We start from the raw sequence: 54,768 nt of genomic DNA, 5'->3' as shown, positions 1-54,768 counted from the left end.
CGGAATCAGCGCCCAGCTCGGCGCCAGCAGATAGAACGGGTTGCGCGCGGCTTCCGGGTTTTCCAGCAGCAATGCGCCCTGGCCAAAGTAATTCAGCACCAGCGCCGGCAGCACCAGCAGGAACCAGGCACGGGCGATCGGCTTGCGGCCGAAGTGGCCCATGTCGGCGTACAGCGCTTCCGCGCCGGTCAGCGCCAGCACTACCGCGCCGAGGATCGCTACGCCCATGCCTGGGTGCACGACGAAAAAATTCACCGCCCACATCGGGTTAAGCGCATGCAGCACTTCCGGCGTGTGGCTGATGCCGTACACACCGAGCGCGCCGAGGACGAGGAACCAGGTAACCATGATCGGCCCAAACAGAATGCCGATCCGCGCGGTGCCGTGGCGCTGGATTAGAAACAGCGCGACCAGCACCACCAGCGACAGCGGCACCACCCAGTGATCAATGCCGTCAAACGCCAGGCCAAGGCCTTCGATCGCCGACAGCACCGAAATGGCCGGGGTGATCATGCTGTCGCCATAGAACAGCGCCGCGCCGATCAGCCCGCACACCACCAACAGCGTGCGCAGGCGCTTGCGCCCCGCCGCTGCGCGCCGTGCCAGTGCGGTCAGCGCCATGATGCCGCCCTCGCCCTGGTTGTCGGCGCGCAGGACGAACATCATGTACTTGATCGAGACCACCCAGATCAGCGACCAGAAGATCAACGACAGAATGCCCAGCACACCGTCGTGATTGACCGGCACGCCGTAACCGCCGGAAAACACTTCCTTGAGGGTGTACAACGGGCTCGTACCGATGTCGCCATAAACCACCCCGACCGCCGCGACCAGCATGCTCAGCGGTCTGCTTGCCGAACCCTCGGCGCCCGCCGCATGACTACTTGCCTGACCCATCCAACACTCCTGATCTCGATACCGGCTTCTTTGAAGGAAGCACTATGCTTTGAGTTGCAGCATGCGCTGTTTTACCTGTTGTTACAGACCAATGATTGACTGCAAGAAATCGGCAAAGCTCAACGGCGCGAAGCATAGCGCAGCACTCGTCGTATTTCCCCGTATAAAGCTGGTCAAGTGCGTTGCCCGCCGCTAGAATTGCGCACTTTTTGATCAGAGGCGCGCCCTAAGCGCCCATCCGTCGGCTTGCGCACCAAGCAAGCGACGTCACAAAACACCGAGGTTAGACATGTCCACCACTCCTGCGCCGGCCAATCCAAAGGTTGGCTTTGTATCTCTGGGTTGCCCGAAAGCACTGGTCGACTCCGAGCGCATCCTGACCCAGCTGCGCATGGAAGGCTATGACGTGGTGTCCACCTATCAGGACGCCGACGTCGTGGTGGTCAACACCTGCGGTTTCATCGATTCGGCCAAGGCCGAGTCGCTGGAAGTGATCGGCGAAGCGATCAAGGAAAACGGCAAGGTCATCGTTACCGGCTGCATGGGCGTGGAAGAAGGCAACATCCGCGACGTACACCCGAGCGTGCTGGCCGTGACCGGCCCGCAGCAGTACGAGCAAGTGGTCAACGCCGTGCACGAAGTGGTGCCGCCGCGTCAGGATCACAACCCGCTGATCGACCTGGTGCCGCCGCAAGGCATCAAACTGACCCCGCGCCACTACGCGTACCTGAAGATTTCCGAAGGCTGCAACCACAGCTGCTCGTTCTGCATCATCCCGTCGATGCGCGGCAAACTGGTCAGCCGTCCGGTCGGTGATGTGCTCGACGAGGCGCAGCGCCTGGTCAAATCCGGCGTCAAAGAGCTGCTGGTGATCTCGCAAGACACCAGCGCCTACGGCGTCGACGTGAAATACCGCACCGGCTTCTGGAACGGCGCGCCGGTGAAAACCCGCATGACCGAGCTGTGCGAAGCGCTGAGCACGCTGGGCGTCTGGGTGCGCCTGCACTACGTTTACCCGTACCCGCACGTCGACGAGCTGATCCCGCTGATGGCCGCCGGCAAGATCCTGCCGTACCTGGATATCCCGTTCCAGCACGCCAGCCCGAAAGTCCTGAAGTCGATGAAACGTCCGGCGTTCGAAGACAAGACCCTGGCACGCATCAAGAACTGGCGCGAAATCTGCCCGGACCTGATCATCCGTTCGACCTTCATCGTCGGCTTCCCGGGCGAAACCGAAGAAGACTTCCAGTACCTGCTCAACTGGCTGACCGAGGCCCAGCTCGACCGCGTCGGCTGCTTCCAGTACTCGCCGGTGGATGGCGCACCGGCCAACGATCTGGATCTGGAAGTGGTCCCGGACGACGTCAAGCAGGATCGTTGGGAGCGCTTCATGGCGCACCAGCAGGCGATCAGCTCGGCACGCCTGCAGATGCGCATTGGTCGTGAGATTGAAGTGCTGGTGGATGAGGTGGACGAGCAAGGCGCGGTCGGCCGTTGCTTCTTCGACGCCCCGGAAATCGATGGCAACGTGTTTATCGACAACGGCAGCAACCTGAAGCCGGGCGACAAGGTCTGGTGCAAGGTGACTGACGCTGACAAATATGATCTGTGGGCTGAGCAGATCTGATCTGAAGATCAAAAGCCCCTCACCCCAGCCCTCTCCCAGAGGGAGAGGGAGCTGACCGTGTTGTTCTTTCTAGGTACATCGACCTGAGCTATCCGGTCGAACTCAGGTTTGAAAAGCACGAAGTTCAGCTCCCTTCCCCCTCGCCCTCTCTGGGGGAGAAGGGACTGATCGAGGTGCTCTTCAGAATGACGGCGACTTGAAATATCGAGTCGAACTCAGGCTTTGAACAGCACCAAGATCAGCTCCCTTCCCCCTCGCCCCCTCTGGGGGAGAGGGTTGGGGTGAGGGGGAGAGATCTTGCTGGCGACAGAAATAGCCAGCCAGACACCGCAACAAATCCAAAAAGCCCCGCTCTTTTCCGAGATACGGGGCTTTTTTGCGGCTATCGTTTAGCGGGGGACGGACTCCCTTGAACCGCACAAGAGGCACACGCACATGCGTCAGCATTCGGTCATCCACACACCGAAACTCAGCGATTACCAGGAACTGACCCGGGTCTGGGAGGCCTCGGTTCGCGCGACACATGATTTTCTGCCGGACAGCTATATCGAGCTGCTGCGCAATCTGGTGCTCACCCGCTATCTCGACGCGGTAATGCTGATCTGCACCAAGGACCGCCAGCAGCGCATCACCGGGTTTGCCGGTGTGGCGGCGGGCAAGATTGAAATGCTGTTCATCGATCCTGATCATCGTGGTCAAGGCTTGGGCAAGCAGTTGCTGCGCTATGCGATCGAACGGCTCAACGCCGATGAACTCGACGTCAACGAACAAAATCCGCAAGCCTTGGGTTTTTACGAGAAACAGGGCTTCGAGGTGATCGGCCGCTCCGACGTCGATGGCATGGGCCAGCCGTATCCGCTACTGCATATGCGCCTGCGGCAGTCCCAGCAGCGCGCGAACCATGCCTGACACAACCTGGAACCCTGTGGGAGCTGGCTTGCCAGCGATGCAGACGCCGCGGTGTACGAGAAATACCGAGTTGATACCATCGCAGGCAAGCCAGCTCCCACAGGGAATACCAACACCCTGCAAATGGAACCGGGCTTAACCGCTTCCACACAGGTACAATGCCCACCCCTTTTTTGTTACGGCCCCGTCATGACTGACCCGATTCGCCTCTCCAAACGCCTCATCGAACTGGTCGGTTGCTCCCGCCGGGAGGCCGAGCTGTTCATCGAAGGCGGCTGGGTCACTGTGGACGGCGAAGTCATCGATGAGCCGCAATTCAAGGTCGGCGAGCAAAAGGTCGAGCTCGACAAGGACGCCAAGGCCACCGCGCCGGAGCCGGTGACCATCCTGCTTAACGCGCCCGCCGGCATGGATGTCGACAGCGCCATGCAATCGCTCAGCGCCGAAACCCTCAGCGAAGAGCATCGCTACGGCAAGCGTCCGTTGCGCGGGCATTTCCTGCGCCTGACCGCCAGCGCCGACCTGCAGCCCAAGGCCAGCGGCCTGCTGGTGTTCACCCAGGACTGGAAAATCCTGCGCAAGCTCACCGCCGACGCTGCGAAGATCGAGCAGGAATACATCGTCGAAGTCGAAGGTGAGATGGCTGCCCACGGCCTCAATCGCCTGCAGCATGGCCTGACGCACAAGGGCAAGGAGCTGCCGCCGGTCAAGGCCAGTTGGCAGAACGAAAACCGTCTGCGCTTCGCCATGAAAAACCCGCAGCCGGGGATCATCGCGCAGTTCTGCGAAGCGGTCGGCCTGAAGGTCATCGGCATCCGCCGCATCCGCATCGGCGGCGTCTCGATCGGCAAGGTCCCGGTTGGCCAATGGCGCTACCTGTCCGGCAAAGAGAAGTTCTAGAACTTCCACTGCCGCCACACATTCCGGCAGCGCCCGCGAGCGCTGCCCACAACGCATCAGGAATACCGACATGGTTCATAACGACGTACTGCGCAGCGTGCGCTACATGCTCGACATCAGCGACAAGAAAGTTGTCGAGATCATCAAACTGGGCGGCATGGACGTCACGCTCGCCGATGTCATCACCTGGCTCGACAAGAAAGAAGAAGACGAAGAAGGCTTCGTACGCTGCCCGGACGAAGTCATCGCGCACTTCCTCGACGGCCTGGTGATCTTCAAACGCGGCAAGGACGAAAGCCGTCCGCCGCAGCCGATCGAAGTGCCGGTGACCAACAACATCATCCTGAAAAAACTGCGTGTGGCCTTCGAACTGAAAGAAGACGACATGCACGCGATCCTCAAGGCCGCCGAGTTTCCGGTATCCAAGCCTGAACTGAGCGCGCTGTTCCGCAAGGTCGGCCACACCAACTATCGGCCGTGTGGCGATCAGTTGCTGCGTAACTTCCTCAAGGGTCTGACCCTGCGCGTTCGCCCGGCCTGATGCCCTTCTGCGGTGGCGACTGATGGTCGCCACCGCAGCGCATGACCGTTCATTCCCTTCGAAAATAGTGGCTCCGTTTTTTGCGGCTGGCGACTAGGGTGTATTGACCCCTAGCCCTCAGGACTCGCCATGCATCCCTACTTTTCCCTGCAAGGCCGCACCGCTCTGGTGACCGGCGGCACCCGTGGTATCGGCAAAATGATCGCCAAGGCCTTTGTCGAGGCTGGCGCCCGAGTGTTCGTCTGCTCCCGCGACGCCGAAGCCTGTCATCAAACGGCGCAAGAACTCAGTGCCTTCGGCACTTGCCACGGCGTGGCGGCGAATCTGGCCACTGAAGAAGGCGTGCGGGAACTGGCCGCGCGCCTGGGCGAGCAGATCACTCATCTGGACATTCTGGTGAACAATGCCGGCACCACGTGGGGCGCGCCGCTGGAGAGTTATCCGGTCAAGGGCTGGGAAAAGGTCATGCAGCTCAACGTGACGTCGGTGTTCAGTTGCATCCAGCAGTTTCTGCCGTTACTGCGCAAGGCTGGCTCGGCAGCGAATCCGGCGCGGATCATCAATATCGGTTCGGTGGCGGGGATTTCTTCGTTTGGCGAGCAGGCATATGCCTATGGGCCGAGCAAGGCCGCCCTGCATCAGTTATCGCGCATTCTGGCGCGAGAACTGGTGAGCCAGCACATCAACGTCAACGTGATTGCGCCGGGACGATTTCCGAGCAAGATGACCCAGCATATTGGTAATGATGAGCAGGCATTGGCTGAGGATACTGCGCTGATTCCGATGAAGCGCTGGGGGCGTGAGGAAGAGATGGCGGCGCTGGCGATCAGCCTGGCGAGTACGGCGGGGGCTTATATGACCGGGAACATCATTCCTCTTGATGGTGGGTTCAGCCTCTGACATCGGCGGTGTGACTATCGCTGGCAAGCCAGCTCCCACAGGGTTCTTGGGTGTTTGAACAATCCAGGTTCACTCAAAAACCTGTGGGAGCTGGCTTGCCAGCGATGGCGTCCGCCCTGTCACCACCAGACTTGAAGCGAGCCGGGTTATCATGCCCGCCCTACCCCGCTTCGATCCCAGACCATGACTTACAGCGTCTCCCCCATCGGCTTCGTGCGCTCCTGCTTCAAGGAGAAGTTCGCCATCCCCCGCCAGCCACAACTGGCCCCGGCCGCCCGTGGCGTGCTGGAACTGGTCGCGCCGTTCGACCAGGGTGACGCCGTGCAGGGGCTGGAGCAGGTCAGCCATGTGTGGCTGTTGTTTCTGTTCCACCAAGCCCTGGAAGACAAACCGCGACTGAAAGTGCGCCCGCCACGCCTGGGCGGCAACAAGTCGATGGGCGTGTTCGCCACCCGCGCCACGCACCGGCCGAACGGCATTGGCCAGTCGGTGGTGAAGCTGGACAGGGTCGAAGGTAATCGGCTGTTTATCTCCGGGATCGATCTTCTCGACGGCACACCGGTGCTGGATATCAAACCGTACGTGCCGTACGCCGACATCATCCCTGGGGCGACCAATGACATCGCCAGCGCGGCGCCGCACTTGATCGACGTGCAGTGGGCGGAGTCAGCCTTGAAACAAGCGCACACCCACGCTCAGCGGCTTGAAGAGCCATTGGTTGAGCTGATTGAACAATGTCTGGCTCAGGATCCGCGTCCGGCGTATCAGACACCGGCGCCGGAACGTGAATATGGTGCGCAGTTCTGGGATCTGGACGTGCGCTGGCATTACCCGACGCCCGAACAGATCCGCGTGCTGGAAGTCATCCCGGCCAAGGCATAAAACCCGCAAACGAAAAAGCCCGCGCTGCCTTCTCAGGCAACGCGGGCTTTTACTGTCACACCCAAAAACCAACTGTGGGAGCGAGCCTGCTCGCGAAGGCGTCGTGTCAGTCAACATCAATCTTAATGACAGACTGCTTTCGCGAGCGGGCTCGCTCCCACAGGTATCGCAGGTTATTTTTCGACGAACGCACGCTCGATCAGGTAATCACCCGGCTCGCGCATCCGCGCCGAGATCTTCAGGCCGAAGCTGTCGAGCACTTCGCTGGTCTCGTCGAGCATGCTCGGGCTGCCGCAGATCATCGCGCGGTCGTCCTGCGGGTTGATCGGTGGCAGGCCGATGTCGCTGAACAGCTTGCCGCTGCGCATCAGGTCAGTCAGGCGGCCCTGATTCTCGAACGGCTCGCGGGTCACGGTCGGGTAGTAGATCAGCTTGTCACGCAGCGCCTCGCCGAAGAATTCGTTCTGTGGCAAATGCTCGGTGATAAATTCGCGGTAGGCGACTTCGTTGACGTAACGCACACCGTGAACCAGGATCACTTTCTCAAAGCGCTCGTAGGTTTCCGGGTCCTGAATGACGCTCATGAACGGCGCCAGACCGGTGCCGGTGCTCAGCAGGTACAGGTGCTTGCCCGGGTTCAGGTCATCAAGAACCAGCGTGCCGGTAGGCTTCTTCGAGATGATGATCTCGTCGCCTTCCTTCAAGTGCTGCAGCTGGGAGGTCAGCGGACCGTCCTGCACTTTGATGCTGAAGAACTCGAGATGCTCTTCCCAGTTCGGGCTGGCGATCGAGTAAGCGCGCATGAGCGGGCGGCCGTTGGGCTGTTGCAGGCCGATCATCACGAACTGACCGTTCTCGAAGCGCAGGCCCGGATCGCGGGTGCACTTGAAGCTGAACAGAGTGTCGTTCCAGTGATGAACACTGAGGACACGCTCGTGGTTCATGTTGCTCATGTACGTTTGACTCCTGGAGATTGGTCTGCGCGGCTCAATGAGGCTTAACGTGCGCAATTGCATCGCATTCTAATAGCGACGACAATATCTGTTAACTGGATTATTAAGATAAGGGTTATCGGTTATATCGATATGCGATTTACTCTCCGTCAACTGCAAGTCTTCGTCGCCGTCGCCCAGCAGGAAAGCGTATCCCGTGCTGCGGGTCTGCTCAACCTCTCGCAATCGGCGGCCAGCACTTCGATCACCGAGCTCGAGCGCCAGTCCAGCTGCCAGCTGTTCGACCGCGCCGGCAAACGCCTGAGCCTCAACGCCCTCGGCAAACAACTGTTGCCCCAAGCGGTCGCCCTGCTCGACCAGGCCAAGGAAATCGAAGACCTGCTTAATGGCAAATCCGGTTTCGGCTCGTTATCAGTGGGGGCGACGCTGACCATCGGCAACTACCTGGCGACGCTGTTGATCGGCAGTTTCATGCAGCGCCACCCGGAAAGTCAGGTGAAGCTGCACGTGCAGAACACTGCCAATATCGTGCAACAGGTCGCCCACTACGAAATTGATCTGGGTCTAATCGAAGGCGATTGCAGCCACCCGGACATCGAAGTGCAGAGTTGGGTCGAGGATGAGCTGGTGGTGTTTTGCGCACCGCAGCATCCGTTGGCCAAACGCGGCAGTGCGACAATGGAAGAGCTGACCCATGAGGCATGGATTCTGCGGGAACAGGGTTCCGGCACGCGGCTGACCTTCGACCAGGCCATGCGTCACCATCGCAGCGCGCTGAATATTCGTCTCGAGCTGGAACACACCGAAGCGATCAAACGTGCAGTGGAATCTGGCTTGGGGATTGGCTGCATTTCGCGGCTGGCGCTGCGCGATGCCTTCCGGCGCGGCAGTCTGGTGCCGGTGGAGACGCCGGATCTGGACCTGGCGCGGCAGTTCTATTTCATCTGGCACAAACAGAAGTACCAGACTTCAGCGATGCGCGAGTTTCTCGAGCTGTGCCGAGCATTCACCGCCGGGGTGCAGCGCAGCGACGAGATCGTTTTGCCGACGATTGCTTAAAGCAGAATCACTGCCCACACCAAAGCGATCATGCTCAGTGCGACAAATTGCGCGGCACTGCCCATGTCCTTGGCGTTTTTCGACAGCGGGTGCAATTCCAGCGAGATGCGGTCAATGGCCGCTTCCACCGCCGAATTCAGCAACTCGACAATCAGCGCCAGCAAACACACGGCAATCAACACCGCCTGCTCGACACGGCTGACATTGAGGAAAAATGTCAGCGGAATCAGCACCACGTTGAGCAGCACCAATTGGCGGAACGCCGCTTCGCCGGTGAAGGCAGCGCGCAGGCCATCGAGCGAATAGCCGGACGCGTTGAGGATGCGTTTCAGGCCGGTCTGGCCCTTGAAAGGTGACATAAGAAAGAAACCAGCCAAAAAGGTGTGGGGAAGCTAGATCAACGAAAGTCAAAAAAGCGTGAAACCGCCAGCCATCACTGGCTCGGAATTGACTCAAGTTGTTGCAGCAGTAAAGCCGCTTGCGTGCGAGTGCGCACGTTCAATTTGCGAAAGATCGCCGTGACGTGGGCCTTGATGGTCGCTTCCGACACGCTCAGCTCATAGGCAATCTGCTTGTTGAGCAGACCTTCGCAGACCATGGTCAGCACGCGGAACTGTTGCGGCGTCAGGCTGGCGAGGCCATCACTGGCAGCTTTGGCCTCATCCGACACGCTGACTGCTTCGAACGCTTGCGGCGGCCAGAACACGTCGCCATCGAGCACCTTGCGCACCGCTTCCTGAATTACGCTCAGATCGCTGGACTTGGGAATGAAACCACTGGCGCCGAACTCGCGGGATTTGACCATCACCGAGGCTTCTTCCTGGGCAGAGACCATCACCACCGGAATCTGCGGATACTGCCCGCGCAGCAGCACCAGCCCGGAAAAACCGTAGGCGCCGGGCATGTTCAGGTCCAGCAGAACCAGATCCCAGTCAGCCTTTTCAGTCAGGCGAGCTTCCAGTTCGGCAATGCTCGCCACCTCCACCAGTCGCACGTCCGGGCCAAGGCCCAGCGTCACCGCTTGGTGCAGGGCGCTGCGAAACAGGGGGTGATCATCGGCAATCAGGATGTCGTATGTGGCCATTTTTCAAATGATCCTGTTTTTGATGGCAGACGCGGTAGATTCCGGTCTGGCCAAAGCAACTCGAGACAACGCTTGGAAGCGATATCCACAGGGGCACGTTCGACGCCAATCAACAGCAAACACGGCGTCTCAAACCTTGGCCGCACCCTAATCGGCGCCAAGCATGCCCAGCGCAGCCGGGGTGGTCAAGCAAGATGGCCAGCGCTGTCGACAGTATGGGCCACTATCGGGCCAACGCCGGCTGCGGCTTTCGTATATAGGGCAGCAGCTCGGCATGGGCGGGCGTCGATTCATTCATGTCCAGTTGCTGCTTGGCACCGAGGTAATGCTGGCTGAACACATCGAAATAAGCATCCAGCGCCGAGGCGGCATCGCTGTCACCGGCCAGCTCCAGGCACAACGCAGCGACTTCGGCGGTGCACAGGTGCTCGCTGCGGGTCGAACGGCGCAAGCGATAGCGCGAGAGTTTGTCGGGCAGCAGGCTGAGGATTGGCAAGCGGTCGAAATACGGACTCTTGCGAAAAATCTTGCGCGCCTCCGTCCAGGTCGCATCGAGCAGAATGAACAGCGGGCGCTTGCTGCTATCGACTGTCACCGTGTTGGTCACCCGTGACGGTTCGACATACTCACCCGGAAACACCAGGTACGGCTGCCATTGCGGATCGTTGAGCAGTGCAAGCATCTGCGGGTCGGGCTCGGTGCGTGACCAGATGAACGCATGGTTGTCGCGCACCACATCGGCAATCAGCCAACCGGTGTTGCTTGGCTTGAACACTTCCTTGCCGGTCATGATCAGGCACACGCCGGAGCGGGTGTCGACGCTTGGCCGCCACGCGCACAGGCAATGACTTATGATCACTCGGCAATCGCGGCAACGCTCGGAGCGAAAGCCGCGCGCCTGAATCGGCTTGATACCTTCGTCCTCGCGCTGATCGCGCAGGCGGGCCACGGCGTTGGGGGCATGGATCATCGCAGGCAACACCGGCAGACAGGGAAACTCGACACGAACGACACTCGGCAGGGCAATAAAGGCCGGCAGTTTACCAGAGCGACGGCCACAAGCCTGTACCGTCCAGACCGGCTCCCCTATAATTCGCCGCCACTGAACGCACCGCCCCGTGACGGGTCGAACCACCAGTCACCGAATCAGGAGAGTTTCATGCTGCGCCTTATCGTTCCCACCGCTGCCATTCTGCTGGCGTCGTCCTTTACCGCTCAGGCTGCGTCCCTGAGTGAGCAGAATCTGAACCGAGAGCTGCGCAACGTCGCCGCCCAAAGCAGCGTCGGCACGCCACGGGCGATCAATGAAGACATTCTTGATCAAGGCTACACCGTCGAAGGCACGCAGCTGATCAACCATCTGAGCGTGCAAAAGAGCCACGCCGACAAGATGCGCGCCGATCCCAAGGCTGTGTATTTCCAGTTGGGCGCGTCGGTGTGCAACAACCCGTCGTACCGCAAGCTGATGGCCAAGGGCGCGATCATGCGTTACGACTTCACCGAAGTGAAAACCAACAAAGCGATCGGCTCGGCCAGCTACCAAGAATCCGATTGCCCGAAAGCCGCGCCAGCGAAGAAGAAGTAATCAGCGCGAAGCCTTGGCGCGCCGCTGTTCATCCTCGGCGCGCAGTTCCGCCACCAGCGCCTGCAGATAGCGCGAGCGACGCTCGCCGCCGGCCAATCGTCGGCAGCACTCTTCTTCGAGACTCAATTGATGCGTCTCGGCCGACTCCTGCAACATTCGATACAGCTGCGTATCGATCTCCAGAACCACTCTGACCATGCATCCCGCCTCCTTGCCACCCACGAATCCTTGAATTGCTTTGCCTTGCGCAAGCGCAAGGTTGTCTTGCGACGTCTGTATTTGAGTAAATCAGAGTGATGGCCCTTTGCGATACGTTCAGACGAGCGGCGGGGCTTTGGCGCAAATCAGTAAGCGGTTGCCAGACAAAACGTTACAGCGCACTGTTCAAGTCAGCGCGAATGCGTGCGAGGGTCTAGATTGAGAGTATTCCCGATCATTCGTTAACGGCAGAAATGGAACTGCCGGCCCTGTGTGTTTTTGCAGTGCGACCCGGACGCTGGTTGTCCGGGCTACCCGCCCTGTACAGAAGGAGACGTTGAATGCCTTATCAACCGAATGACCTCTTGAGCCGTCATTTTCAGGAAAGCGGCGACCTCATCAGCCAGGTCGAAGCCCAACTCAGTCATATTTCCACCAACAGCCCGAACATCCCCATCTACCGTGACATGATCCTGACCGTGCTGCGCATGGCTCAGGAAGACCACAACCGCTGGAACGCCAAGATCACCCTGCAAGCCCTGCGTGAACTGGAGCAAGCATTTCGTGTACTCGAGCAATTCAAGGGGCGGCGCAAAGTTACCGTGTTCGGCTCGGCACGTACGCCAGTGGAGCATCCGCTGTATGCAATGGCCCGCGAACTCGGCGCAGCACTGACACGCGCAGAGATGATGGTCATCACCGGCGCCGGCGGCGGCATCATGGCCGCCGCCCACGAAGGAGCCGGACGTGACCACAGCCTGGGTTTCAATATCACCCTGCCCTTCGAGCAACATGCCAATCCCACCGTCGACGGCACCGACAATCTGTTGCCCTTCCACTTTTTCTTCACCCGAAAACTGTTCTTCGTCAAAGAGGCTGACGCGCTGGTGCTGTGCCCGGGCGGGTTTGGCACCCTTGATGAAGCGCTGGAAGTGCTGACGCTGATTCAGACCGGCAAAAGCCCATTGGTGCCGGTGGTGTTGCTGGATGTTCCGGGCGGGACGTTCTGGCAAGGCGCGCTGGACTTCATCCGCAATCAGCTGGAAGAAAACCGCTACATCCTGCCGACCGATATGAAGCTGATGCGACTGGTCTACAGCGTTGAAGAAGCGGTGGAAGAGATCAATCAGTTCTACAGCAACTTCCACTCCAGCCGCTGGCTCAAGCGGCAATTTGTGATTCGCATGAACCACAAGCTCAGCGATCAGGCGCTGGCGCAGATGCAGGAGGAATTTGCTGATCTGTGCCTGAGCGACCAGTTCCACCAACATGCCTACAGCGGCGAAGAACACGACGATGCACAGTTCAGCCACCTGACGCGGCTGGCCTTTGCCTTCAATGGCCGTACCCATGGTCGTCTGAGGGAGTTGGTGGACTTTATCAATCTGCCGGAAAACTGGGCCGATTCAAAACCGCCCACTGCACAACGCTCACGCGAGCCTTTCAACGTAATTTGAAGGCAAAAAAAAGGCCCGCTATTTTCTAAAAAATAGCGGGCCTTTTTTGTTGAATCGGTCTAATCGTCCATCCCTCGACCGCTGAACAAGCGGTTGATCATCTCCATCGAGAACCCCCGATACGCCAGAAACCGGCCTTGCCTGGCCCGTTCTTTCGCATCAATCGGTAAATGTCCGGAGAACTTGCGTTGCCACGTATCCTGAAGCTGCGCCTGCCAATTGATACCACTTTCGCGCAGGGCGACTTCGATATCGGTACGTTGCAAACCCCGCTGGCTGAGCTCCTCACGAATTCGCAGAGGGCCATAGCCGGAACGGGCTCGGTAGGAGACAAAGCTTTCAAGGTAACGGGCTTCGGAAAGCAGACCCTCTTCCGTCAAACGGTCGAGGGCTGTTTCGATCAGCTCCGCCTCGGCGCCGCGCTGACGCAGCTTACGCGTCAACTCGACTCGACCATGCTCGCGACGTGCGAGCAGGTCCATGGCGGTTCGCCGCACCGCGACGAGGGTATCCAGTACGGCGGTGGTCATCGCTGGTATCAGAGATCAGCGTCGGCCAGGTCGTCTTCGGTCTCTTTGACCGCCGACGCCTTGGAATCCGCGATCACCGCTGGCGACAGCAGCTTGTCACGCAGCTGCTTCTCGAGCTTCGCGGCGATTTCCGGGTTGTCCGCCAGGAACTTGGCCGAGTTGGCCTTGCCCTGACCGATCTTGGTGCCTTCGTAGGCGTACCAGGCGCCGGACTTCTCGACAAAACCGTGCAGCACACCCAGGTCGATCATCTCGCCGTTGAGGTAAATGCCTTTGCCGTAAAGAATCTGGAACTCGGCCTGACGGAACGGCGAAGCCACCTTGTTCTTCACAACCTTGACGCGGGTTTCGCTGCCGACCACTTCGTCGCCTTCCTTCACCGCGCCGGTACGGCGGATGTCGAGACGAACCGAGGCGTAGAACTTCAGCGCGTTACCACCGGTGGTGGTTTCCGGGCTGCCGAACATCACGCCGATTTTCATACGGATCTGGTTGATGAAAATGACCAGGCAGTTGGCGTTCTTGATGTTACCGGTGATTTTACGCAGCGCCTGAGACATCAGACGTGCTTGCAGGCCGACGTGCATGTCGCCCATTTCACCTTCGATTTCAGCCTTCGGCACCAGTGCGGCCACGGAGTCGACGATGATCACGTCAACGGCGTTGGAGCGCACCAGCATGTCGGTGATTTCCAGGGCCTGTTCGCCGGTGTCCGGCTGGGAAACCAGCAGGTCGTCAACGTTGACGCCCAGCTTGCCGGCGTACTCTGGATCGAGCGCGTGCTCGGCGTCGACGAATGCGCAGGTCGCGCCGGCTTTTTGCGCCTGGGCGATCACGGACAACGTCAGCGTGGTTTTACCGGAGGATTCAGGACCGTAGATTTCAACAATACGGCCTTTTGGCAGACCGCCGATGCCGAGTGCGATGTCCAGACCCAGAGAGCCAGTAGAGATGGCCGGGATCGCCTGACGGTCCTGATCGCCCATACGCATTACGGCACCCTTGCCGAATTGACGTTCGATCTGACCCAGGGCCGCAGCCAAGGCTTTCTTCTTGTTGTCGTCCATTAAAGTCCTCACGTAATCAATAAGGCCTGACGGCCAACACCTGTATAAGTAGCCAGTATTATTCCACAGCGTTCGAAGATCGCCTACCCCTGATTTTCGATTTCTCGTGCCGCTAGTCGCACAAGCCCCTCTAGCGCGGCCTTCACCGTTTGTCGGCGGACTTCATCACGACCACCGGGGAAGTGCTGAACCTCGCTATAAACCTCATCGCCAACACCCCAGGCCAGCCACACTGTGCCCACCGGTTTGTTCGGCGTGCCACCGTCGGGGCCGGCGACACCGCTGACCGCCACGGCAAAATGCGCCAGGCTGTGATGCTGCGCACCACGCACCATGGCCTCGACCACCTCCCGACTGACCGCTCCTACCGTTTCGAACGAATCGGCCGGCACATCCAGCTGCCGGGTTTTCTGCCGATTGGAGTACGTCACGTAACCTGCTTCAAACCAGGCCGAACTGCCCGGAATCCGCGTAATCGCTTCGGCGATACCGCCACCGGTACAGGACTCGGCGGTAGTGACATGAGCATTGAGCACTTGCAGACGTCGGCCCAGTTCTGCGGCCAGTTGGGTGGTCTCTTTCACGGCGAGCTCCGGATCGTGTGGAATGCCTCCACCGTACACGAGCCGGACGCGCTTTCAATACACAGAATCATTCAAGATGTTCGGGCGCCAGCGCTCTGACATAGGCCTGACAGGCCTGCAACGCAATCAATCCACGGTCGCCGGTGTCGGTGATGGCGATAATTCGTTGAGCATGCGCCGGGTCAAGTCGGGCGCGTACGGTTGCAGGATCCACGCCGCTGGTGCCGGCGGCGGCTGGCACCGCACAGCCGTGGGCAACGTCGCCGGCGTCGAGAAGGACTGACAGCCGCACATCGGCAGTAGCAAGGCGATCGCGCAAGCGATCCTGATCACGTTGGGCATCGCTCAGCGCTCGATAATGGGTTTGCTCACTGGCCGCGAGCCGCTGCTCCAGTGCCAGGCGTCTATCCTGCTCGGCCTGTTGCGCGGTGGCGGCGGTCTGCGTCAGTTGATTGAGGGTTTCGGCGTTTAACCGCGCCTGCTCGGCCAATTGCCGCCCGTAGCGCCAGTCCTGAAACTGCCATGCCGCTGCAAACGCCCCGGCCACCAGCAGCAACAGACCCATCACGCGCCAGGAGCCGGACATAGCACCGCCCTCGCCCGTGCCCAGATCTCGAGTCGATCCTGCAAGCCATTCAACCCGCCGTTGATCCGGCGGGTGATGGTGTTGAACTGGTCCGCATCGGCCAGTTCATTCAGGCCCTTCTGCGCCCAGAACCACGCCGCCGATTCGGCCGCCCATTGCGGTTGCTCGAGCAATTCGGGCAATGCCAACAGACGCTCATCGCCAAACAAGCCGAGACTGCATTGGCGATAGTTGGCGCGACCGGTGATTTGGATGAGCCCACGCCCCCGGTACTTTTGCCCGTCGCCATCCGCCTCGGGCGTATTGCCCAGACGCAGCGCCAGCGTGCCGGTGTCGTATTTGCTCAGGTACTGGTTGTTGCCCAGTTCGCGCACGTAACGCAATTGGCCCGACTCGTGACCGACCTGTGCCAGAAACGCCGCGATGCGCTTGGGCGTATCGATGCGCTGCCTGGCCATCGCAGCGTTGAGTGCAGAAACAAAAACGCCCGCTTGGGAGCGGGCGTTGGGCATGATGTCGATAAGGTGTTTTTCAGTTAATTGCATGATGCTTGATCCTCCCTGGATGTTGTCCCGATTGAATCACGGCTGGCGGCTGATGCTTGCCAGCCATTGTTTTCCGGAGTTTTCCGCGAAAGTATTCGTGAAGTGACGCTGGGTCAGAGCGCCGCTACCAACCAGCGCGGCGCCACCGGGCGATGTTCGCTGAAGGGAAAAGAGGCCCCTTGCGGCCAATCGCGTAATTCACGTCGATAGGCTTGCAGTTCAGCATATTGTTCAGTAGTCAGCGTCGTGCCACCGCCATCCTCCAGTTCATCGCGATCGCGTGCAACCATGCCATCGGTGGCTGCCAATTGCGCATCACGCCATAGACGCTCCATGTCCTCGACTTCTTTTGCCGAGGGTGGAGGTGGATCAACCAGAATCGGGTAGCCGTTGTCCGCACGCACCCCGATCATTTTCGCGCTGACCGCCAGTTGCTGCAGCAGCGAGATCCAGTAGCCCTGAGGAATTTCGATGACGTCGTCGGGGATGTCCGTCGAGTTGATGCCGGGTACGTAAACACCCCGGGTGGTGGCGCTGAATAAAACGTTGAAGTTGTCCATTCAATAGCCCTTTACAAAATAGTTGACGGTGCAATTGGCAGCCAACTGCGCATTCGCGTCGCGAATTTTCAAGGTGCAGCCCTGCTGATTGGCGGCATTCAGCACGATCATTGCGGTGTCACCTCCCGCATGTGTGGCCACGAGCGAGAAATAGGCCCTCGGAAACGAGATTGGGAATGTCACGTAGACCAGTCCCGCAGCATTCGACAGACCTGAGCCCCATTGATCGATATTGCCGCTGGCATGTTTTTGATATCCCTGGGCACTCGTCAATCCGGAAAAAAGCGAGGCATATTTCAGACTCGCCGTCCCGTGTACCGCCCAGGCTCCACTTTCCCTCACGATGGTGGCGCTCTCGCCACTGTTGATCACGATCGAGCTCAACAAGACGCCTTGCGGGCTTATTTTTGCGGCACCCGGGTGAGCAATCGTGACAGGAGCATTGCTGCGGCAGTGAAAGACGATGGCGGCGCCCATAGGAACCTTGTCAATTTCCGGCAGGGTCACGGTGTAAGGCGAGTTACCACCCAGACCTAACGACCAGCCCAAGTCAGCGAGCGTCAGTTGCGTAGTAGCAAGGATGTCACGCGCCCCCGCGTAGCTGCCAAGAGCTCGCTGAACAAACTCGCAAGTCGCCGCCGAACGGCTGACATCAAAAGGTGCTGCGGTCTTGAACAACTGAGCGCCGCGCAGTGCGCCTAGCAATTGCGCGTTGGACGCCTCACTCGGCGTCAACCCGCCGGCTTGAACGACGCTCAGGATTTCCTGGGTAACACCATTGCCCCAACTCGCCGGAATCAGCGATCCCGGTCTGCCGTTCAGCGGGTCTTCATCAACAAAGCTACCGTCCACCAACCCTGCGCTGGGGACGCTTTTTGGGTAATCCATTACTGTTCTCCTGTTTTGATAGCGAGCCATGCGGGTGCCAGAGGGCGGGCATTCAACGCCGGGAAAAGCGCTGAGTCAGGCCAGTCGCGCAATGCCTGTCGGTACTCAAGCAGTTCCAGATACTGCGTGGGCTTGAGCGATGTGCCGCGTCCCATATCCTGTTCATCGCGATGCCGCGTGACTAACCATTCGGTCGTGGCCAGAGAGGCTTGGCGCCAGACAAGTGCGGCCGCAGGTTCCTCTTCCGCAACAATGGGAGCCTGAGCTACCACACGGCTCTGCTGTGCAGGCAGTTCTTCGGCGCCTGTCGGAAGCCCGGTGATCGGCGCACCGATCTCGACCTCTTGACCCTCCGGCACGCGAACCATCGTCTCGACGAAGGATGGAGCAAACAGCTCGCAGATGGCGTACTCACCGGCGTCGATCCGTTCGACGACCACGCCGTTCTCGACCCGTGCATAAATGGCCATTATTCATACTCCCAGATTTCACAGAATGCGTTGCCGCCGGCGCCACTGAGTACGGCAGCCGAAGCGTTGGTCGAACAGGAGCCGCTGCCGCCGGAACCGCGTCCGCCGGTGATGCCAATCCCGTTGACCCCCACTCGGGTACCACCGCCGTCATACGGGCTGGCACCGCCCGCACCCGAGAGGACGCCCCAATTGGCGTTGTACATTGCGTATTCGCCGGGTGCGCCCCGAGCATTCGCAAGATTGCCGCCTGTGACTGCTTGCCCTCCTGCACCGCCCTGAACGAAACCAACTGTTGTGGCTGTTACGGCGACGGTAAGGACCTGCCCGCCTCCACCGCCCGCAGCGCTCATGTAGGTGCCGAACGAAGCACCTCCGCCGGCCAGCCCCATCACATTACTCGCAGCGCCACCGCCACCCAGCGTAACGGGCACGCCTGCAAGTATTTCCGGGGTCACGTCGTACAGGCTTTGAGCAAAGGCCCCAGAGCCTCCGCCACCACCAATACCCTGATAACCGGCGGCAACGGGCGAACACCCACCACCGCTCCCCCCCGCGCCGACCAGCCGCACATGGATCCTCTTGGCTTTGGGGTTTGGCTTGTAAAGCGTAATCCCGACCTTCTCGAACTGCCTGACCGCCAACAGCCGCCCCACCGCATCGGTGATGCCGTAACCGGCCAATGTGGTCGGGGTATTTTTCAGTTTGGTGAAATCGACCAGTGCACCGATCGCACTGGCGAGTTGATCCGTTTTGGCCTCATCGGGTGTCAACCCGGCCGCCTTGATCACGTTGAGAATCTCTTGTGTAACGCTGTTGCCCCACACCGCCGGAATCAACGAACCCGGTGTCCCCGCCACCGGGTTTTCATCGACGAAGCGGCCATCGACCAGTCCGACGCTGGGTACGCTTTTTGGATAATCCATAAGATGTTCGCTCCTTTGAAATGACAAATGACCGGCATCGGCATCGGCAAAACGTTCTTCGCCTACCTGTTCACGGTCTGTTTTCAGAAATAAAAAAGCCCACATCGAAGTGGGCTTGGGTGACGCAGAACTGAGGTTTTTGATTTAGCTGGATGGACCGTTGACCAGTTCGCGAATGGCGACAAATGCTTCGTCAGCAGAGCTGCGCGCCAGATCCATGTTGCCCTTGGCTGCCTGGGCGCGAATCTGCGTTTTGGCCTTCAGTCGCAACGTACGCAGCGCCAACAGATGGTCGGTCAGTTGATCGGCCTTACTCAGAATCTGCCCGGCGGCCTGTTTGGCCGTGCGGCCTTTCGCGACCCACGCGGCGACTGAAAGCGGCACTTCCTTTTTCGGGTATCCGGCGTCGCTGAAAGCTCGAGCGTCTGCGGCTGCCTGTGCGTACTCCATGGCCTTGAGCGGGTCGCCTGCCAGTGCGATGCGAGCGTTGTCGGAGGTGGCGTCGACCTTGGCGCAAAGGCGTTCGGCTTCCTGCAGATCCAGAGCAATCTGCATATCTGCATTGAAAACCCAGTTCTGCCCATCCCACTCGTGCGCAGCCGACGGTTGCGGCAGGCGCAACTCACCGTCGCACTGATGAAGTTCCTGAATGACGATCATCGAATAAGCTCCCACGAGAATTGCACGTTCACCGCGTCGGAAAAGTTGATGGCAATGCCCACGCTGTAATCGGTGATTGGATGGGTTTTGATGCCCATGCTCAGCAATAGCTCATCGCTGTCGGCATTCGATTGGCCCAAGTTGTGTTCGGCCTGATAGCACTGCCACAGTGAGCGCAAATTGGCATGATCGAAACTCGCCGCCAACGTCGAAACCGTGACGTCATTGACGATGTTGTTGGTGAACAATACACACGGTGAAACCGTTGCCGGGTTCCACCCCCCCGGGTTGTTCGAACTGCCTGTCAGGATCGGCGACAGGAAGCAATAGTTGCCCCCTGCCCACCCGGTGGACGGAAAGGCGACTGAGGTGACCGCCGTCGAGGATGGCGTTGGGTTACCGGCGACGAGTCGTGCCGCACGCGCGTGGGGATCGAGCGGTAAAAATATTGCGCCTGTGCCGTTTACCGTTTGCGTCCAGGTCAAACGTGCGCGGTTGTATAGGGTCCGCACAACCGGCACCGAACCGGGTGCTCCGGTTATCACCCACGCCAGACACATGTCCAGAGACGTGGACTGAAAACCGCCGCCGGCAGCGCCGTTGACGGTCCCTTTGAGTGAGTCAGGCACGACGTCATGAATGCCACCGCGTTGGGTGTAGAACGTGAGTACCCCGGCGATAACTTGCGCTCGCAGAAAGTAATGGCTGCTGGGCAGCAAGTCGGCGCTGCTCCACGCCGTCGTCACGAAGGTGCGCGCACGCCCGAGTTGGCCGGCCACTACTTCCTGGCCAAGGCTAATAAAGGTTCCCGCTGCGATCGAAACCCGGCCACCACTGGTTGAGGCCGCAGCCGGACTGACCGGCAGACGTGCATCGGCGGTGGCAACTGTAGGCAAAGGCAAAGCAGCCAGCGGCAGCGCCAAATCCTGGTTCCAGCCCTTGGCCGTCACCGATTGAATCGCCTGCAACAACTGATCGTATTTCTTCTCGTCAGGCGTCAGGTCCGCCGCCTTGATCACGTTAAGAATTTCCTGCGTAACCCCGTTCCCCCAATCCGCCGGAATCAACGACCCCGGCGTCCCCATCAACGGGTTCTCATCAACAAACTTCCCATTCACCAACCCGGCGCTGGGCACACTCTTCGGATAATCCATCCCTCATCCCTCCCTAGTCATAATTGATGTGCACCTTGGTATGCGCCGGCGCGCTGCGGTGGATCAGGCATTCCAGCGCCGAGCCCGGGTTGACGCCGAAGCGCTCGCCCCAGTAGCTCGCGCCGTAACGGCGGCCGAGCAGCAGGCGGCCGCCGGTGTTGAGCGTCCACATGAACTGCGCTTCCCAAGTGCCCCAATGCGCCGAACCAAACCGGGCGCGGCCCATGCGTGGGGCTTCGTGTTCGGTGATGCTGGCGTTGGGGTAACCCTGGCTTTTGGCGATGTCGAGGTAGTAACCGACCGCCTGGCTGCCGACCGCGAGCAAGCGGCGGCGGACGGCGAGGCGGCGGTCGTCGAACAACGGCGTGGCGCCCAGGCACGGGTCGGGCAGGTTCATCACCCGCTCCCAGTCCGGCACCAGTTCGCTGACGCCGGCCGGGTCCATCTCGTTGAGCAGGTCGGCGGCGCGGGCGTCGAGGCGGGCCAGTTCGACGGCGACGCCTTGCAACACTTCTTCGAGTTCCGGCACCCGTTCCGGATCCCATGCCGGGCCACTGGGCAGCAAGGCGCGCAACTGCGCCCGGTATTGCGCGGCGGTTCTTATGCCCCCCATACGCAGCCTCCGAAGGTGAGTAGTTCGCTCTGCCCGGCCGGCACGTCAGCGGCTGGAGCAGTGAGCGTGTGATCGTATTCGCCGCCGGCGCTGCTGATCGCTTCGCGGATATGGCTGATCAGCAACGGCACGCCGAGGTCAGCCTCGCGGTTGTGCAGATCGCGCAGCTGCGCTTCAACGGCGGCGCGCACCGCGGTGGTGTCCGGATTGACGCTCTTGAAGCGATACACCACCGGCACTTGCACCGGTCGCTGCACGTGCACTTCCGCGGTCACCGGACGCAGCGGTTCGATGTACTCCTGAACCTCCGCCAACTGCTCATCGTTCGGCACCGGTTGCGGGTCTTCATCACGCATGATGAACACCGTCACCGTGCCCGGCCCGAGCAGGCCGCCCCGGCACCACGCCCGCGTCACACCCGGCACTTCCAGCGCCCAGGTTTCGTAGTCGCTGGCCGCGCCACCATGGGGAATCACGCGGTAGGAACGGATGACCCGCGAGCGCAGCGATTCGAGGCTTTCCCGCGCCACACCGCCGCTGAGGCCCGGCGCCAGCACCACGAAGCTGTTGCCGACAATCCCGGCAATCGGCTGCACCTGGGTCAGCGTCAAACCCGCATCAGCGTTGCCCAGACTGCCGGCCTCCAGCGCCGCAATCGTGGTGCTGTTGCTGCCATTGACCGTGGTGCGCGCCGTGGTGACTTTGTAGGTGCGGCCATCGTTCGCTTGCAGCAGAGTGTCGACGTCGAGCACGGCGCCGGGAGTGGCGGTAAAACTGACGCTGCCGGTAGCCACCTGCGCGGCTTTGCGCGGCTGATTCAGGCGCAGCGCGGCGATGCGTTCCAGGGTTGACTCATCGGCTTTGTCGGGCAGGATCTGCTCGGCAATCCAGTCGAGATAACCGTACAAGCCATAAGCGGCGCCGCCGAGGGTGCGGGCGAGCACTTGCGCATCGGACTGGCGCAGCGAATCGCCAGCCAGGTCGCTTTGGGTGCGCTTGATCAGCACCGGCAGCGAAGGGGTTTCAAACGGCATAGATCACCTGCCAACTGTTATCGGGGTTGATGTCCAGACGTTCGCCGTCGGCCAGCGTGAGGACCGTGCGCAGGTTCAGGCGCTGGGCATCGAGGCGTTCGCTGATGATGTCGATGGCGCTGCAGTGGCCGTCGTCGAGCAGCCATTGCAGGGCTTCGCGGGCATAGAACTCGGCGTCCATCTGCGTCTGCCGGGTCAGCTTGACCCGGCGCAGCAGCCACAGCCGCGAGCCGATGCGATCGTCGGCAACCGTGGGAAAACTGTCGCCCCACCAGCCGAAGCGTTCTTCGTCATCGAGGGTGTCGTCATCAGCGGCGCGACGCCAGGTGAACAGACTGATGAGCACGGCGCGGGTCAGTGCGGCGTGGAGGTTCTGGCTGATGAACATCACTGGCCTCCTGCCGGCGCGCCGGTCTGACCGTTGCCGGCCTGCACGCCTACATGCACGTGTTTGATCTGGCTGATGCCGCCAGCCAGTTGATCACCGGTGGAAACGATCTTGCCGGTCTGGTTTATCACCGGCGTGTCGAAGTTCACCGCGCTGCTGGCGCGGATGTTCAGCGTGGCGGTTTCGATGTCGATGATCCGCCCGCGCTTGAAATGAATTTTGTCGCCCTCGTCGGTGTAGATCGCCACTTCACCGGCAGCGAGCGCTTGCAGGCGATAGCGACGGTCGGCGATGACCAGGGCGATGGCGTGGGAACGGTCGCCGCCGATGAAGGTGACGACCCCTTCAGCGCCAGCCAACGGATGGCTGGTGAAACCGTAGGGTTCGAAGTGTTCGAGGTCGTCGTTGACTTCACCGGCGGTGAGGCGCATTTGCAGCGATTGCAGCTTGGTTGCCGAATTGGCGAGCACGACAGTGCCGCGCGCCAGCAGGCGTGTCAGTAGGCTCATGGGGTGTCCTTGAAAAGAGTCGCCCGAATGGGATCAGTGTGGGAGCGAGCCTGCTCGCGAACGCGGCGGGTCAGGCGCTGTGATGTTGAGGCTGGCGACGCTTTCGCGAGCAGGCTCGCTCCCACAGGGTTCGGGGTCAGGCTCAGGTTTTTTTCGGGGGCGTCGGATCAGGATCAAAGGTATGCGGCGGCGCCACTTGCAGCGTGGTCACCGAACCTTGCGCCGACAACGAATAAGTGACCTTGGAAATCAGCATGTCACCATCGAAATCGAGCACCGGATCCTTGACCTTCACTAGCGTGTTATGGCGCCACAAATCGCCATTGCTCTGCCGCCAGCCCTGCACCTGATAGGTGGTGGTCTGCGCACGGCCCATGCGAGTCGCGCTTTCCCATTGGGCACGCTGCTGCGCCAACTCAAAGGTCAGTTGCGTGCCTTCGTTGATCACCGTGGTGCGCCGCCGTTTGAAACTCAGGTCGGCCGCCGTCGACTCGACTTCGCTGACCGCCGCGCCGCTTTTCGCATCCGAGCCTTTCTGCTGGCCGATCACCCGATACTCGGAGAACACCTGGCTGAAATCCATTGGCGCACTGGCCGACAGGATGTTCTTGCCCAGCTCCAGCGCATCGCTGGCGCGTCCGCCGCTGCCGGGTTTGGCCAGCACCAACTGGCCCAGCTCGTTGTCGGTGGAAAACACCCGCAGGAGCGACAGCAATCGGTCGATCGACTGGAATGCCGTTTCACCCGGCACGATGGTGTGTTTGGTCAGGCGTGTGGTGTCGCTGATTTCATTGACGACCCACAGTCCATATTCGCTCGCCAGATCGCGGACGATAGTCAGCAAGGGTTGTTGCTGCCATTGGCTGGGCAGGTTACGGGCGGCGCAATCGACCAGATCCTGGGTCTTCGAACTGCCTTCGATGGTCAGGCTGATCTGCCGCCCGTCATAGCGGATCGGCGCCTTGAACACGTAACCGGTGAGCACCAGGTCCTTGCCGATTTTCACTTCACAGGGGTCACCGGGTTTAATCGGTTTGCTCACCGCCTGCCCCGGCCATTGCCAGGTAATGTCGAGCTTGAAGGTGCGGAACTGACGCTCGAGATCGGCGGTGATTTCGACGCTTTTCCAGCCGCCGTATTCCATGCCGTTAACCGTCAGTGTGACGTGGTTATCCAACTCGTCCATGGTTCACTCCCTGGAGACTTTCACATCGCTTTGCGGGAGGTACAACGGATTGGTCACGCCGTTGCGCTGCACGACTTCGGTGACTCGCGTGGCGTCGCCAAACTGTTTGTACGCTATGACCAGTGCCGGAAGGCTTTCCTGAAAGGATTTGCTGACCAGTCGCACGCCCGAGGATGCCACGGCCTTGAGGTGCGCAACCAAGGCATCCTGCACGTCACTGATGGCTTGATAGTGATCAGGATCGGCCTTGTTTTTCGCCCCTTGCAGCGCCTCCACCAAATCCTTTTGCAGCGCCTGCAAATCATCCGTGGCCGGAACTTCCGGGCGGGTGACTTGCTGATGGGCCTGCTGAGCAACGGTGGGCGTCGAAGGCAGTTGCAGCGCTCGGGTGGCCACTGGCATCGATGCGACCCACTGCGCCACTTTGACGATCAGCGTGTCCTGCACCAGATCGGCCATCGCTTGCGCTGCGGCATTGGTGTCCTTGCCGGTGGTGATCTTCGGCGCATCGGCCTTGCGAATCGCTTCGAGTTGCTGCGACACGTCGGCGATCACGCCCCGGTAGCCTTCCTTGGCAAACGCTTTAAGCTCCTTGATATCGCCGAGCAAGCCCTTGAATTCTGCCGCCACTTCCTTGGGCAGCTCCTTCACGGCCTTGACCAGTTCGGTGATCTGCCGATATTGCTCGATCAACGGTTTCAGTTGCTCCTTGATCACCTCGTAGACGCCGGTAAGGCTGTTGCGCAGGTTGGTGATGCCGATCCGCGCAGCCTTGATCAGCGTCATCGCCTGTTCGAAACGCGCCACCGCCGAACCCAGCAGACCGTCGGCTTTTGCCAGCAGCACTTTCTGTGTGCTGACCGTGGCTGTCGGAAACGGCAGCGGCTGATCGGGATAAAACTTCAAGGCGAACGTCACCAGCCCACCGTCCTGGCGAGTGTGGGTCATGTCGCATTCGCCGACCTTGACTTGCAGGCGTCCGAGCCACGGATGCACCAGCTCGCCACGACCCTGCTCCAGCGCCTTGAGCAGCTTGTCGCGCTGCTCCAGGCAATCGGGGCCGATGATGAACGCGGTCAGATCGTGGGTCTTGGCCTGCTGGCCGAGGTCCTCGAAAAAAGGCAGGTCGCGCTGCGGGTATTCATGCAACCGCCCTTTGCGACCGACCGGGGTTTTCGCCTGGTCGATCCAGAAACCGACACCGCGAAAGGATGCCGGCAACAACCGGTCACGCCAGTTCATTGGGAACCTCCCATCGACAGCGAGCGATAGCCGATGCGTGAAGACACGGCCAGGCCAGGTTGATTGGTTTGCGGTTGTTCGGTGCGCAGGCCGGCCGGCGCATTTTCGAAGCGCACGGTCAGACCGCCTTCGAGTTGCGTACGGTTGTTGGCGGCACTTTGCTGGATCAGCGCGCTGGAGGTTTGTGGCAACGAGCCGCTTTGCAGTGTGCCGTTGCCGACAGCTCCCGGGCTGGCAGCGAAGAACGCCGGCGCCAGCTCACCCTTGCCTTCGGCATTGGTCTCGCGTTGCGCTTGGGTCAGCGTTTCAACCTTGCCGGTGACCTTGGCGATCAGTCCGGCGAAGCCACCGTCGAACAACTCCTTGATCGGCGCAATGACGGTTTGCAGCTTTTGCCACAACTCGCCGAACCACTCGGTGATCGGCCCCCAACTCTCGATGATCTGATCCAGCGGTTTCCATTCGAACAGGCTGTGCAGAAAATCCACGACCGGCGCGGAAAGCGCCAACACGACGCCCCAGATCGCCGAAAAGACCTCACCGATCGGCTGCCAATACTGAGCAATCTGCTCCAGCGGCGACCACTCGAACAGGCTGGTGAAAAAGCCTCTGACCCGCTGCACAGACGTTTGCAGCGCCATCCAGATCGGTTCGAAGAACCCGACAATCCCACCCCAGGCGCTGGTGAGCATTTGCATCGGGAAAAAATCGAACAGTGCCCGCAAAGTATCCCGGGTGCTTTGCACAGCCGATTGCAGCGTCGTCAATATCGGCTGGAAATACGCAATAACGCCTCCCCAGGCGCTGGTGATCATCTGCATTGGCGAGAAGTCGAACAGCGACACGAGGAATTCTTTAGCCGGTAGCGCGACTTCTCGCAGGCCGCTGAACATCGGTTCGAAGAACGCGACAACACCACCCCACGCATCGGTAAGCATCTGCATCGGCGAGAAATCGAACAGGTTTCTAAGAAATGCCATCACCGGCACACTCAAGGCCTTGAGCAATTCCCAGATCGCCGAGAACAGGCCGGTCAGCGGCCCCCAGTTTTCAATGATCATCCCCGCAGGCGACCACGAGAAAACCGACTTGAAGAAGTCGATCACTGGCGCCGTCACGGCCATCACCTTGTCCCAGACTCCGGAGAAAAATGCCGTGACCGGTTCCCACAGCGCAGCCAGTGCCGCCAGCGGTCGCCAGTCGAGTACCGAGCGCAACGTCGCCATCGCACTCGCCCCGATGTTTTTCACGCCCTCCCACATCCCTGTGAAGAACGCGCTGATCGGCGTCCAGTTGGCCACGATCAAACCGGCCGCCACGGCAATGCCCATGGCGATCAGCATGATCGGGTTGGTCTTGAGCACCATGCTCATGACGTCCATCACCTGCGTCATACCGGTGACCGCGGTTTGCATAGCGGAGAAGGCAATTGCCCCCGCCGCCAGGCCTTCAACCAGTTTCGGGTTGTCGGCGAGCAGGCTGCCGACCTGCGTCAGCATCGGTTCCAGCCCGACCACCAAGGCCCCCACCGCCGGCACCAGCGCGGCGTCCACCGCCGCCGAAACCTTCTGCATCGACGCACTGAACACGTTCATGTTCTGCGTCGCTGCTGTCGGCGCGGCGGGCAGATCTACGGTTTTCGCCGTGTCGCTGACTTCGCTCAATTTGCCCTGGAACGCTGCGGCCGATTTGATGCCGTCTACAAACGGCGTGATCACGCTGCCGCCGTTGAACAGACCACTGATGTCCAGTTTGCCGAGGCCGGTCTGCTCGAGATTGTTTTTAAAACTCTCAACCTTCATGCGCAGGGCGCCCAGTTTGGGCGAGAGTTCATCGATGCCGGTGATCAGCACCGGTTTCGGGGTTTTCTTCTCTTCGTCTGCCATCACTGCACCTGCTGCATCGCATTGATCCGTTGCGCGTGCTCCAGCGATTCGCGGAGCACATCCAGTGGCCTGGCCATCATCTGTTCGGGGTCAACCTTCCAGAACCAGGCCAGGTCATAGGCGACGGCGATCAGGTCGGTGATGGCGCCGACGCCGCACTCATGAAAAAACTCGCAACGGCCCAGCTCAGCGCATTGAGGTCAGCCAGATCGAGCTGGTTGACCGACGACGGCGGAATGCCCGCGCACACGGCGATGTATTTGGCCGCCACGTCCATGTCGAGGCTGACTTCTTCGCTCTTGTCGATCTTGTACGGCAGCGCCTTGATCGCTCGCACTTCCTGCACCGTCGGACGACGCAGAACGAGTTCGGTCAGTGGCTCGCCGTGGGCTTCGATTGCTACTTGAAGCTTCACGGCGGCGCTCATTGCCAGGTCCCCTTGATGCCTTCGAATTTCAGTTCGATGGTGGCGTCGTCGCCCTTGGAAACTGGCTCCTCGACCAGATAGGCGCCGGCCAGCACGTAGACTTTGCCGTTGCTGAATTCGCAGGTGACGGTGATATCAGTGCCTTCGATCAGCTTCTTCAGCGGGAAGTCGGCGGTGTGCAGCGCGGTCACTTTGAACGACGGTGCGATGTCGGTTTCCTTGTAGAAACCGGGCACGACGGTTTCACGTTTGACGGCCATCAGCGGGGCTTCGCAGCCGCCATTGATGGTCAGTTGTGCGCCGTCGACCTTGACGTAGCAGGTGCCTGCAATCAGTTGACCCATGGTGTTTCTCCCTTCAAATAAAAGCCCACGCGAGGTGGGCTGAATGCTTAGCGCCGACGGCGCCGATCAGGCCGCGTCGTCGTACTGCAGACGGAACTGGTTGAGCAGTGCGAACACGCGCAGACCGTTGATGTAATCCGGCGGGAACAGCACGTTCACGCGGCTCGGGTCCTGCACGTCGCGCTCGACGATCAGGTGCTCGGCGAACAGCTCGGCATTCTCTACGTGGCCTTCGAGTTCGAGTTTGGCGTACTGCGCAATCAGCTCGCCGCGAATGGTCGCAGGCGTGACGATCGGCTGACCGGCGCCGAAACGGGTACCGTCGGAGGCCAGTTTGTGGCGGCCGTATTTGCTGGTGATCACGCTTTGCAGACGACGCACGATGAACGCCGACTGGTGCATGGTTTCGCTGTCCAGATAGGAGTTGTCGGCCTGGCCGTAGGCGTTCTTCTGGTAGGTGGTGATCGAGCGCTGGATGCGCACGTAACCGCCTTCGTAGTACGCGGTGGCGATGCCGTAGTTGAGCAGCGACTGACGCTCGGTCAGGGTGAAACGCTCGCTCGCCGGCGCCGGGTCGACGCCCGGCAGGCTGCCGCTTTGGGTCGGACGGCTGGCATCGGCGGAGATGAACACCGCCGTGCGTGCAGCCAGCGCGGCGGCCTGTACCCAAAACGGTTGCGGTACGCCCGGTTCCAGCGCCTGGATGGTCATGTGCTGATCGTTGCGCGCCTGGCCTGCGGCAACCAGCGTACCGACGGTGCCGCGCTTGGCGCTGTAGACGTGACCAAACAATTGCTTGGCCCACGACCAGCGCCCGGTGCTGTCGTCCATGACCGCTTGCCAGGTGTTGAGAGTGGCCAGATCGGACCACGGCAAGGCGATGAATTCGAAAGGCTCATCGCCCAATGCTGCGACGGCAGCGATCTGATCCGGTACACCGGCGCCGCCGGTCATGGCGGTAATTGCGCTGGTCAGGCCGGCCGGAGTTTCTTCGCCGTTGCTCTTGCCCAGGCGATTGAATTGCAGACTGATGTCGTTGCCGCTGTCGCCGGTCCATTTGGCGGTCAGGGTGACCACGCCTTCGGCAGTGGCTGCGCTGACTGGCAGGTCGGCAGTGGCGTTGATTTTCTGCGCCAGTGCGGTTGCCGCTTGAGCGGCGGTGGCGCCGTTGACCACGGTGGCTTGCACACGCACGCCGCCGACATACAGGTTGAGCATGCCCGCCTGAGTTGCGGTGCCGGTCAGGGTCAACACACCTTTGGCGATAGCGCCTTCAGTGTTGTGCAGCGGCAGGCACCAGATCTCGCCGATCGGGTCGGCCTTGCGGAAAGTCTCGTACATCGAAGCGAGCATCGAGCCCTGGCCGCCGATGCTTTTTGCCAGCGCCACGCTGGAAACCAGCACCAGTTTGCCGACTTCAGTCGGGGTAATATTGTCGTTGACCTGCGCGACGATCAAACGGCGCATGGCCGAAGTCGCGCTGTTGGCGGCCGAGTTGTCCATTTCGGCATAGAACAGCGGCACACGAATGTCCGCCGGGATGTTACTGAATCCGATCGCCATTATTTGGCTCCCTGTGGTTTAGCCGCTTTTGCGGTTTTGAGTGTGATATCGCCGTCGGCCAGACGCCGGCGCCACCAGGCGCTGTCCAGCACGTCACGGCCTGCAGCCGGCAACAGGTCGCCCGCCTCCGGGTCAGGTACGACACGGCCAGCGGCCGGCACTACGGTGATGCGGTTGCTCATGGGGTTACGTCTCCAGAGAAAGTCATTTCCACCCGGCCATCCGGACCCGGGCGTTGCAGGTTGGGGTCGGCCGGATCGATCGCATCGACCCGCACCGTCATCCCGGTAAAGGACGACAAAGCGTCCAGTTCGCGCTCGTGCCAACTCTCCGCAGGCTGACTTGGCAGATTGCGGCCGAGCTGGAACTCGGCATAAAAACGCAGCCGATAGAAGGCGCGGCTGCTGTTGATCGAGACCATCTCGCCGCCGTCGTAGACGATGGCGCTGTAGTCGGCATCGGGCTTGAATCCCACCAGCGCGCGCCACAGTTCGGCGCGCAGGTCGTGCAACCCATCCAGCGCTTTTGTCGCGTCGGTAGCGTCAAGGGCCAGGACGATTTCAAAGCGGTCGCGGATTGGTTGGGTGGTGAGGTTTTGTGTGTTGCTGTTGCTGGCCAGATCGGCGATTGCCAGCACGTGGGCCGAAGGTGTTGGCAGATCCGGGTTGCCTTGCAGCAACGCCAGATCGACACCCACCGAAATGTGATTGGCAAGCCCAGGGCATTGCCCACGCAGTTGCGTGAGGATCGGGGTGATCTTCATGGGGGGGTTCCGAAGTAAGAGAAATTACAGTGAACGCCGCAGTCCCTGTGGGAGCGAGCCTGCTCGCGAATGCGGTCGATCAGTCACATCGATGCTGAAGCTGACGTCCCTTTCGCGAGCAGGCTCGCTCCCACAGGAATAAGCACTCGGTTCAGGATTACTGTTCCGCCTTCGGGTCCAGGCACGACGCATCAATCAGGCAGCGATAGCTGTTCTCGCGACTGCCGCTGGCGGTGACCTTGTCGATCGACCAGCGTCCGCGCATGAAGTCCGGCCAGCTCTCATCGAGCAATACCAGCCCTTCGGCCGCGAGCCGTGGATCCCCCGGGCAAGTGATTTTCACTTTGTATTTCTGCCGCAACATCTTGCGTACTTCGCCCTCGCCAACTGCGATGGCATCCGCTTCGCTGGGCTGCTTCTGGCGCACCGTCTTGAACGGCGCTACGCCAGTCTCGATCCAACGCAACACCCCGGCCGCCGCATCCCAGAAACAGGTCTTGCAGCCCTTGACCTGCTCGCGGGCCGATTCTTCCAGCGTGGCGCTGATGAATGCGTGATCGCCGGGACGATTGTTGTGGGTAACCGACAGCGTCACGTCCGGCAGAATCTGCCCCGACAACGACTTGGTCTGCCCGGGCCGCGCAAGCACATAGACATCGCCGTAAGGCTTGGCGACGACGTTGTATTTTTTCGCCAGACGCGTGACAAACCCCATGTCGGTCTCGTTGGACTGGTCGATGTGCTCGATGCGTATCAACGAAATCTCAGGCGCGACCCGTGGCGAAAATCCGTGCAGCTCCACCAGCTTGCGAAATAAACCACCCAGCGTCGTTGGCCCATGACTGGCGGTGCGGCGCTGCTTGAAGCCGGTTTCATCATCCTTGCTGAATGGCGCCGCAGTGGCCACCAGGGTGAGGCGAAACGGAAACAGTGTCGGCGTCAGACGCGTCACTTTGAACAGGCCTTTATCGACCATTGCGGTTTCTCGATAACCGACTTGCAGGCCAATCTTGCCGCCCAGATTCGGCAACCCCTCAAGCCCCTCCAGATCGATAGTCAACGTCAGTTGATCGGACTCGAAACCGGCGGCGTCGATGTGCTCCCAACTGATCAGGCGCTGATTGAGCAGGGCCGCGTTGGCCCCGTAGATATTCACTGCCGGCGTAAATCCCAGTGCCATTCAACCTCCTTAATCCCACGCCGTCGCTGCTTTGACCACGGCGGGTTTCACATCCAGTTCCGGTAGCACGATCCAGACGCCGGCGGGCAGAATCGGCCCGTGTTCGGCCAGGGTCGGGTTGAGCTTCCACAGCACTTCTTCGGCAGCGTCATCACTGCGCCCGGTTTCGCGGTAGAGCAGCAGATTCACCGAATCACCGGCCACACTTCGTGCTTTACGCATTGTTGAACTCCGCTAGTTCGATGACCCAATCGACTACCATCGCCGTACCGTCATCGATGATCTGGGTCTGGGTTTCCTGAACGCTGCTGATCCGCCACAGGCCCCAGTTTCGACCAATCCCGTCGATCAACGGCAGCGGGATACGCAGCGCCTGCAAAGCTCGCAATTCATCGAGCCGATCCATGGCTACGGCGTACATCGACTTGCCGGTAATGGTCAGGGTTTCCGGTTTCTGTCCGGTCTGGCTGGACTTGGGTTTGCTGGTGAGGATCTGTATCTCGGTCCAGCCGCCGTCAGACTTGCGCAGCAACTGGTGGTACGCAAAGTTGCGCGACAGGCCGAAGATGAAACTGCCCAATGCCATTTGCTGTTTCATCAGGCGACTCCATCGGTCAGGGCCGCGTCGCGGCGGGTGGCAAGGGGGTTGTTGGTGAGCAGCGGGGTCATTTGCATGAACTGGTTTTGCAGATGCTGCGCGACCAACATACCGATCTTGTCCGAGCTGCCGGGGTCGCTGCAGTAGACCTGGACCGAAGGTGCGTAGGTCACGTGCTGGTCAGACGCATGGGCGCTCGCCAGATCCTTGCTCACTTGGGCGGGCGCAGAAAGCGTGTCAGGCGCGGTGATAGCAAGTCTTTCACTCAAAGCAGTTTGCGCGTTTCTGCTCGATGCCGGAATCGCCTGCGAAATAGCCTCCAGAGAAACCGTCGATGGCCCGAGGTGCGGCGTATCGACCAATGATGCTCGTTCGCCAATTGCCATTTCCGCACCGGCCGCAGGAGCCAGACTGGCAATCCCTGTCACCGGCTTGTCCGCTGCGAGCCTCGATGCAGAATCTGCTGTTGACGAAAGATCGGGGGGATTCGCCAGGGCGCTACCAGGTATCCGTTTGCGCAACCGGTCTTTCGCCTCATCGACACCGGCGTCCAACACAAGATCGAATAGCTTTTTCAGGGCTGAACCCAAAACAATGACCCCCGCCGTGATCGTCGGATGGTCCTCAGCGAATTCACTCATCCTGTCGATGCCGGCACCGGCAACGCTCAGCACTTCAGGAGAGGGCGCCACCGCCTGGGCGCTGGCGATAGCCAAGCGCTCGTTTCGAGCAGTCTGAGCATTCCACTGTCCTTGCGGGGAATTGGAGCGTGCCAGTGCAGACTGGCGCACCGAACTCCGCTCACCGATCACCGAAGTCGCGTACTGACTTTTGTCCTTTACTTGCGAAAAGGCCTCGTTGACATCGCCCGGATTCTGCGCCAACAACTGCACCGCATTGGCGCTGTCAGCACACAGGCTTCGCGCCAGCGTGGCGCGTTGTTCGACAGGTTTTGCGTGCAGCGCGGCAAGCACCGAGAGCAGCGCACCCTGGGCATTCTGCTTGTCGGGGTCATGCATTGCAGCGGTCACGGCAGCAGGATCAAGTCCCAACTGCTTCCAGGCGCCACGTTCTGCGGCGGAGACGCTGTCACCTTTGCCCAAGGCAGCTGAAAGGCTTTTCAACGCCTGCCCGGCATCGTCTTTGCCCGTTCCGCTGCGGAGCAAGGCTGCCGACAGCGCTGCGGCCTGCTGGGGCTGCAAGCCTGCTGTGAGCGCCGCCTCGCCTGATTGCTTGAGTACGGCGCCGATGTCGGCGGACTTGACGCCACCCGGCATTTTGCCGAGCAGGTGTGTCGCATCCGCGAGGTCAAACGCCTGATCGCGAGTGAGCTTCATCGAGGTGCGCCACACCGTCATCATCTCGGCGACTTCCATCGCTGGGATTTTGAGTGCCGACGCTACGACCGCAGCGTCGCTGGCGAAGTTGAGCAGCTCAAAAGACTTGTCCGACGCGTTGGTCAGCTCATTGCCAATTCCTGAGTCGGCGGCCAGCGTTGCAACCTTGATCAGTTCGATACCGCTGGTGCCTCCCGCCGCCACCATCGGCTTACTGGCCATGATCAAGCTCGACAGTGCGATTTCGTTGGCCTGCACTGGCGTCAATTGTGCCGCGCTACCCAGATCGGCCGCCGCCGAATAAAAGTCAATCGCCGGCCTCACACTTTCTGGTGCCTTGGTCCGCTCGGCGGCCTCATCCGGCGCTGCCGACGCGCTGGTGGCTTCACCGTTCGCGGTGGAACTCAACGAGAGCATCCGCAAGTTGGACAATGCCAATCGCAATGAATCGATCGCTGTCGTCAACGCATCGATCCTGATACTTGCGGTGACGAGCGCCTGACTCAGCTGGGGATATTGATCGCCGATGATCGGTCCGGGGCCGGGGTTTGCCGCAGCCATGTTCAAGCGGATATCACCGGTTGCTGCGCCCCCCCGCTCATCGGCATTCATTGGCGCAAATTTGCTCTCTGCCATGCCGCTCTACTCCTGTTTCACGCCAAGGCGAGTGATCGCTATGTCGTAGCGGCGCAACGCCTTTTCGGCGTCCCATTCCAGAATCTCCGCTTCACTTACCGGGTAAATGAGCGGGACGATATCGAGGATTACTTCGATGTCGCGTTCCGAAAGTAGGCCGCCGGCTGGTTTAAAAAATCGTCGATGCGCACCTGCAATTGCGTCCAGTCCGGGACGGTCAGGTGGGCCAGATCGGGGATCATCAGGCCGGTGCAGTGGGCGGTGATGAATTCGGCGCGTTCCTTGGCCGTTTTCAGTTTCTTCATCACTTTGGTGGCGCGCAGCACGGGCATTTCCAGGCTCAGCGAAGTCACGGTGCGACCGGTCACGGCGAGCGGTTGCAGCAATTGCACCTGATCGGGATCGCCGGCTTTCTCAGCGTCCTCGAGCTGGTCGAGAAAGTACGTACTCGGCCGGGTCGACATCTCATGGACGTACTGGGCGATGCTCACGTAGTCCGGACGTTTGAGTTGATCGAGCTCTTTCACCGACAGGCCGGTGGCGAGCAGCGCCAGCTCGAAGAACTGATCGTCTTCGTCATCGCCGGCGCGTTCCAGCGCATCTTTCTGTGCGGCGTAGAACAGCGGTTTGAGCTGGATCGATTCGATCTGCGAGCCATCGTCGCCGGTGATCGGCGACAGCAGTTCGTGTTGGGGTGGCATCCACGGCATGTATGAATTCCTTGGAGATTCGTTTGGTTCCACTGTGGGAGCGAGCCTGCTCGCAAAGGCTTTGGCACATTCGAAATTGATGTAACTGAACGACCGCTTTCGCGAGCAGGCTCGCTCCCACAGGGTTTTGTGATTTGCCGGTAAACCGGGGTTTACGGCATCAACACCGCGCGCCGTGCATCACCGAGGATGTCGACGCCGTTGAGCACGAACTTCTGCGTGCGCACGTCGATGTCGATCACCGGCACGCCGTTTTCCAGGCGGTTGTAGGTGCGGCAGGACAGTTCCAGATTGGTCTTGGGTTTCTCGCCCATTTTCACCGCGGTTTCCTCAAGGGACTTCAGCTGGCCGCCGACGGTGTGGTAGGTGAACCAGGTATTGCCGTCCTGATCCTGACCGGCTTCACGCACGTTGAGCAGGATGTCGTCGCCCAGCTTCACGCCCAGCGCCAGCAGCACCTCGGCGCCGAGGCCTTGCAGGGTCAGCTTGGCGCCGAGCGCTTTGCCGCCCTTGGCCATTTCTTCGACGATAAAGCGTCCGCCGCGCATCTCTTCCATGTCGAATTCGATTTTCGGCGGGGTGAATTCCTCAACGGTCGCCGACAACGGCAGGCCTTGCAGGGTGGCCGCGATGGCCTGTCTTACGCGGTTGGTAAACATTAGAGAACGTCCTCCAGGAACTGCTCGATGATTTCATCGCGGGCGTTGAGTTGATAAACCATGTGTTCGTTCGGCGCGTAGCGGCCGTAGTCGATGACCACGTACCAGGTGCCGTTCTTGTACTTCTCGACGCTGTTGAGTTCCGGGTGCAGATACACGCTGCCGCCAGGAATGGTTTCGTCGGCGACCAGGGTCTGCAGCCAGTCGTTGATGCGCTTGACCTCCTGATCCATGAAGGATTTGGTGAGGTTCTTGGCCATGGCTTTCTGACCGGCCTTGACCAGCTTGCGGCTGATCGCATCTTCGAGGCCGACGTAGCTGATGAACTTGCCGGTGATCGAGCGGTTACCCAGCAGCGAGAAGCCGCCAAGCACGGTGCGGGCGTAGTAGCTGACGCCGTAACGGTTGAGCAGATCGCCTTCGGTGGACGTGTCGAGGATGTTGTACTCGACGACCCGCGAAACGTCTTCGGCGAAGGTCACCTGGTTGCCCGGGCTCTCCCACTGCTTGACCTTGGCCAGCGCGGCAATCGCCAGACTGGAGGGCGACAGGAAGACGTTTTTCTTCGCCGCTTTCGAATACACGGCGGGCATGTTGTGCACCACCAGGCAACGGTCGAAACCGAGTTCGGCGCCGCCGAGTTCCTGGCTGTACAGCACCTGATCGGACACCGACACATCCTTGCCGTCCAGCACCACACGGGCCTTGATGCGCTTGCCGAACGCGGCGAACTCGCCGGCCACCGCTTTAGTGCCGGTGAAGCCCGGCGCGCCGATGATGGTCAGGTCTTCCGGGACACTGCCCAGCGCCGCCAGACCGAGCTTGCGGCCAGTGGCCGGCTCGACACCGCCGATCACATTGTTGACCGTGTCGGCCGGCGTCGCGCCTGCTTCGACGATGACTACGTACACCGGCACCTTGACCACTTTGAGGATCTGGTAGACCGCGTGATACAGCGTGCCCTCTTCCGAACCGGTCGGATCGAGCAACGCGTGGGTGGTGAAGCTGTTGATGCGGAACGGCGCGTTACGCGGAATCAGCGGATCGGCTTTCGGCGCAGTGCCGACCAGACCGATGACGTTGTCACCCAGGCCACCCATGGCCTCGGGGGATTCGGTGGCATTGACGGTAATGCCGTTGTGCTCGAAGTTCAGAACCTCAGCCATGTTCAGTCAGCCTTCTTGGCAGCGGCCTTTTTGGCCTGGGTGATAGGGGTTTTCGGCTCAAGTCGCCCGGCAAAGTGCAAGGCACTGGCCTCGACATCGAGCAGATCGAGTTCTTGACCGACGCTCGACCAATGCCCACCGCCGGTGGGGAATGGGACGAGCACGGTGTAGGTTTGGCGGGTTGCCATTTTTCGTTTCTCCATAAACGGGAAAGCCCCTCGGGAGGGAGGGGCTTTGGCGGGTGTTGAATGTTTTAAGCGGACAAGAAAACGCCCCGGTATTCGGGGCGTTTACCTAGGCTGCACAGCGATCCAAGAGGGCACGACCGGACGTGCGTCTGCCGATGGAAAATCTGCCGACTGAGGCCAGTCGCGCAAGTCGCGAATGTAGATCAACAGTTCGCTGAATAGCTCAGTCGTGAGCGATGGTGTCAGGTTCAGATCCAGTTGGTCCCGATGGCGCTCACGCAACCAAAGAACACTATCGATCTGTTGGTCTCGCCAACTGCGTTCCTGCTTTGCTCTTTCTTCCGAAGTCAATTCCGGCGGATCAATCAAGATCGGCAGTCCGCTCTCATCCACACTACGAATTTTTCCGAGCATGGGGCTGGCGAAGACTTCCTGATAGAGCGCGTCACTGATTTGAATCACGTCATCCGGCATCACCGAATGCACACGGTCCAGATAAGTGCAGTCTGTTGACTTGCTGTAATACCGCATTTTTTAGTTACCTATGGCCAGATAGCGGAAGTTCGTTGTCGCTGCATTGCCCCAAGCGGTGAAGCCTGTCGTCACTGGACTTACTCCCAACGAGTGGGCACCACCACCGCCATCTGTAGCTATCATTTGAAAGACGCTGTTGCGGAAGGCAATCGGGAAACTGAAATTTGCGGATGTCCCCGGCATATTCGCCAAGCCCCATTGCAGCATCAGGCCGCCAAGCCACGATGGGAAAATGATGTATCCATTGGCGGCAAGATTGATCTCGAATCCGAGGCGCAGTTTTTTCGGTGAAACAATGACGGTGTCATCGGTTCCTGCATTGGTTTGACTCTGGGTCGCGACTTTCGCTGTGCCTTGATTCACTTCAGACGCTTGTTGGGAAAGTCCCGTCAATGCAGCGATGTCGATGCTTCCCTGGTTAACCGGTGCGTTCCAGGCTTTGATGCACCACATGACGGCTAGGTTGCGGGGGCGGGTTTCCGCCCCACCTGCGTTTACTGTCGTAACAACAGTCACCGTCTGCATGGTAGTTCCGGCATCTACAGCGGAAAGAAAAGCACCTGTCGATATTGCTGCAACAGCACCATTGACTTTGCCACCCTGCCACTCGCCAGCCGGATCCAATGTAGCGCCGGTTTCGTCAAAATAACGGTGATTGTGCGCCTTGAAGGATTCTGCCTGGTTACTTCCCATAGCTCGACCGGCATCCACTCCTCGGCCATGATCCCAGCCACGCAGGAACTCGCCACGTGACTCTGGCAAGCGGAAGTTCCCCGCACCCTCGTTACCCTTGTTGTAAGTGGTACCGAGAAAAGCCGCCAGATCCGGATAAGCCGCAATGCTCTGCACACTGCCGTCGAGCTCCAGATATCCAGGAGCAACGATCCCCACAGGGAATGCCAGAACAGCACCCACCGGAACGGCAGATTTCAGCCGTTCGACCTCCTTCGCCAGCGCGGCGACATCAATGGTTCCCTGATTGACCGGGGCATTCCAGGCTTTGATGCACCACATGACGGCGATGTTGCGAGGACGGGTTTCTGTTGAGGTGCGCGCAACTCTCGAAGCATCGAAGAGCATATTGATGACGCCGGTAGCGGCTCCACCTCCGGGGATTTGCGTCCCACCGGTCGCCGTCGAGCCAAAAGCGCCGCCGACCGTGCCCACAGCTGCAAGTTGAACACCATTGTTCGCGGCATATTGTCCCGTGATGTTTTGGAGCGAATCGAGCTGCGCACTGCCGATTTCCCGGCCGACGTCCACCCCACGCCCATGATCCCAACCGCGCAAAAACTCCCCGCGCGCTTCCGGCAGCCGGAAATTACCAACCCCCTCATCGCCCTTGTTGAACTTGCCACCCAAATACGCGCCCAAGTCCGGATAAGTCGCACTGCTCTTGACGCTGTTATCCAGCTCCAGAAAACCCGGCGGTGGCGCATCAACCGGAAACGCCACAATCGATCCAACTGGCAACGCGGAAGCCTTGGCGATCAACGCCTCAACTTCAGCCTTGGTGTACGAGTCCTTGATGCCAAACCCTGCCAGCGTTTCCGGATTAGCCCCAGCCGTCGCGCGACCATATTCATCAACAGTCAGGCTCTTGTAAGTTCCCGCAGCAATCCCGGTGCGCCCTGCGAGCATCTTGAATGTCAGCGCGGTCGTGCCAAGCGTGATCGGTGCATTGGTGGTCAGGTGCCACAGCGAATCTCCATTCGCTACGCCCTCCTCCACCATGACCGTCAGGCCCGGCGTAACCTTGGCGCTGCTGTTGGCATCGGTGGCCCGCACCCAGTCGCCATTGGCAACAATCCACAGGCCGTTGTCCTTGGCCAGCGTCTGGCTCGGCAACAGCACGCGATCGCCGGCAACCACGGCAACACCATCAATCTGCTGTGCGCTGTTCATCACGACATTGCCAGTCGCCGCAACGCGCACCGACTGCTTGCCATCAAGTTTGCCGAGTTCTTCAGCCAGATAACTCATGACCCACGCACGAGTAGCCTTGACCACCGTGTCATCAATCAACAAGGTCACCAGCGAGGCATTGCTGGTCTCGAAAATCGAGCGGATATAAAACTCTTTACCTGAACCCGACGTCGCTAGCACCGGTTTGAACGACTCCGGATATTTGACGATGGCATAGAGAACACCAGTGTCAGTCCATAGCCCCGCTTCCCGTACATACCAGCCGCCAACATCCGGAGGAATGGTCACTTCGGCGAGCAGCCAGCTCGGGTTCTTCTCGTCCTGGAACAGTGCGTTGAGCGGTCCGCGCCAGACTTCGCGTTTCAGAGCGGTCGCGGTGGCGGCCGGGTTGTAGACCGCGCCGTTGCCGTCGCCGACGGAAATCTGAGTCAGCTTGATCGGCGTACCGGCGGCCTTGCACGCCGTTTCGTAGGCAATCCCTGCGTTGGTGAGCAGGGTGTAATAGTCAGCCATTCAGGCCCCCTGAGGATAAATAGTGGATGTTTCGACGGTGTACATGCCGGCAGCCATGAACGCCTCGCCAGAGGTTTCGAGCCCTTCGATGAACACCGGATAAACCGTGGTCAGTTCGCCGCAAAACGTCGCAGCACCAATGACGTGACTGCCGAACGCGCTCAAACCCACCGACACCGAAAGAACGTCCCTCTCGCTTTTCGCATCGGCCAGACGGCGGTCGAGACGGGCGTCGATTTCTTCGCTGTATGGTTGGTCGCTGAAGGCACGCACGGAAAAGCTGTACGGCGCGCCGGGCGGTGTCTGTTCGTACCAGGCGCGGATCTCGGGTCTTAATTGCAAACCCTTGGCGGCGTTTTCCAGCGCCTTGCGAGTGCCGGCCTGACGCGCGGTGGGCCAGGCCAGTTCGACGGTCAGGCGTTTTTCCGCCTCCGGTGCGGCGCTGCTCCATTCGGCAACACCGCGATCCGCCGCCAGATACGGCAGAAAGGCAACCGGGGTTTCTGCGGGGTTCATCAGTTCCGGGAACGGCGGTGCGATGCGATCGAGCAAGGCGCCGAAACCCAGATCCAGTCCGCGTTCGAGGGCCGAGCTGTTGGCCGGCAGTAAGGTCGGGCGCTGAGTTTTTTCACTCATAGCGTCAGCACCTCGACTTCAACCGCGGTGCAATACGGCGCCTGAAACGCGGTCGTCACAATCGGCGCCAGCGGTTCGAGAATCTGCAGTTGCACGGCGCCGGCGCTGTGCAGCGTGTAGTCGATCCAGCTCGGATCGACCCGGCCTTCGAGGCGATGGCAACTGTCGGCATACGCTTGCAATTGTGCTTGCGCCGCGACCTTGGTCAGGCCCGAGTCGGGGCCGGAATTGATCTTGGCGACAACGCGGATTTTGTAGCGCTGGATCTCGGCAGCCTTGACGGTAACGAGGTCAGTTTCCGGGCGCACGTCTGGACGAGCAAAGTGCTGACGGACGCCCTCGAGCAATGCTTCGGAAGGCGTGCCATCGCCGCCTCGAGAAAGCACGGTGACTTGCACTTCGCCCGGCGCAGTGCGGCGCCCGTTGCCATCCTTGACCTGCGCGGCGAGGCCGTCCGGGTTGAAGGTGTAAGTGACATTCACTACGCCGGAATCAGTGGACTCAACCTGTACCGTGGGCCGCTCGCCGAGGGTGAACACCTCGCGGCGATACTGCATCCGCGAACCCGCCGCCGGCGCATGAGGTGCCAGGTAATAACGCAACCGAGCGTCGTCATCACTTTCATAAATCGCCGGCACTGGCGGAAATGCCGCCGGGTCGCCGGGATCGAGCAGTTGCCGCTCAAGCCCCATGTCGGCCAGCCGCGCATCGAGATTGCTGCCGGTCGCCCACCACGCCAGCATTTGTTTGATGCGTGCGTTGTATTTGCGCTCATGGGTTTGCAGACGCACGCAGAACGCTTCTAGCGCGAGGGTGAGCAATTCGCTTTCGTTTTCCAGGCTCACCTTGAGTTTCGCGGCGCTGGTCGGCGAACGAGCACCCACGTATTCGACGACGAAGGCTTTGAACTCGTTGAGTAAATCTTCGAACGCTTCAACCGTGATCAGCGCGGGTTCGGCCAGTTGATTCTGGCCGGGGATCAGCATGCTCATGTCACCACCTCGAAGGTTTGTTGGCGGTTTTTCCAGGTGCCGGCAAAACGCAGCAGCAGGCCGTCGCCGTGGCGACTGGCAACAATCACTTGCGGCTGAAAATCATCGATACCGTTATGCGGGTTGTAGAACGCTTGCGCGGCGTGGCTCTGTGCCAGAAGCAGAATGTCGTCACCGAGGTTCTGCCCGAGGAGAGTGGGAATCAGCGAACCGTACAAAGGTCGTTTCTGCCGAGTGCCCAGCGGTGTGGTCAGGGCCCGGGTCGCGCGCTGCACGAATTGCAGCCAGTCGTCGACCGTGGCCCCGCTGTCTCTATCGATTCCGATCATGGGAGGCTCTTGAATCAGGGGCTGATGACGCGGCCCTGGTGATCGACCAAGGGGCCGCTGAAGTGCACGCCCGAGGCGTCGATGCTCAGGCCGACGGCGCCCAGTTGCAGGGTGATCAGTTGTGGCGTCATGGCCAGACGTGCAGGGCCGATGCTCAGTTCGAGCGACTCGCGAGACCCGTTGAATTGCGCGGGTCCGTTCAGCCAGTGCAAGGCGTGGCTACCGTCGTCGTAACTGCTTTCGCTGCCGTCCTGATGCACCCGACGGGTCAGCGTCGGCACAGTCGAGGCCGGGGGGAAACGGTCACTGTTCAAGCCGAACAACGCGACACTCTGCGCACCGCTTTCACCGCTGCCATAGTTGAACAGCAGGCACTGCTCGCCCACCGTCGGGATGCGCGATTCACTTTGCGCACCAGCGCTGGGGTTGAAGAACTTGATCGCAGGGGTGAGCAATCCACCATGGCTGACCTGGCAAGTGTTACTCGCCGCATCAACTGACTGGCAGATGCCAATACGACAGAAACTCTCGGCACGGCGATGCAGGTCTTCGATTTCCGCTTCCATTTCCGCCAGACGCTCAATGATCGGGCCGAGTTGCATGCGCAGTAATGCATCGAACATCGGTCAGCCCTCCAGCGCGGTGTACTGGTCCGGGTCGTCGATGTTGCTGACTTCCCAGGTGCGAGCGAATTTCGGCATGCCCAGCGGATCGTCGAGCAAGGTCGGGCCGAGGTAGAGTGTCTGGTTGAACGTCAGGGTCCAGGTTTTGTATTGCTGATCGCCACGGATGAGCAATGACGGCAAGCCATCGATATTCATCGGCAGATCGCATTGATCGCCGGATATGTTCCAGCGGTTGTCAGTCATCAGGTTTTTCAGCACGGCAATCAGATCGCACGCTGCAAATGCACTGGCGGCAAGGGCCGGGATGACTTGCAGAGAGACCGTCATGACATGAGCAATTCGCCCGTCAGCGGCGCGCACCCCGGGTCCATTGCGGTCGAAGTCGATCAGCACCCAGGCCTGATCGCCCGGTGCAGTGAAATCATCATGGTTGCCGACGGTGAGGTTGAGGCCGGCGGTGTTGCGCAGTGACGTCGCGATGGCTGTAAACAGTTGCGACGGCTGCTGGATCGGTGTGGGCATACATGACCTCCTTTTCAATCGTCCACGCGCAGCCCTGCCGCCAACATGGCGGCAGGGAAAAATATTCAGGGTTAAGGGTGGTCGCGCGGCGGCACTTCGCAGACGCCGATACGCTTGGCCGCCCAGCGTTCGTAAAGGCCTATAGCGACATCAGCGCCGGCCATCGCCGTCAGGCAGCCAAACGCGCCAGCGGCCCAGATCGACATGCCGGCGGCATACAGCAGCATGATCGCTGACACGCCGCAGATCATGCAGGCGCCGGAACGCAGAGCCAGACGCCGCACAAGTGACCAGCCGCGGGCGCCCTCCTTGTCGGCGCGCCACATTTCGCCGGACACCCCGCCGACGACAGCGAGGAGGATGACCAGCCAGATCGGCATGTCCGCCAACGCTTGTTGCTCGTTTGTCATGTCACGCCTCCGTGGGTGATTGATGAGTGATGGGTTGGATTCAAACGGTTTCTCTTGAGGCAGGCATTCCAAAAAGCCCGGCGCTTGTACACCGGGCTTTTCAGTAATGCGCTCCTTCGCCTTCCTTCCAATCCTGTGTTCGAGAAGGAAGCTGACTTTTCGGCGCTACTGGCGCGGTACGAGTCCATTCAGATTGTTTTTCCGACCGCGGTCCCTGCCCGCCGGATAACTGCTTCTGGTGCTTTACGCTGCACACCTGGGTCAGTTGCCAACCCTCTGAACCGTTGAGGCCGGTTCATCGCTGCCTGTTCTTGTGGAACTAAAGAGCTTGTCTTGCCAGCCGCTTTGTCGAGCGGCTTGGTGGCAAGAATATGCATGGATGCATATACAGTCAATGCGTAAATGCATTTATTTATGCATTAAATTTGCGCATATGCATGAGACCCAAGCGGGCCAAGGGGTGGGGAGATTTGTGCAGGCGAAAAAAAACCTGCCGAGGGGCAGGTTTCAGTTGGATGAACAAGAGTCAGCGGGCGTACATGCCCCACCAGAAGACGTGACCGAGGATGACGATCTGCTCTTCCTGGATTTCCTGGAAGCTGTAGTCCTCATCCGGATGCTCATCGCGATTGAAGCTGCGCAGACGGATGCCGGTGGGCAGCCGATAGAGTTGCTTCACGCGCAGCTGGCCATTGTGATTGATCGCATACAGGTCGCCATCAATGATGTCGCCGATGCCGCACTTGCCGGCGTTGACGCCGACGGTGGCGCCATCGCGCAGAACCGGCAACATGCTGTTGCCGCGTACTGTCACACACTTGGCCTGGTCGAACTGCACGCCGTTGTGGCGCAGGCTGCGCTTGCCGAAGCGCAGGCTTGAGCGCTCGCTCTCTTCGATGACGAATCTTCCTGATCCAGCAGCCAATTCAACCTCACGTAGAAAGGGCACCGACACCTCGTCGTCATCGACGGGGGTGTCGTCGTCCCACAGGCTTATGTCCTTGAGTTCCGCATGCACGTCAGCGCGCGTGCCGGCCGCCGTTGGTGCGACATCCGCGCGCCCGCGCAACTGATCGGTGCTGACGTTGAAATATTCAGCGATCTTCGAGATGTGTTTATCCGAAGGATCGACAATCTTCCCGCTGAGAATCCGCGAGAGCGTTGATTGAGGCACGCCGGTGCGACGGTGGAGCTCCGTGGGGGAGATCCCGTGCTGGTCGAGCAGTGCTCTTAAGACGGAGGAAACGTTGCGTTTTTGCATAACGCGCATAGTGCTTGAAGTTTTTCGTGAAGACAAATGCTGATTTGCATAAATCGTGCATAGATCAACTTTTCCCTGCCAATAAATGCTCACCCGACCGCAGCGCCTGCGTCGGGCAGACTGGCCATGGTAACCTTGCGCCCATCGCGGAAAAGCCCGGCCACTGCCCGCGCTTTGCCCTACATCTTTTAACGAGTTGCCCGACAATCCGATGAATAAAGCCGTCTCCGACCTGTCCTCCCACACTCCGATGATGCAGCAATACTGGCGCCTGAAGAATCAGCACCCGGACCAGCTGATGTTCTATCGCATGGGCGATTTCTACGAAATCTTCTACGAAGATGCGAAGAAAGCCGCCAAATTGCTGGACATCACCCTGACCGCGCGCGGGCAGTCGGCGGGCCAGGCGATTCCGATGTGTGGGATTCCCTACCATGCGGCGGAAGGTTACCTGGCGAAACTGGTCAAGCTCGGCGAATCGGTAGTGATTTGCGAGCAAGTCGGCGACCCGGCCACCAGCAAAGGCCCGGTGGAGCGCCAGGTCGTACGGATCATCACGCCGGGGACGGTCAGTGACGAGGCGCTGCTGGATGAACGCCGCGATAACCTGATCGCAGCGGTGTTGGGCGACGAGCGACTATTCGGTCTGGCGGTGCTGGACATCACCAGCGGCAACTTCACCGTGCTCGAGATCAAAGGCTGGGAAAACCTGCTCGCCGAACTGGAGCGGGTCAACCCGGTGGAATTGCTGATTCCGGATGACTGGCCGAAAGACCTGCCGGCGGAAAAACGCCGTGGCGTACGCCGTCGCGCGCCGTGGGATTTCGAGCGCGATTCGGCGCTGAAAAGTCTCTGCCAGCAGTTTTCCACCCAAGACCTGAAAGGCTTCGGCTGCGAGAACCTGACCCTGGCCATTGGCGCTGCCGGTTGCCTGTTGGCCTACGCCAAGGAAACCCAGCGCACTGCCCTGCCCCATTTGCGTAGCCTGCGTCACGAACGTCTCGATGACACCGTGGTGCTCGACGGCGCCAGCCGGCGCAATCTGGAACTCGACACCAATCTGGCCGGTGGCCGCGACAACACGCTGCAATCGGTGGTCGATCGCTGCCAGACCGCCATGGGCAGCCGTTTACTGACCCGCTGGCTGAACCGGCCGTTGCGCGACCTCACCGTGCTGCTGGCACGCCAGACTTCGATCCGCTGCCTGCTCGACGGCTATCGCTTCGAAAAGCTGCAACCGCAGCTCAAGGAAATCGGCGACATCGAGCGGATTCTGGCGCGTATCGGTCTGCGCAATGCACGACCACGTGACCTTGCGCGTCTGCGTGACGCTCTCGGTGCACTGCCCGAACTGCAAGTGGCGATGACCGATCTGGAAGCGCCGCACCTGCAGCATCTGGCGGCCACCACCAGCACCTATCCGGAACTGGCCGCATTGCTGGAAAAAGCCATCATCGACAATCCGCCAGCGGTGATCCGTGACGGCGGCGTGCTGAAAACCGGTTACGACAGCGAACTCGACGAACTGCAATCACTGAGCGAAAACGCCGGCCAGTTCCTCATCGATCTCGAAGCCCGGGAGAAAGCCCGTACTGGTCTGGCCAACCTCAAAGTCGGCTACAACCGTATCCACGGCTACTTCATCGAATTGCCGAGCAAGCAGGCTGAATCGGCGCCGGCCGACTATATCCGCCGGCAGACGCTCAAAGGCGCCGAGCGCTTCATCACGCCCGAGCTGAAAGAATTCGAAGACAAGGCACTGTCGGCCAAGAGTCGCGCGCTGGCCCGGGAAAAAATGCTTTACGAAGCGCTGCTCGAAGACTTGATCAGCCAGCTGCCACCGCTGCAGGACACCGCCGGCGCATTGGCCGAGCTGGATGTGCTGAGCAACCTTGCCGAGCGTGCGCTGAATCTTGACCTCAACTGCCCGCGTTTCGTCAGCGAGCCGTGCATGCGCATCACCCAGGGTCGTCACCCTGTGGTCGAGCAAGTGCTGACCACGCCGTTCGTGGCCAACGATCTGAGCCTGGACGACAATACGCGCATGCTGGTCATCACCGGTCCGAACATGGGCGGTAAATCCACTTACATGCGGCAAACCGCGTTGATCGTGTTGCTAGCGCATATTGGCAGTTTCGTGCCGGCCGCCAGTTGCGAGTTGTCGCTGGTCGACCGCATCTTCACCCGTATCGGCTCAAGCGATGATCTGGCCGGCGGTCGCTCGACCTTCATGGTCGAGATGAGCGAAACCGCCAACATCCTGCATAACGCCACCGAGCGCAGTCTGGTGCTGATGGACGAAGTCGGGCGCGGTACCAGCACCTTTGACGGTCTGTCGCTGGCATGGGCGGCGGCCGAGCGCTTGGCCCATCTGCGTGCCTATACGCTGTTCGCTACGCACTACTTCGAACTGACCGTGTTGCCGGAAGCCGAGCCGTTGGTGGCCAACGTCCACCTCAACGCGACCGAGCACAACGAACGGATCGTGTTCCTGCACCACGTTCTGCCCGGGCCTGCCAGCCAGAGCTATGGCTTGGCGGTGGCACAACTGGCCGGCGTGCCGAGCGAGGTGATTCTGCGAGCGCGCGAGCATCTGAGTCGCCTGGAAGACACTGCCCTGCCCCACGAGGCGCCGAAACCGGCGGCCAAGGGCAAGCCGTCGACACCGCAGCAAAGCGACATGTTCGCCTCACTGCCACATCCGGTGCTCGACGAATTGGCGAAAGTGGATCTGGACGACATGACGCCACGTCGAGCGCTGGAAATGCTCTATGCACTGAAGAACCGGATATAAGCACTGAAGAAGCGGATATAACGCAATTCGCTTCAAGCTGTTAGAATCTCGCGCGGTTCGGGATGCTGCTGGCTCATAGCCTGGTCAGCAGGTATCGCTCCCGAACCTGGCGACCCCAACCGTGAAGGGGCAACGCTGCCGCCGCCTGAGGAGAAAATTAGAAATGACCTTCGTCGTCACCGACAACTGCATCAAGTGCAAGTACACCGACTGCGTAGAAGTCTGTCCGGTGGACTGCTTTTACGAAGGCCCGAACTTCCTGGTGATTCACCCGGACGAGTGCATCGACTGCGCGCTGTGTGAACCAGAATGCCCGGCTGTGGCGATCTTCTCGGAAGACGAGATCCCAAGCGGCATGGAAAACTTCATCGAGCTCAATGCCGAGCTGGCGGATATCTGGCCGAACATCACCGAGAAAAAAGAATCGCTGCCGGATGCCGAAGAGTGGGATGGCCAGCCGAACAAGATCAAACACCTCGAACGCTGATCTACCCCGCGCTCGACTGAAAGGCCCCTTGCGGGCCTTTTTGCTTTTGCAGATTCTGCTTTTCTGCAGACGAAAAAAGGGGCGGTATGACCCGCCCACATTTTTTCCCTATTCCCTGTATTCCTTTTCATCGTCCTGATGAATCGCCTCCTGCGATGTCCGTTCCCCTCTTCCGTGAAGGGCGTGTCTGTCCGTCGACACAGTTGAGATATTAGAGAGTTTCTGGAGACGAGCAATTGGCCCTCGGCGTACGCGCGCTCTGTCACAAGGACATAACATTTACGAAATAATTAACAAAATCAAAAGGTTGCTCACTGTAAGTGAGCGCGATCGCCTTCCACCGAAGTGTAAAAATAACGAACACTTACGACACAGTAAGCAAAGGCTTACAGCGCGAGACTACAAATTCAGAAATTGACGACCGCTTGTCTGGTGGCTGCCGAAAGCCCGATTTGCTGCACGCGAAAAACAAAAAAGCCCCGACTGATTGAATCAGCCGGGGCTTTTTGCGGGCGGACGATCAGGCGCTTATTGAAACAGCGACTCGCTCGACAGGCCGTTCTTTTCAAGGATCTCGCGAAGGCGCTTGAGCCCTTCCACCTGAATCTGCCGTACCCGCTCGCGGGTCAGGCCGATCTCCAGGCCGACATCTTCCAGCGTGCTGCTTTCGTGACCACGCAGGCCGAAGCGGCGAATCACCACCTCGCGCTGCTTGTCGGTCAGCTCCGACAGCCATTGATCGATGCTCTGCGACAGGTCATCGTCCTGCAGCAGTTCGCACGGATCGGTCGGACGATCGTCAGTGAGTGTGTCCAGCAGGGTTTTATCCGAATCCGGACCCAGCGAGACGTCGACCGAAGAAACCCTTTCGTTGAGGCCCAGCATGCGCTTGACCTCCCCCACCGGTTTTTCCAGCAGGTTGGCGATTTCTTCGGGTGAAGGTTCGTGGTCGAGTTTTTGCGTCAGCTCCCGTGCGGCCCGCAGGTACACGTTGAGCTCCTTGACCACGTGAATCGGCAGCCGGATGGTCCGGGTCTGATTCATGATCGCGCGCTCGATGGTCTGACGGATCCACCAGGTTGCGTAGGTCGAGAAGCGGAAGCCGCGCTCCGGATCGAACTTTTCCACCGCGCGGATCAGGCCGAGGTTGCCCTCTTCGATCAGATCCAGCAGCGACAGCCCCCGATTGACGTAACGCCGGGCGATCTTGACGACCAGCCGCAGGTTACTTTCGATCATGCGCTTGCGCCCGGCAGGATCGCCACTTTGCGACAAGCGCGCAAAATGAACTTCTTCTTCCGGGGAGAGCAGAGGGGAAAAGCCGATTTCGTTCAGATACAGCTGCGTGGCATCAAGTGCCCGAGTGTAGTCGATGTATTTATGTTGTTTGAGTGTGGCGGAGTGTCTGGATTTGGAACGAACGGAAGGTGGAGCAGCCCCTTCATCATTCAACATCGAATCCGAATCGATGCCGGTCTCCATAAGGAGAACCTCATCGTCGATGTCAAACTCCGGCACTTCTTTACTGAGAGCCATTGTTATAGTCCTTTGGTGAGTTCGACCCCAAGCTCAAGCGACGCCTTTATCCTTGGCAACGCTGGAGCCTGTCCCCTCTACGCGACGGAACAGGCTGGCCTTCAAATCAACGTCTTGGCAGGAACTGCAGCGGATCCACAGGTTTACCTTGGCGGCGAATCTCAAAATGCAGTTTCACCCGGTCTGTACCCGTTGACCCCATTTCGGCAATTGTCTGTCCGACCTTGACCTGCTGCCCCTCCCGAACCAACAGCCTGCGGTTATGTCCGTAAGCACTGACGTAGGTTTCGCTGTGTTTGATGATGACCAATTCGCCGTAGCCCCTTAAGCCACTCCCGGCGTATACGACCGTCCCATCAGACGCAGCTAAAACAGGCTGTCCCAAATCTCCGGCGATATCAATTCCTTTATTCAAACTACCGTTTGAAGAGAATTTTCCAATCAGAACGCCATTAGATGGCCATCCCCAGCCGGTCGGGGCCGGGCCTGCCGGAGGCAGTGGAGCGGGTGCAGGTTTGCTCGCGACGGACGGTACAACCCCTTTGGAACCGGTGGTTGTAGTGGTTGTGGTGCCATTCGCCTGGCGCCGGATTACTGTGGTTTTACTCGACGAAGAAGGTGAGGAACTGGAGTTGCTCACCACCGCTGTCGGCGTTGAACCGCTGCGCCCGTCGAAGCGAATTGTCTGACCCGGATGGATCGTATACGGCGTAGGAATATTGTTCCGTGCGGCGAGGGTTTTGTAGTCCCAGCCGTAACGAAAGGCGATCGAAAACAAGGTATCGCCGGGACGGACTACATACTGCCCGGTGGTAACGGTAGGACGTTGCGCCACCGCATTGTTGCGATCAACAACGCGCACGTTGCTCGATTTGGTGCTGGAGCAACCGACCAGCAAGGTGCTCAAGACAAGGCCAGTCACCAGGCGCTGAAAGCTCGTGTTACCCATACGCTGCGCAATGACTGTGAGACTCACCCGCCGCTCCCTTTGTGGTGGCTGAAAAATTCTGAATGCCGCATTGCGGCATGAGGTGTCGCAAGTATAACGGGCCGAACCGGCTTTACCTTTAATGAAGCGAAATCACCGGACGCACACGTTTGCCAGGGGCAAGTACGCTGCGTTTAAACTCTGGCTGCCGGTGTAAGACCGGCGCCGTTGAAAGGAATTCAGCCCTGTTTGCAAATGCTCAGGCCAGTGGCCCGTTGAGCAACGGCACGAAACGCACAGCGCCCAGAACGTGTCGGGAAAAGCCATGTTCCTCGCGCACGATCAGCATCAGTTGTTGCACTTCACCCGAGCCAACCGGAATTACCATGCGCCCACCGGGGGCCAGTTGATCCAGCAAAGCCTGCGGTACATCGGTGGCAACGGCGGTGACGATGATGCCGTTGTATGGTGCCAGCGCCGGCCAGCCTTCCCAGCCATCGCCCCAGCGAAACACCACGTTGCGCAGGTTCAGCTCGACCAGGCGCTCCTTGGCGCGGTCCTGCAGCACCTTGATGCGTTCGACCGAAAACACCCGTTCGACCAGTTGCGACAACACCGCCGTCTGGTAGCCGGAACCGGTGCCGATCTCCAACACTTTATCCAGCGGGCCGGCCTCCAGCAGCAGCTCGCTCATGCGCGCCACCATATAAGGCTGGGAAATGGTCTGGTTGTTGCCGATCGGCAGCGCGGTGTCTTCATAAGCGCGATGCGCCAGCGCCTCGTCGACAAACAGATGACGCGGCGTGCGGCGGATCACTTCCAGCACCTTGGCGTTCGACACGCCTTCTTCATATAGACGCTGGATCAGGCGCTCGCGCGTACGTTGGGAGGTCATGCCTATGCCGCTGCGCAGGCGGTCGTCGTGTTCGCGCATCAGCTCAGCCCTCCCAGCCAGCCATCCAGACTTCTGAAGGCATCATTGAAGGTGCGATCGAGCTGCAACGGCGTGATGGACACATAGCCCTGCATCACGGCATGAAAATCGGTGCCCGGGCCGCCGTCTTCAGCGTCGCCGGCAGCGGCAATCCAGTAACCGGCCTTGCCGCGCGGATCGACCACTTTCATCGGCGCCGCCGCGCGGGCGCGATGACCGAGGCGGGTCAACTGAATGCCACGGATGTGATCGATGGGCAGATTGGGGATGTTCACGTTGAGCACCGTGCGCGGTGGCAGATCCAGCCCGGCGTGGGCCTCGACCAGTTTGCGCGCAAAGTAGGCCGCAGTCGGCAGATTGTCCACCTGACGCGAGACCAGTGAGAAGGCAAACGATGGGCGCTCGAGAAATCGTCCTTCCAGCGCTGCCGCCACGGTTCCGGAATACAGCACGTCGTCACCAAGATTGGCGCCCAGATTAATGCCGGATACCACCATGTCCGCTTCGCGCTCAAGCAAGCCGTTAAGGCCCAGGTGAATGCAATCGGTCGGTGTGCCGTTGAGGCTGATAAAGCCGTTGGCCAGGTATTGCGGGTGCAGCGGACGGTCGAGCGTCAGCGAACTGCTGGCGCCGCTTTTGTCCTGCTCCGGGGCGATAACCACGCATTCGGTGTAATCCGCCAGCGCAGCATAAAGCGCGGCGAGACCGGGCGCGGTTACCCCATCGTCGTTAGAAATCAGAATACGCATGGGCTGTCCGTCTGCCCCACCGGCACCAGATCAACGAGCTCGCGCACCAATACGGTGGCAAAGCATCCGGCCGGGAGGACGAATTCCAGTTGCAGAATGTCAGGTTGGGGATAATGCCACGTCAACCCGCCAATGGGCAGCCGCAGGATGCGACGTTCATGGCTCATGCCGGCGTGGATCAACCAGTCGCGCAGATCCGCTTCGCGGGAGGCGATCGCCTGCTCCAGTTCATGGACTGCGCCAGCGGTGGGCGAGTCACCTTCGCCCCACTGCGGACCGGTCGGGTGCAGGTCGAGAATCGCCAGACGCGGGTCGCTGCATTCGGCTTCGCCGGCCGGGAAAAAGCTGCGGCTGTCAGTAAAGGCCAACAGATCGCCCACCAGTGCGGTGTTCCAGGTGCCTTCGGCGACGCGCGCCGCGAGCACTTGGTTGAACAGAAAGCTACGCGCCGTCGACAGCAACCGCGAACGCACATTGCGCTGTTCCGGCAAAGCCTTGCGCGCCGCCCACGCCCGGGCATCGACAACGTTGCCGCCGTCATGGCCGAAGCGCTGGGCGCCGAAATAATTGGGGATGCCTTGTTTGGCGATCAGTTGCAGCCGCTGTTCAATCGCATCTTTGTCGCCATTGAATTGCGTCAGGCGCAGGGTGAAACCGTTGGCCGAATGCGCACCGCGTTGCAGCTTGCGCTTGTGGCGCGTGGTCTTGAGGATCTTCAGCGTGTCGTTTTCCGCGGCCGACAGATCCGGATCGGCCTTGCCCGGCAACTGCACGCTGAACCACTGTCGGGTCAGGGCCTGACGGTCCTTCAGCCCGGCATAGCTGACGGTACGCAACGGCACGCCGGCTGCCTTGGCAATACGCCGCGCCGCTTCTTCGGTATTGAGGCCGCGCTTTTCCACCCAGATCCACAGGTGTTCGCCGTCACCGCTGAACGGAATATCCAGCACTTCATCGACCTGGAAATCTTCGGCGATGGCTTTCAGTACCGCTGTGCCGAGGGGTTCGCCATAGGCCCGTGAGCCGAGTAATTGCAGTTCATTCATGCGCGCAGCAACAAGGCAACGGAGTGCACGGCGATGCCTTCTTCGCGACCGACAAAGCCAAGCTTTTCGGTGGTGGTAGCTTTGACGTTCACTTGATCCAACTCAACTTGAAGATCCGCCGCGATCAGCGCGCGCATCGATTCGATATGCGGCGCCATTTTTGGCGCCTGGGCAACGATGGTGTTGTCGACGTTGCCGACTTTCCAGCCCTTGGCGTGGATCAGACTGACCACATGACGCAACAGCACACGGCTGTCGGCGCCCTTGAATTGCGGATCGGTGTCCGGGAAGTGTTTGCCGATATCACCCAGCGCCGCCGCGCCGAGCAAGGCATCGCTCAAGGCGTGCAGCAGGACGTCACCGTCGGAATGAGCGAGCAGCCCGAAGCTGTGTGCAATTTGCACGCCGCCCAGAGTAATGAAATCGCCTTCAGCGAAACGGTGCACATCGTAGCCGTGGCCAATACGCATAAAAAAACGCCCCGATTTTTGTCAGGGCGTGATTCTACCTGCATTAACCGCGCAGAGCGCGTGCGTGATGCTGCAAGTGGTCGTCAATGAAGCTTGAGATGAAGAAATAGCTGTGGTCGTAGCCCGGTTGCAGGCGCAGCTCCAGCGGATGCCCCGCTTGTTTTGCGGCGTGTTGCAGGGCTTCGGGTTTCAGCTGGGTGGCGAGGAAATCGTCACGATCACCTTGATCGACCAGCAACGGCAACTTCTCCGTCGCCTCTGCGATCAGCACACAGGCGTCCCACTCCTTCCACTTCGAACGGTCTTCGCCCAAATAGTTGGAAAAGGCCTTCTGACCCCACGGGCAATCGATTGGATGGGTAATCGGCGAGAACGCCGACACTGACTGATAACGCCCGGGATTGCGCAGCGCGCAGACCAATGCGCCGTGGCCGCCCATGGAGTGACCGCTGATACTGCGTTTGTCGGAAGCGGGGAAATGCGCTTCGACCAGAGCAGGCAGTTCCTGCACGACATAGTCATGCATCTGATAGTGCCGCGCCCACGGTTCCTGCGTGGCGTTCAGATAAAACCCGGCGCCGAGACCGAAATCCCAAGCTTTGTCGGCATCATCCGGGACATCCGCGCCACGCGGACTGGTATCCGGGGCGACGATGATCAACCCGAGCTCGGCAGCCATGCGCA

At 60.1% G+C, this 54,768-nt stretch carries 64 protein-coding genes (2 of these 64 only partly in view); 11 read left to right on the top strand and 53 right to left on the bottom strand.

Features of this window, described 5'->3' with window-relative positions; translation table 11 throughout:
• Positions 1–837: the beginning of a potassium transporter Kup gene (locus ASG55_RS02295; RefSeq protein WP_370695135.1), read on the bottom strand. 1,005 nt of this gene lie to the left of the window's left edge; the window shows 837 of its 1,842 coding nt (coding positions 1–837); its start codon is at positions 835–837; the stop codon falls past the left edge of the window.
• A gap of 349 nt (positions 838–1,186) precedes the next feature.
• Here ASG55_RS02295 and rimO point away from each other — a divergent pair, with 349 nt between their 5' ends.
• The 6 genes from rimO to tsaA all read left to right on the top strand — a co-directional run bounded on the left by rimO (position 1,187) and on the right by tsaA (position 6,656).
• Positions 1,187–2,524 (top strand): 30S ribosomal protein S12 methylthiotransferase RimO, encoded by a 1,338-nt coding sequence (gene rimO / locus ASG55_RS02290; RefSeq protein ID WP_056783320.1) that lies wholly within the window; start codon positions 1,187–1,189, stop codon positions 2,522–2,524.
• A gap of 435 nt (positions 2,525–2,959) precedes the next feature.
• Positions 2,960–3,433: a GNAT family N-acetyltransferase gene (locus tag ASG55_RS02285; protein WP_056783318.1), complete on the top strand. Its 474-nt coding sequence runs from the start codon at positions 2,960–2,962 to the stop codon at positions 3,431–3,433.
• A gap of 189 nt (positions 3,434–3,622) precedes the next feature.
• Positions 3,623–4,333, top strand: coding sequence for an rRNA pseudouridine synthase (locus ASG55_RS02280; RefSeq protein ID WP_056783317.1), 711 nt, complete (start codon positions 3,623–3,625; stop codon positions 4,331–4,333).
• Positions 4,334–4,403: 70 nt separating this feature from the next.
• The gene (locus tag ASG55_RS02275; protein WP_056783315.1) at positions 4,404–4,874 is read left to right on the top strand and encodes a DUF1456 family protein; all 471 of its coding nucleotides are present in this window, start codon (positions 4,404–4,406) and stop codon (positions 4,872–4,874) included.
• A 129-nt stretch (positions 4,875–5,003) separates the two neighbouring features.
• Entirely contained in the window at positions 5,004–5,774 is a 771-nt protein-coding gene (locus ASG55_RS02270; RefSeq protein WP_056783313.1) for an SDR family oxidoreductase, read from the top strand.
• Between the two features lie 183 nt (positions 5,775–5,957).
• Positions 5,958–6,656 (top strand): tRNA (N6-threonylcarbamoyladenosine(37)-N6)-methyltransferase TrmO, encoded by a 699-nt coding sequence (gene tsaA, locus ASG55_RS02265; RefSeq protein ID WP_056783311.1) that lies wholly within the window; start codon positions 5,958–5,960, stop codon positions 6,654–6,656.
• A 173-nt stretch (positions 6,657–6,829) separates the two neighbouring features.
• Here the strand turns inward: tsaA and fpr are convergent, their stop codons facing one another.
• A complete protein-coding gene (fpr, locus tag ASG55_RS02260; RefSeq protein WP_007908723.1) occupies positions 6,830–7,609 on the bottom strand; it encodes a ferredoxin-NADP reductase in 780 nt (259 codons plus the stop codon).
• Between the two features lie 132 nt (positions 7,610–7,741).
• Between fpr and ASG55_RS02255 the strand changes: the two genes are divergently transcribed.
• Complete coding sequence (locus tag ASG55_RS02255) at positions 7,742–8,668, top strand: LysR family transcriptional regulator (RefSeq protein WP_024011881.1); 927 nt, start codon at positions 7,742–7,744, stop codon at positions 8,666–8,668.
• On the opposite strand, the gene ASG55_RS02250 is transcribed toward ASG55_RS02255, so the two are convergent.
• The 3 genes from ASG55_RS02250 to ASG55_RS02240 all read right to left on the bottom strand — a co-directional run bounded on the left by ASG55_RS02250 (position 8,665) and on the right by ASG55_RS02240 (position 10,722).
• Positions 8,665–9,027: a diacylglycerol kinase gene (locus ASG55_RS02250; protein WP_042607041.1), complete on the bottom strand. Its 363-nt coding sequence runs from the start codon at positions 9,025–9,027 to the stop codon at positions 8,665–8,667. The genes ASG55_RS02255 and ASG55_RS02250 overlap by 4 nt on opposite strands.
• Positions 9,028–9,101: 74 nt before the next feature.
• On the bottom strand, positions 9,102–9,752 hold the full coding sequence (gene erdR, locus ASG55_RS02245) for a response regulator transcription factor ErdR (protein WP_016771412.1): 651 nt from the start codon (positions 9,750–9,752) through the stop codon (positions 9,102–9,104).
• Between the two features lie 223 nt (positions 9,753–9,975).
• On the bottom strand, positions 9,976–10,722 hold the full coding sequence (locus ASG55_RS02240; protein WP_056783309.1) for a tRNA-uridine aminocarboxypropyltransferase: 747 nt from the start codon (positions 10,720–10,722) through the stop codon (positions 9,976–9,978).
• A gap of 189 nt (positions 10,723–10,911) precedes the next feature.
• On the opposite strand from ASG55_RS02240, the gene ASG55_RS02235 reads away from it, so the two are divergent.
• A complete protein-coding gene (locus ASG55_RS02235; protein ID WP_007908738.1) occupies positions 10,912–11,337 on the top strand; it encodes a PA3611 family quorum-sensing-regulated virulence factor in 426 nt (141 codons plus the stop codon).
• Here the strand turns inward: ASG55_RS02235 and ASG55_RS02230 are convergent, their stop codons facing one another.
• Positions 11,338–11,535 (bottom strand): hypothetical protein, encoded by a 198-nt coding sequence (locus ASG55_RS02230; RefSeq protein WP_016770569.1) that lies wholly within the window; start codon positions 11,533–11,535, stop codon positions 11,338–11,340.
• Positions 11,536–11,876: 341 nt separating this feature from the next.
• Between ASG55_RS02230 and ASG55_RS02225 the strand changes: the two genes are divergently transcribed.
• The gene (locus tag ASG55_RS02225; protein WP_056783307.1) at positions 11,877–12,992 is read left to right on the top strand and encodes a TIGR00730 family Rossman fold protein; all 1,116 of its coding nucleotides are present in this window, start codon (positions 11,877–11,879) and stop codon (positions 12,990–12,992) included.
• A gap of 59 nt (positions 12,993–13,051) precedes the next feature.
• Here ASG55_RS02225 and recX read toward each other — a convergent pair whose 3' ends face one another.
• The 40 genes from recX to ASG55_RS02025 all read right to left on the bottom strand — a co-directional run bounded on the left by recX (position 13,052) and on the right by ASG55_RS02025 (position 45,149).
• Positions 13,052–13,522 (bottom strand): recombination regulator RecX, encoded by a 471-nt coding sequence (gene recX, locus ASG55_RS02220; RefSeq protein WP_056783304.1) that lies wholly within the window; start codon positions 13,520–13,522, stop codon positions 13,052–13,054.
• 8 nt (positions 13,523–13,530) lie between these two features.
• On the bottom strand, positions 13,531–14,589 hold the full coding sequence (gene recA / locus ASG55_RS02215) for a recombinase RecA (protein WP_024011876.1): 1,059 nt from the start codon (positions 14,587–14,589) through the stop codon (positions 13,531–13,533).
• A gap of 83 nt (positions 14,590–14,672) precedes the next feature.
• Positions 14,673–15,173 (bottom strand): CinA family protein, encoded by a 501-nt coding sequence (locus tag ASG55_RS02210; protein ID WP_056783302.1) that lies wholly within the window; start codon positions 15,171–15,173, stop codon positions 14,673–14,675.
• 67 nt (positions 15,174–15,240) lie between these two features.
• Entirely contained in the window at positions 15,241–15,759 is a 519-nt protein-coding gene (locus ASG55_RS02205) for a lysis system i-spanin subunit Rz (protein WP_056783300.1), read from the bottom strand.
• Positions 15,738–16,304, bottom strand: coding sequence for a glycoside hydrolase family 19 protein (locus tag ASG55_RS02200; RefSeq protein ID WP_056783298.1), 567 nt, complete (start codon positions 16,302–16,304; stop codon positions 15,738–15,740). Before ASG55_RS02200 ends, ASG55_RS02205 begins: the two co-directional genes overlap by 22 nt.
• A gap of 113 nt (positions 16,305–16,417) precedes the next feature.
• Positions 16,418–16,864 carry a phage tail assembly chaperone gene (locus tag ASG55_RS02195; protein ID WP_056783296.1) on the bottom strand — a complete coding sequence of 149 codons (447 nt, stop codon included), beginning with the start codon at positions 16,862–16,864 and terminating at the stop codon, positions 16,418–16,420.
• The gene (locus ASG55_RS02190) at positions 16,865–17,752 is read right to left on the bottom strand and encodes a gp53-like domain-containing protein (protein ID WP_056783294.1); all 888 of its coding nucleotides are present in this window, start codon (positions 17,750–17,752) and stop codon (positions 16,865–16,867) included. It abuts the gene before it with no gap.
• Positions 17,752–18,222 (bottom strand): phage tail assembly chaperone, encoded by a 471-nt coding sequence (locus ASG55_RS02185; protein WP_056783291.1) that lies wholly within the window; start codon positions 18,220–18,222, stop codon positions 17,752–17,754. Before ASG55_RS02185 ends, ASG55_RS02190 begins: the two co-directional genes overlap by 1 nt.
• A complete protein-coding gene (locus ASG55_RS02180) occupies positions 18,222–19,148 on the bottom strand; it encodes a glycine-rich domain-containing protein (RefSeq protein ID WP_056783289.1) in 927 nt (308 codons plus the stop codon). Before ASG55_RS02180 ends, ASG55_RS02185 begins: the two co-directional genes overlap by 1 nt.
• A gap of 144 nt (positions 19,149–19,292) precedes the next feature.
• Positions 19,293–19,808 carry a hypothetical protein gene (locus ASG55_RS02175; RefSeq protein ID WP_056783287.1) on the bottom strand — a complete coding sequence of 172 codons (516 nt, stop codon included), beginning with the start codon at positions 19,806–19,808 and terminating at the stop codon, positions 19,293–19,295.
• Positions 19,805–20,962: a hypothetical protein gene (locus ASG55_RS02170; RefSeq protein ID WP_056783285.1), complete on the bottom strand. Its 1,158-nt coding sequence runs from the start codon at positions 20,960–20,962 to the stop codon at positions 19,805–19,807. The genes ASG55_RS02175 and ASG55_RS02170 overlap by 4 nt, the downstream gene beginning before the upstream one ends.
• Before the next feature lie 13 nt (positions 20,963–20,975).
• Positions 20,976–21,575, bottom strand: a complete 600-nt coding sequence (locus ASG55_RS02165) for a YmfQ family protein (protein WP_056783283.1) — start codon at positions 21,573–21,575, stop codon at positions 20,976–20,978.
• The gene (locus tag ASG55_RS02160; protein WP_056783281.1) at positions 21,563–22,609 is read right to left on the bottom strand and encodes a baseplate J/gp47 family protein; all 1,047 of its coding nucleotides are present in this window, start codon (positions 22,607–22,609) and stop codon (positions 21,563–21,565) included. Before ASG55_RS02160 ends, ASG55_RS02165 begins: the two co-directional genes overlap by 13 nt.
• A complete protein-coding gene (locus ASG55_RS02155; protein ID WP_056783279.1) occupies positions 22,599–22,997 on the bottom strand; it encodes a phage GP46 family protein in 399 nt (132 codons plus the stop codon). The genes ASG55_RS02160 and ASG55_RS02155 overlap by 11 nt, the downstream gene beginning before the upstream one ends.
• Complete coding sequence (locus ASG55_RS02150; protein ID WP_056783277.1) at positions 22,997–23,506, bottom strand: phage baseplate assembly protein V; 510 nt, start codon at positions 23,504–23,506, stop codon at positions 22,997–22,999. Before ASG55_RS02150 ends, ASG55_RS02155 begins: the two co-directional genes overlap by 1 nt.
• 142 nt (positions 23,507–23,648) lie before the next feature.
• A complete protein-coding gene (locus tag ASG55_RS02145; RefSeq protein WP_056783274.1) occupies positions 23,649–24,692 on the bottom strand; it encodes a phage baseplate assembly protein in 1,044 nt (347 codons plus the stop codon).
• A 3-nt stretch (positions 24,693–24,695) separates the two neighbouring features.
• Entirely contained in the window at positions 24,696–25,934 is a 1,239-nt protein-coding gene (locus tag ASG55_RS02140) for a DNA circularization protein (RefSeq protein ID WP_056783272.1), read from the bottom strand.
• Positions 25,931–27,820 (bottom strand): hypothetical protein, encoded by a 1,890-nt coding sequence (locus tag ASG55_RS02135; RefSeq protein ID WP_056783270.1) that lies wholly within the window; start codon positions 27,818–27,820, stop codon positions 25,931–25,933. Before ASG55_RS02135 ends, ASG55_RS02140 begins: the two co-directional genes overlap by 4 nt.
• Before the next feature lie 130 nt (positions 27,821–27,950).
• Positions 27,951–28,247 (bottom strand): phage tail assembly protein, encoded by a 297-nt coding sequence (locus ASG55_RS02130; protein WP_024011858.1) that lies wholly within the window; start codon positions 28,245–28,247, stop codon positions 27,951–27,953.
• Positions 28,244–28,591: a phage tail tube protein gene (locus tag ASG55_RS02125; RefSeq protein WP_007908779.1), complete on the bottom strand. Its 348-nt coding sequence runs from the start codon at positions 28,589–28,591 to the stop codon at positions 28,244–28,246. Before ASG55_RS02125 ends, ASG55_RS02130 begins: the two co-directional genes overlap by 4 nt.
• Positions 28,592–28,657: 66 nt before the next feature.
• Complete coding sequence (locus ASG55_RS02120; protein WP_056783268.1) at positions 28,658–30,154, bottom strand: phage tail sheath subtilisin-like domain-containing protein; 1,497 nt, start codon at positions 30,152–30,154, stop codon at positions 28,658–28,660.
• Positions 30,154–30,336 (bottom strand): DUF2635 domain-containing protein, encoded by a 183-nt coding sequence (locus ASG55_RS02115; RefSeq protein ID WP_016771429.1) that lies wholly within the window; start codon positions 30,334–30,336, stop codon positions 30,154–30,156. The genes ASG55_RS02120 and ASG55_RS02115 overlap by 1 nt, the downstream gene beginning before the upstream one ends.
• A complete protein-coding gene (locus ASG55_RS02110) occupies positions 30,333–30,917 on the bottom strand; it encodes a phage tail terminator protein (protein WP_056783266.1) in 585 nt (194 codons plus the stop codon). Before ASG55_RS02110 ends, ASG55_RS02115 begins: the two co-directional genes overlap by 4 nt.
• Positions 30,918–31,074: 157 nt before the next feature.
• Complete coding sequence (locus ASG55_RS02105) at positions 31,075–32,097, bottom strand: phage tail protein (protein ID WP_056783265.1); 1,023 nt, start codon at positions 32,095–32,097, stop codon at positions 31,075–31,077.
• A gap of 9 nt (positions 32,098–32,106) precedes the next feature.
• Positions 32,107–32,319, bottom strand: a complete 213-nt coding sequence (locus ASG55_RS02100) for a tail protein X (protein WP_056783262.1) — start codon at positions 32,317–32,319, stop codon at positions 32,107–32,109.
• A complete protein-coding gene (locus tag ASG55_RS02095; RefSeq protein WP_041478101.1) occupies positions 32,312–32,695 on the bottom strand; it encodes a phage tail protein in 384 nt (127 codons plus the stop codon). Before ASG55_RS02095 ends, ASG55_RS02100 begins: the two co-directional genes overlap by 8 nt.
• On the bottom strand, positions 32,695–34,668 hold the full coding sequence (locus tag ASG55_RS02090; RefSeq protein ID WP_056783260.1) for a phage tail tape measure protein: 1,974 nt from the start codon (positions 34,666–34,668) through the stop codon (positions 32,695–32,697). The genes ASG55_RS02095 and ASG55_RS02090 overlap by 1 nt, the downstream gene beginning before the upstream one ends.
• 128 nt (positions 34,669–34,796) lie before the next feature.
• Positions 34,797–35,378 (bottom strand): phage tail assembly protein, encoded by a 582-nt coding sequence (locus ASG55_RS02085; RefSeq protein WP_056783259.1) that lies wholly within the window; start codon positions 35,376–35,378, stop codon positions 34,797–34,799.
• Positions 35,379–35,530: 152 nt separating this feature from the next.
• Entirely contained in the window at positions 35,531–36,037 is a 507-nt protein-coding gene (locus tag ASG55_RS02080) for a phage major tail tube protein (protein WP_039762530.1), read from the bottom strand.
• Entirely contained in the window at positions 36,037–37,203 is a 1,167-nt protein-coding gene (locus ASG55_RS02075) for a hypothetical protein (protein ID WP_056783254.1), read from the bottom strand. Before ASG55_RS02075 ends, ASG55_RS02080 begins: the two co-directional genes overlap by 1 nt.
• Before the next feature lie 2 nt (positions 37,204–37,205).
• Positions 37,206–37,391, bottom strand: a complete 186-nt coding sequence (locus tag ASG55_RS02070; RefSeq protein WP_039762525.1) for a hypothetical protein — start codon at positions 37,389–37,391, stop codon at positions 37,206–37,208.
• Between the two features lie 102 nt (positions 37,392–37,493).
• Positions 37,494–37,922 carry a phage tail assembly chaperone gene (locus ASG55_RS02065; RefSeq protein ID WP_056783252.1) on the bottom strand — a complete coding sequence of 143 codons (429 nt, stop codon included), beginning with the start codon at positions 37,920–37,922 and terminating at the stop codon, positions 37,494–37,496.
• 3 nt (positions 37,923–37,925) lie between these two features.
• Positions 37,926–40,364, bottom strand: coding sequence for a phage tail-collar fiber domain-containing protein (locus tag ASG55_RS02060; protein WP_056783251.1), 2,439 nt, complete (start codon positions 40,362–40,364; stop codon positions 37,926–37,928).
• Positions 40,365–41,000: a phage tail protein I gene (locus ASG55_RS02055; protein ID WP_056783249.1), complete on the bottom strand. Its 636-nt coding sequence runs from the start codon at positions 40,998–41,000 to the stop codon at positions 40,365–40,367.
• Complete coding sequence (locus ASG55_RS02050; RefSeq protein WP_056783247.1) at positions 40,997–41,992, bottom strand: baseplate J/gp47 family protein; 996 nt, start codon at positions 41,990–41,992, stop codon at positions 40,997–40,999. The genes ASG55_RS02055 and ASG55_RS02050 overlap by 4 nt, the downstream gene beginning before the upstream one ends.
• Positions 41,989–42,321, bottom strand: a complete 333-nt coding sequence (locus tag ASG55_RS02045) for a hypothetical protein (protein WP_056783245.1) — start codon at positions 42,319–42,321, stop codon at positions 41,989–41,991. Before ASG55_RS02045 ends, ASG55_RS02050 begins: the two co-directional genes overlap by 4 nt.
• Before the next feature lie 14 nt (positions 42,322–42,335).
• A complete protein-coding gene (locus ASG55_RS02040; protein ID WP_056783244.1) occupies positions 42,336–42,944 on the bottom strand; it encodes a phage baseplate assembly protein V in 609 nt (202 codons plus the stop codon).
• Between the two features lie 3 nt (positions 42,945–42,947).
• Entirely contained in the window at positions 42,948–43,469 is a 522-nt protein-coding gene (locus tag ASG55_RS02035; protein ID WP_056783242.1) for a hypothetical protein, read from the bottom strand.
• Between the two features lie 71 nt (positions 43,470–43,540).
• The gene (locus tag ASG55_RS02030; protein ID WP_056783240.1) at positions 43,541–43,879 is read right to left on the bottom strand and encodes a phage holin family protein; all 339 of its coding nucleotides are present in this window, start codon (positions 43,877–43,879) and stop codon (positions 43,541–43,543) included.
• Between the two features lie 526 nt (positions 43,880–44,405).
• Positions 44,406–45,149 (bottom strand): LexA family transcriptional regulator, encoded by a 744-nt coding sequence (locus ASG55_RS02025; protein WP_056783238.1) that lies wholly within the window; start codon positions 45,147–45,149, stop codon positions 44,406–44,408.
• A gap of 202 nt (positions 45,150–45,351) precedes the next feature.
• Here ASG55_RS02025 and mutS point away from each other — a divergent pair, with 202 nt between their 5' ends.
• Complete coding sequence (gene mutS, locus ASG55_RS02020; RefSeq protein ID WP_056783236.1) at positions 45,352–47,934, top strand: DNA mismatch repair protein MutS; 2,583 nt, start codon at positions 45,352–45,354, stop codon at positions 47,932–47,934.
• A 163-nt stretch (positions 47,935–48,097) separates the two neighbouring features.
• Positions 48,098–48,421, top strand: coding sequence for a ferredoxin FdxA (gene fdxA / locus ASG55_RS02015; protein WP_056783233.1), 324 nt, complete (start codon positions 48,098–48,100; stop codon positions 48,419–48,421).
• A gap of 528 nt (positions 48,422–48,949) precedes the next feature.
• Here fdxA and rpoS read toward each other — a convergent pair.
• The 7 genes from rpoS to fghA form a co-directional block, all read right to left on the bottom strand.
• Positions 48,950–49,957, bottom strand: a complete 1,008-nt coding sequence (gene rpoS / locus ASG55_RS02010; protein ID WP_016771451.1) for an RNA polymerase sigma factor RpoS — start codon at positions 49,955–49,957, stop codon at positions 48,950–48,952.
• A gap of 106 nt (positions 49,958–50,063) precedes the next feature.
• Positions 50,064–50,933 carry a peptidoglycan DD-metalloendopeptidase family protein gene (locus ASG55_RS02005; protein ID WP_041478115.1) on the bottom strand — a complete coding sequence of 290 codons (870 nt, stop codon included), beginning with the start codon at positions 50,931–50,933 and terminating at the stop codon, positions 50,064–50,066.
• Between the two features lie 211 nt (positions 50,934–51,144).
• Positions 51,145–51,780, bottom strand: coding sequence for a protein-L-isoaspartate(D-aspartate) O-methyltransferase (locus tag ASG55_RS02000; RefSeq protein ID WP_160768345.1), 636 nt, complete (start codon positions 51,778–51,780; stop codon positions 51,145–51,147).
• A gap of 38 nt (positions 51,781–51,818) precedes the next feature.
• Complete coding sequence (gene surE / locus ASG55_RS01995) at positions 51,819–52,568, bottom strand: 5'/3'-nucleotidase SurE (protein WP_024011837.1); 750 nt, start codon at positions 52,566–52,568, stop codon at positions 51,819–51,821.
• Complete coding sequence (gene truD / locus ASG55_RS01990; RefSeq protein WP_056783231.1) at positions 52,556–53,614, bottom strand: tRNA pseudouridine(13) synthase TruD; 1,059 nt, start codon at positions 53,612–53,614, stop codon at positions 52,556–52,558. Before truD ends, surE begins: the two co-directional genes overlap by 13 nt.
• Positions 53,611–54,084 carry a 2-C-methyl-D-erythritol 2,4-cyclodiphosphate synthase gene (ispF, locus tag ASG55_RS01985; protein WP_016771456.1) on the bottom strand — a complete coding sequence of 158 codons (474 nt, stop codon included), beginning with the start codon at positions 54,082–54,084 and terminating at the stop codon, positions 53,611–53,613. Before ispF ends, truD begins: the two co-directional genes overlap by 4 nt.
• Before the next feature lie 43 nt (positions 54,085–54,127).
• Positions 54,128–54,768: the 3' portion of an S-formylglutathione hydrolase gene (gene fghA, locus ASG55_RS01980; protein WP_056783229.1), read on the bottom strand. 205 nt of this gene lie beyond the right edge of the window; only the last 641 of its 846 coding nucleotides appear in the window; its start codon lies beyond the right edge, outside the window; its stop codon occupies positions 54,128–54,130.

This window comes from Pseudomonas sp. Leaf434 (genome assembly GCF_001425545.1).
Taxonomy (GTDB): Bacteria; Pseudomonadota; Gammaproteobacteria; order Pseudomonadales; family Pseudomonadaceae; genus Aquipseudomonas; species Aquipseudomonas siliginis.
The sequence above is the reverse complement of the archived record's forward strand: the minus strand, read 5'-3'. Positions and strand labels throughout refer to the sequence as shown.

Excerpts from the sequence above, each read along its gene's own strand:
- rimO (WP_056783320.1), top strand. The coding sequence starts at position 1,187 with ATGTCCACCACTCCTGCGCCGGCCAATCCAAAGGTTGGCTTTGTATCT.
- ASG55_RS02285 (WP_056783318.1), top strand. The coding sequence starts at position 2,960 with ATGCGTCAGCATTCGGTCATCCACACACCGAAACTCAGCGATTACCAG.
- ASG55_RS02280 (WP_056783317.1), top strand. The coding sequence starts at position 3,623 with ATGACTGACCCGATTCGCCTCTCCAAACGCCTCATCGAACTGGTCGGT.
- ASG55_RS02275 (WP_056783315.1), top strand. The coding sequence starts at position 4,404 with ATGGTTCATAACGACGTACTGCGCAGCGTGCGCTACATGCTCGACATC.
- ASG55_RS02270 (WP_056783313.1), top strand. The coding sequence starts at position 5,004 with ATGCATCCCTACTTTTCCCTGCAAGGCCGCACCGCTCTGGTGACCGGC.
- tsaA (WP_056783311.1), top strand. The coding sequence starts at position 5,958 with ATGACTTACAGCGTCTCCCCCATCGGCTTCGTGCGCTCCTGCTTCAAG.
- fpr (WP_007908723.1), bottom strand. The coding sequence starts at position 7,609 with ATGAGCAACATGAACCACGAGCGTGTCCTCAGTGTTCATCACTGGAAC.
- ASG55_RS02255 (WP_024011881.1), top strand. The coding sequence starts at position 7,742 with ATGCGATTTACTCTCCGTCAACTGCAAGTCTTCGTCGCCGTCGCCCAG.
- ASG55_RS02250 (WP_042607041.1), bottom strand. The coding sequence starts at position 9,027 with ATGTCACCTTTCAAGGGCCAGACCGGCCTGAAACGCATCCTCAACGCG.
- erdR (WP_016771412.1), bottom strand. The coding sequence starts at position 9,752 with ATGGCCACATACGACATCCTGATTGCCGATGATCACCCCCTGTTTCGC.
- ASG55_RS02240 (WP_056783309.1), bottom strand. The coding sequence starts at position 10,722 with ATGATCCATGCCCCCAACGCCGTGGCCCGCCTGCGCGATCAGCGCGAG.
- ASG55_RS02235 (WP_007908738.1), top strand. The coding sequence starts at position 10,912 with ATGCTGCGCCTTATCGTTCCCACCGCTGCCATTCTGCTGGCGTCGTCC.
- ASG55_RS02230 (WP_016770569.1), bottom strand. The coding sequence starts at position 11,535 with ATGGTCAGAGTGGTTCTGGAGATCGATACGCAGCTGTATCGAATGTTG.
- ASG55_RS02225 (WP_056783307.1), top strand. The coding sequence starts at position 11,877 with ATGCCTTATCAACCGAATGACCTCTTGAGCCGTCATTTTCAGGAAAGC.
- recX (WP_056783304.1), bottom strand. The coding sequence starts at position 13,522 with ATGACCACCGCCGTACTGGATACCCTCGTCGCGGTGCGGCGAACCGCC.
- recA (WP_024011876.1), bottom strand. The coding sequence starts at position 14,589 with ATGGACGACAACAAGAAGAAAGCCTTGGCTGCGGCCCTGGGTCAGATC.
- ASG55_RS02205 (WP_056783300.1), bottom strand. The coding sequence starts at position 15,759 with ATGTCCGGCTCCTGGCGCGTGATGGGTCTGTTGCTGCTGGTGGCCGGG.
- ASG55_RS02200 (WP_056783298.1), bottom strand. The coding sequence starts at position 16,304 with ATGCAATTAACTGAAAAACACCTTATCGACATCATGCCCAACGCCCGC.
- ASG55_RS02195 (WP_056783296.1), bottom strand. The coding sequence starts at position 16,864 with ATGGACAACTTCAACGTTTTATTCAGCGCCACCACCCGGGGTGTTTAC.
- ASG55_RS02190 (WP_056783294.1), bottom strand. The coding sequence starts at position 17,752 with ATGGATTACCCAAAAAGCGTCCCCAGCGCAGGGTTGGTGGACGGTAGC.
- ASG55_RS02185 (WP_056783291.1), bottom strand. The coding sequence starts at position 18,222 with ATGGCCATTTATGCACGGGTCGAGAACGGCGTGGTCGTCGAACGGATC.
- ASG55_RS02180 (WP_056783289.1), bottom strand. The coding sequence starts at position 19,148 with ATGGATTATCCAAAAAGCGTACCCAGCGTCGGACTGGTCGATGGCCGC.
- ASG55_RS02175 (WP_056783287.1), bottom strand. The coding sequence starts at position 19,808 with ATGATCGTCATTCAGGAACTTCATCAGTGCGACGGTGAGTTGCGCCTG.
- ASG55_RS02170 (WP_056783285.1), bottom strand. The coding sequence starts at position 20,962 with ATGGATTATCCGAAGAGTGTGCCCAGCGCCGGGTTGGTGAATGGGAAG.
- ASG55_RS02165 (WP_056783283.1), bottom strand. The coding sequence starts at position 21,575 with ATGGGGGGCATAAGAACCGCCGCGCAATACCGGGCGCAGTTGCGCGCC.
- ASG55_RS02160 (WP_056783281.1), bottom strand. The coding sequence starts at position 22,609 with ATGCCGTTTGAAACCCCTTCGCTGCCGGTGCTGATCAAGCGCACCCAA.
- ASG55_RS02155 (WP_056783279.1), bottom strand. The coding sequence starts at position 22,997 with ATGTTCATCAGCCAGAACCTCCACGCCGCACTGACCCGCGCCGTGCTC.
- ASG55_RS02150 (WP_056783277.1), bottom strand. The coding sequence starts at position 23,506 with ATGAGCCTACTGACACGCCTGCTGGCGCGCGGCACTGTCGTGCTCGCC.
- ASG55_RS02145 (WP_056783274.1), bottom strand. The coding sequence starts at position 24,692 with ATGGACGAGTTGGATAACCACGTCACACTGACGGTTAACGGCATGGAA.
- ASG55_RS02140 (WP_056783272.1), bottom strand. The coding sequence starts at position 25,934 with ATGAACTGGCGTGACCGGTTGTTGCCGGCATCCTTTCGCGGTGTCGGT.
- ASG55_RS02135 (WP_056783270.1), bottom strand. The coding sequence starts at position 27,820 with ATGGCAGACGAAGAGAAGAAAACCCCGAAACCGGTGCTGATCACCGGC.
- ASG55_RS02130 (WP_024011858.1), bottom strand. The coding sequence starts at position 28,247 with ATGAGCGCCGCCGTGAAGCTTCAAGTAGCAATCGAAGCCCACGGCGAG.
- ASG55_RS02125 (WP_007908779.1), bottom strand. The coding sequence starts at position 28,591 with ATGGGTCAACTGATTGCAGGCACCTGCTACGTCAAGGTCGACGGCGCA.
- ASG55_RS02120 (WP_056783268.1), bottom strand. The coding sequence starts at position 30,154 with ATGGCGATCGGATTCAGTAACATCCCGGCGGACATTCGTGTGCCGCTG.
- ASG55_RS02115 (WP_016771429.1), bottom strand. The coding sequence starts at position 30,336 with ATGAGCAACCGCATCACCGTAGTGCCGGCCGCTGGCCGTGTCGTACCT.
- ASG55_RS02110 (WP_056783266.1), bottom strand. The coding sequence starts at position 30,917 with ATGAAGATCACCCCGATCCTCACGCAACTGCGTGGGCAATGCCCTGGG.
- ASG55_RS02105 (WP_056783265.1), bottom strand. The coding sequence starts at position 32,097 with ATGGCACTGGGATTTACGCCGGCAGTGAATATCTACGGGGCCAACGCG.
- ASG55_RS02100 (WP_056783262.1), bottom strand. The coding sequence starts at position 32,319 with ATGCGTAAAGCACGAAGTGTGGCCGGTGATTCGGTGAATCTGCTGCTC.
- ASG55_RS02095 (WP_041478101.1), bottom strand. The coding sequence starts at position 32,695 with ATGAAACAGCAAATGGCATTGGGCAGTTTCATCTTCGGCCTGTCGCGC.
- ASG55_RS02090 (WP_056783260.1), bottom strand. The coding sequence starts at position 34,668 with ATGGCAGAGAGCAAATTTGCGCCAATGAATGCCGATGAGCGGGGGGGC.
- ASG55_RS02085 (WP_056783259.1), bottom strand. The coding sequence starts at position 35,378 with ATGCCGTGGATGCCACCCCAACACGAACTGCTGTCGCCGATCACCGGC.
- ASG55_RS02080 (WP_039762530.1), bottom strand. The coding sequence starts at position 36,037 with ATGTTTACCAACCGCGTAAGACAGGCCATCGCGGCCACCCTGCAAGGC.
- ASG55_RS02075 (WP_056783254.1), bottom strand. The coding sequence starts at position 37,203 with ATGGCTGAGGTTCTGAACTTCGAGCACAACGGCATTACCGTCAATGCC.
- ASG55_RS02070 (WP_039762525.1), bottom strand. The coding sequence starts at position 37,391 with ATGGCAACCCGCCAAACCTACACCGTGCTCGTCCCATTCCCCACCGGC.
- ASG55_RS02065 (WP_056783252.1), bottom strand. The coding sequence starts at position 37,922 with ATGCGGTATTACAGCAAGTCAACAGACTGCACTTATCTGGACCGTGTG.
- ASG55_RS02060 (WP_056783251.1), bottom strand. The coding sequence starts at position 40,364 with ATGGCTGACTATTACACCCTGCTCACCAACGCAGGGATTGCCTACGAA.
- ASG55_RS02055 (WP_056783249.1), bottom strand. The coding sequence starts at position 41,000 with ATGAGTGAAAAAACTCAGCGCCCGACCTTACTGCCGGCCAACAGCTCG.
- ASG55_RS02050 (WP_056783247.1), bottom strand. The coding sequence starts at position 41,992 with ATGAGCATGCTGATCCCCGGCCAGAATCAACTGGCCGAACCCGCGCTG.
- ASG55_RS02045 (WP_056783245.1), bottom strand. The coding sequence starts at position 42,321 with ATGATCGGAATCGATAGAGACAGCGGGGCCACGGTCGACGACTGGCTG.
- ASG55_RS02040 (WP_056783244.1), bottom strand. The coding sequence starts at position 42,944 with ATGTTCGATGCATTACTGCGCATGCAACTCGGCCCGATCATTGAGCGT.
- ASG55_RS02035 (WP_056783242.1), bottom strand. The coding sequence starts at position 43,469 with ATGCCCACACCGATCCAGCAGCCGTCGCAACTGTTTACAGCCATCGCG.
- ASG55_RS02030 (WP_056783240.1), bottom strand. The coding sequence starts at position 43,879 with ATGACAAACGAGCAACAAGCGTTGGCGGACATGCCGATCTGGCTGGTC.
- ASG55_RS02025 (WP_056783238.1), bottom strand. The coding sequence starts at position 45,149 with ATGCGCGTTATGCAAAAACGCAACGTTTCCTCCGTCTTAAGAGCACTG.
- mutS (WP_056783236.1), top strand. The coding sequence starts at position 45,352 with ATGAATAAAGCCGTCTCCGACCTGTCCTCCCACACTCCGATGATGCAG.
- fdxA (WP_056783233.1), top strand. The coding sequence starts at position 48,098 with ATGACCTTCGTCGTCACCGACAACTGCATCAAGTGCAAGTACACCGAC.
- rpoS (WP_016771451.1), bottom strand. The coding sequence starts at position 49,957 with ATGGCTCTCAGTAAAGAAGTGCCGGAGTTTGACATCGACGATGAGGTT.
- ASG55_RS02000 (WP_160768345.1), bottom strand. The coding sequence starts at position 51,780 with ATGACCTCCCAACGTACGCGCGAGCGCCTGATCCAGCGTCTATATGAA.
- surE (WP_024011837.1), bottom strand. The coding sequence starts at position 52,568 with ATGCGTATTCTGATTTCTAACGACGATGGGGTAACCGCGCCCGGTCTC.
- truD (WP_056783231.1), bottom strand. The coding sequence starts at position 53,614 with ATGAATGAACTGCAATTACTCGGCTCACGGGCCTATGGCGAACCCCTC.
- ispF (WP_016771456.1), bottom strand. The coding sequence starts at position 54,084 with ATGCGTATTGGCCACGGCTACGATGTGCACCGTTTCGCTGAAGGCGAT.